The 56238-nt window shown below is 71.5% G+C and carries 55 protein-coding genes (2 of these 55 running past the window's edge); 24 read left to right on the plus strand and 31 right to left on the minus strand.

The features are described 5' to 3' along the window. Window positions 1–449, minus strand: partial view of an MFS transporter gene (locus OG417_RS23295; RefSeq protein WP_329259830.1) — the 5' end (the start) only. 1081 nt of this gene lie to the left of the window's left edge; 449 of the gene's 1530 nt are visible here — the first part of the coding sequence; it begins with the start codon at window positions 447–449; the stop codon falls past the left edge of the window. 32 nt (window positions 450–481) lie between these two features. Further along, the gene (locus tag OG417_RS23300; RefSeq protein WP_329262484.1) at window positions 482–1516 is read right to left on the minus strand and encodes a GDP-mannose 4,6-dehydratase; all 1035 of its coding nucleotides are present in this window, start codon (window positions 1514–1516) and stop codon (window positions 482–484) included. Window positions 1517–1692: 176 nt separating this feature from the next. Here OG417_RS23300 and OG417_RS23305 point away from each other — a divergent pair, with 176 nt between their 5' ends. Then, the gene (locus OG417_RS23305) at window positions 1693–2148 is read left to right on the plus strand and encodes a Rieske (2Fe-2S) protein (protein ID WP_329259832.1); all 456 of its coding nucleotides are present in this window, start codon (window positions 1693–1695) and stop codon (window positions 2146–2148) included. Here the strand turns inward: OG417_RS23305 and OG417_RS23310 are convergent. Further along, window positions 2112–2675 (minus strand): CGNR zinc finger domain-containing protein, encoded by a 564-nt coding sequence (locus tag OG417_RS23310; RefSeq protein ID WP_329259835.1) that lies wholly within the window; start codon window positions 2673–2675, stop codon window positions 2112–2114. The two genes, OG417_RS23305 and OG417_RS23310, sit on opposite strands and share 37 nt — an antisense overlap. A 138-nt stretch (window positions 2676–2813) precedes the next feature. Then, the gene (locus OG417_RS23315) at window positions 2814–3395 is read right to left on the minus strand and encodes a hypothetical protein (protein WP_329259838.1); all 582 of its coding nucleotides are present in this window, start codon (window positions 3393–3395) and stop codon (window positions 2814–2816) included. Window positions 3396–3764: 369 nt separating this feature from the next. Here OG417_RS23315 and OG417_RS23320 point away from each other — a divergent pair, with 369 nt between their 5' ends. Next, window positions 3765–4385: a PaaI family thioesterase gene (locus tag OG417_RS23320; protein ID WP_329259841.1), complete on the plus strand. Its 621-nt coding sequence runs from the start codon at window positions 3765–3767 to the stop codon at window positions 4383–4385. A gap of 106 nt (window positions 4386–4491) precedes the next feature. Here OG417_RS23320 and OG417_RS23325 read toward each other — a convergent pair whose 3' ends face one another. Beyond that, entirely contained in the window at window positions 4492–6240 is a 1749-nt protein-coding gene (locus tag OG417_RS23325; RefSeq protein WP_329259844.1) for a S53 family peptidase, read from the minus strand. A 332-nt stretch (window positions 6241–6572) separates the two neighbouring features. On the opposite strand from OG417_RS23325, the gene OG417_RS23330 reads away from it, so the two are divergent. Next, window positions 6573–7991 (plus strand): NAD(P)/FAD-dependent oxidoreductase, encoded by a 1419-nt coding sequence (locus OG417_RS23330; RefSeq protein ID WP_442875717.1) that lies wholly within the window; start codon window positions 6573–6575, stop codon window positions 7989–7991. A 74-nt stretch (window positions 7992–8065) separates the two neighbouring features. Here OG417_RS23330 and OG417_RS23335 read toward each other — a convergent pair whose 3' ends face one another. Both OG417_RS23335 and OG417_RS23340 read right to left on the minus strand, forming a co-directional pair. Further along, a complete protein-coding gene (locus OG417_RS23335; protein ID WP_329259850.1) occupies window positions 8066–9259 on the minus strand; it encodes an RNA polymerase sigma factor in 1194 nt (397 codons plus the stop codon). Then, window positions 9249–9593 carry a YciI family protein gene (locus OG417_RS23340; RefSeq protein ID WP_329259852.1) on the minus strand — a complete coding sequence of 115 codons (345 nt, stop codon included), beginning with the start codon at window positions 9591–9593 and terminating at the stop codon, window positions 9249–9251. Before OG417_RS23340 ends, OG417_RS23335 begins: the two co-directional genes overlap by 11 nt. A 167-nt stretch (window positions 9594–9760) precedes the next feature. On the opposite strand from OG417_RS23340, the gene OG417_RS23345 reads away from it, so the two are divergent. After that, window positions 9761–10210: an SRPBCC family protein gene (locus OG417_RS23345; protein WP_329259855.1), complete on the plus strand. Its 450-nt coding sequence runs from the start codon at window positions 9761–9763 to the stop codon at window positions 10208–10210. Window positions 10211–10290: 80 nt separating this feature from the next. After that, window positions 10291–10791, plus strand: a complete 501-nt coding sequence (locus tag OG417_RS23350) for an SRPBCC family protein (RefSeq protein ID WP_329259858.1) — start codon at window positions 10291–10293, stop codon at window positions 10789–10791. Here the strand turns inward: OG417_RS23350 and OG417_RS23355 are convergent. Continuing rightward, the gene (locus OG417_RS23355; protein WP_329259861.1) at window positions 10784–11512 is read right to left on the minus strand and encodes a TetR/AcrR family transcriptional regulator; all 729 of its coding nucleotides are present in this window, start codon (window positions 11510–11512) and stop codon (window positions 10784–10786) included. The two genes, OG417_RS23350 and OG417_RS23355, sit on opposite strands and share 8 nt — an antisense overlap. A 243-nt stretch (window positions 11513–11755) precedes the next feature. Here OG417_RS23355 and OG417_RS23360 point away from each other — a divergent pair, with 243 nt between their 5' ends. Then, window positions 11756–13306: an FAD-dependent monooxygenase gene (locus tag OG417_RS23360; RefSeq protein WP_329259864.1), complete on the plus strand. Its 1551-nt coding sequence runs from the start codon at window positions 11756–11758 to the stop codon at window positions 13304–13306. A 237-nt stretch (window positions 13307–13543) separates the two neighbouring features. On the opposite strand, the gene OG417_RS23365 is transcribed toward OG417_RS23360, so the two are convergent. The 7 genes from OG417_RS23365 to OG417_RS23395 form a co-directional block, all read right to left on the minus strand. Continuing rightward, entirely contained in the window at window positions 13544–13873 is a 330-nt protein-coding gene (locus OG417_RS23365) for a DUF1048 domain-containing protein (protein ID WP_329259867.1), read from the minus strand. Between the two features lies 1 nt (window position 13874). Continuing rightward, window positions 13875–14231, minus strand: a complete 357-nt coding sequence (locus OG417_RS23370; RefSeq protein ID WP_329259870.1) for a DUF1048 domain-containing protein — start codon at window positions 14229–14231, stop codon at window positions 13875–13877. Then, the gene (locus tag OG417_RS23375; RefSeq protein ID WP_329259873.1) at window positions 14228–14554 is read right to left on the minus strand and encodes a PadR family transcriptional regulator; all 327 of its coding nucleotides are present in this window, start codon (window positions 14552–14554) and stop codon (window positions 14228–14230) included. Before OG417_RS23375 ends, OG417_RS23370 begins: the two co-directional genes overlap by 4 nt. 402 nt (window positions 14555–14956) lie before the next feature. Further along, window positions 14957–16369 (minus strand): amidase, encoded by a 1413-nt coding sequence (locus tag OG417_RS23380; protein ID WP_329259876.1) that lies wholly within the window; start codon window positions 16367–16369, stop codon window positions 14957–14959. Between the two features lie 100 nt (window positions 16370–16469). Next, complete coding sequence (locus tag OG417_RS23385) at window positions 16470–17840, minus strand: FAD-binding oxidoreductase (RefSeq protein ID WP_329259879.1); 1371 nt, start codon at window positions 17838–17840, stop codon at window positions 16470–16472. Window positions 17841–18075: 235 nt separating this feature from the next. Next, on the minus strand, window positions 18076–18348 hold the full coding sequence (locus OG417_RS23390; protein WP_329259882.1) for a DUF1876 domain-containing protein: 273 nt from the start codon (window positions 18346–18348) through the stop codon (window positions 18076–18078). Window positions 18349–18481: 133 nt separating this feature from the next. Further along, window positions 18482–19261: a DUF2786 domain-containing protein gene (locus OG417_RS23395; RefSeq protein WP_329259885.1), complete on the minus strand. Its 780-nt coding sequence runs from the start codon at window positions 19259–19261 to the stop codon at window positions 18482–18484. Between the two features lie 182 nt (window positions 19262–19443). Between OG417_RS23395 and OG417_RS23400 the strand changes: the two genes are divergently transcribed. From OG417_RS23400 to OG417_RS23415, 4 genes are all read left to right on the plus strand, one after another. Further along, entirely contained in the window at window positions 19444–20076 is a 633-nt protein-coding gene (locus OG417_RS23400) for a VC0807 family protein (protein WP_329259888.1), read from the plus strand. Window positions 20077–20171: 95 nt separating this feature from the next. Further along, complete coding sequence (locus OG417_RS23405) at window positions 20172–21326, plus strand: L,D-transpeptidase (RefSeq protein WP_329259891.1); 1155 nt, start codon at window positions 20172–20174, stop codon at window positions 21324–21326. Window positions 21327–21412: 86 nt separating this feature from the next. Further along, a complete protein-coding gene (locus tag OG417_RS23410; protein WP_442875718.1) occupies window positions 21413–21787 on the plus strand; it encodes an NUDIX hydrolase in 375 nt (124 codons plus the stop codon). Beyond that, window positions 21784–23286 carry a glycosyltransferase family 2 protein gene (locus tag OG417_RS23415; RefSeq protein ID WP_329259896.1) on the plus strand — a complete coding sequence of 501 codons (1503 nt, stop codon included), beginning with the start codon at window positions 21784–21786 and terminating at the stop codon, window positions 23284–23286. The genes OG417_RS23410 and OG417_RS23415 overlap by 4 nt, the downstream gene beginning before the upstream one ends. A gap of 97 nt (window positions 23287–23383) precedes the next feature. On the opposite strand, the gene murA is transcribed toward OG417_RS23415, so the two are convergent. Next, entirely contained in the window at window positions 23384–24691 is a 1308-nt protein-coding gene (gene murA, locus OG417_RS23420; protein WP_329259899.1) for a UDP-N-acetylglucosamine 1-carboxyvinyltransferase, read from the minus strand. Between the two features lie 137 nt (window positions 24692–24828). Between murA and OG417_RS23425 the strand changes: the two genes are divergently transcribed. The 3 genes from OG417_RS23425 to OG417_RS23435 all read left to right on the plus strand — a co-directional run bounded on the left by OG417_RS23425 (window position 24829) and on the right by OG417_RS23435 (window position 26675). Continuing rightward, the gene (locus OG417_RS23425) at window positions 24829–25773 is read left to right on the plus strand and encodes an LLM class F420-dependent oxidoreductase (protein WP_329259902.1); all 945 of its coding nucleotides are present in this window, start codon (window positions 24829–24831) and stop codon (window positions 25771–25773) included. 209 nt (window positions 25774–25982) lie between these two features. Then, on the plus strand, window positions 25983–26162 hold the full coding sequence (locus OG417_RS23430; protein ID WP_329259905.1) for a hypothetical protein: 180 nt from the start codon (window positions 25983–25985) through the stop codon (window positions 26160–26162). A 75-nt stretch (window positions 26163–26237) separates the two neighbouring features. Next, window positions 26238–26675 carry an HNH endonuclease gene (locus OG417_RS23435; protein WP_329259908.1) on the plus strand — a complete coding sequence of 146 codons (438 nt, stop codon included), beginning with the start codon at window positions 26238–26240 and terminating at the stop codon, window positions 26673–26675. Between the two features lie 301 nt (window positions 26676–26976). On the opposite strand, the gene OG417_RS23440 is transcribed toward OG417_RS23435, so the two are convergent. Then, window positions 26977–27618, minus strand: a complete 642-nt coding sequence (locus tag OG417_RS23440; RefSeq protein ID WP_329259911.1) for a LysE family translocator — start codon at window positions 27616–27618, stop codon at window positions 26977–26979. A gap of 126 nt (window positions 27619–27744) precedes the next feature. Between OG417_RS23440 and OG417_RS23445 the strand changes: the two genes are divergently transcribed. The 3 genes from OG417_RS23445 to OG417_RS23455 all read left to right on the plus strand — a co-directional run bounded on the left by OG417_RS23445 (window position 27745) and on the right by OG417_RS23455 (window position 33486). Next, complete coding sequence (locus tag OG417_RS23445; protein ID WP_329259913.1) at window positions 27745–31977, plus strand: CHAT domain-containing protein; 4233 nt, start codon at window positions 27745–27747, stop codon at window positions 31975–31977. Window positions 31978–32419: 442 nt separating this feature from the next. Further along, a complete protein-coding gene (locus OG417_RS23450) occupies window positions 32420–32818 on the plus strand; it encodes a hypothetical protein (RefSeq protein ID WP_329259915.1) in 399 nt (132 codons plus the stop codon). Window positions 32819–32820: 2 nt separating this feature from the next. Beyond that, on the plus strand, window positions 32821–33486 hold the full coding sequence (locus OG417_RS23455) for a hypothetical protein (RefSeq protein WP_329259917.1): 666 nt from the start codon (window positions 32821–32823) through the stop codon (window positions 33484–33486). 76 nt (window positions 33487–33562) lie between these two features. On the opposite strand, the gene OG417_RS23460 is transcribed toward OG417_RS23455, so the two are convergent. Both OG417_RS23460 and OG417_RS23465 read right to left on the minus strand, forming a co-directional pair. After that, a complete protein-coding gene (locus OG417_RS23460; protein ID WP_329259920.1) occupies window positions 33563–35209 on the minus strand; it encodes a beta-N-acetylhexosaminidase in 1647 nt (548 codons plus the stop codon). An 86-nt stretch (window positions 35210–35295) separates the two neighbouring features. Then, window positions 35296–37149, minus strand: a complete 1854-nt coding sequence (locus tag OG417_RS23465; protein ID WP_329259923.1) for an alpha-L-fucosidase — start codon at window positions 37147–37149, stop codon at window positions 35296–35298. A gap of 375 nt (window positions 37150–37524) precedes the next feature. On the opposite strand from OG417_RS23465, the gene OG417_RS23470 reads away from it, so the two are divergent. Next, window positions 37525–39450 (plus strand): beta-galactosidase, encoded by a 1926-nt coding sequence (locus OG417_RS23470; protein ID WP_329259927.1) that lies wholly within the window; start codon window positions 37525–37527, stop codon window positions 39448–39450. 100 nt (window positions 39451–39550) lie between these two features. On the opposite strand, the gene OG417_RS23475 is transcribed toward OG417_RS23470, so the two are convergent. After that, window positions 39551–39994 (minus strand): hypothetical protein, encoded by a 444-nt coding sequence (locus OG417_RS23475; protein ID WP_329259929.1) that lies wholly within the window; start codon window positions 39992–39994, stop codon window positions 39551–39553. Between the two features lie 149 nt (window positions 39995–40143). After that, complete coding sequence (locus tag OG417_RS23480; protein ID WP_329259932.1) at window positions 40144–40536, minus strand: ribonuclease; 393 nt, start codon at window positions 40534–40536, stop codon at window positions 40144–40146. 199 nt (window positions 40537–40735) lie between these two features. Between OG417_RS23480 and OG417_RS23485 the strand changes: the two genes are divergently transcribed. Together OG417_RS23485 and OG417_RS23490 are read left to right on the plus strand one after the other, a co-directional pair. Further along, entirely contained in the window at window positions 40736–42187 is a 1452-nt protein-coding gene (locus tag OG417_RS23485; protein ID WP_329259935.1) for an alpha/beta hydrolase, read from the plus strand. Between the two features lie 233 nt (window positions 42188–42420). Then, a complete protein-coding gene (locus tag OG417_RS23490) occupies window positions 42421–42861 on the plus strand; it encodes a universal stress protein (RefSeq protein WP_329262487.1) in 441 nt (146 codons plus the stop codon). Between the two features lie 148 nt (window positions 42862–43009). On the opposite strand, the gene OG417_RS23495 is transcribed toward OG417_RS23490, so the two are convergent. The 3 genes from OG417_RS23495 to OG417_RS23505 form a co-directional block, all read right to left on the minus strand. Then, window positions 43010–43654: a hypothetical protein gene (locus OG417_RS23495; protein ID WP_329259937.1), complete on the minus strand. Its 645-nt coding sequence runs from the start codon at window positions 43652–43654 to the stop codon at window positions 43010–43012. A gap of 3 nt (window positions 43655–43657) precedes the next feature. Then, window positions 43658–44482 carry a hypothetical protein gene (locus tag OG417_RS23500; RefSeq protein ID WP_329259940.1) on the minus strand — a complete coding sequence of 275 codons (825 nt, stop codon included), beginning with the start codon at window positions 44480–44482 and terminating at the stop codon, window positions 43658–43660. A 186-nt stretch (window positions 44483–44668) separates the two neighbouring features. Next, window positions 44669–45520: an SDR family oxidoreductase gene (locus OG417_RS23505; RefSeq protein WP_329259943.1), complete on the minus strand. Its 852-nt coding sequence runs from the start codon at window positions 45518–45520 to the stop codon at window positions 44669–44671. Between the two features lie 186 nt (window positions 45521–45706). Between OG417_RS23505 and OG417_RS23510 the strand changes: the two genes are divergently transcribed. Together OG417_RS23510 and OG417_RS23515 are read left to right on the plus strand one after the other, a co-directional pair. Next, window positions 45707–46090 (plus strand): winged helix-turn-helix transcriptional regulator, encoded by a 384-nt coding sequence (locus tag OG417_RS23510; RefSeq protein ID WP_329259947.1) that lies wholly within the window; start codon window positions 45707–45709, stop codon window positions 46088–46090. A gap of 231 nt (window positions 46091–46321) precedes the next feature. Continuing rightward, a complete protein-coding gene (locus OG417_RS23515) occupies window positions 46322–47065 on the plus strand; it encodes an MBL fold metallo-hydrolase (RefSeq protein WP_329259950.1) in 744 nt (247 codons plus the stop codon). A 66-nt stretch (window positions 47066–47131) separates the two neighbouring features. Here the strand turns inward: OG417_RS23515 and OG417_RS23520 are convergent, their stop codons facing one another. The 3 genes from OG417_RS23520 to OG417_RS23530 are packed head-to-tail and all read right to left on the minus strand — an operon-like array spanning window position 47132 to window position 49899. Next, entirely contained in the window at window positions 47132–48184 is a 1053-nt protein-coding gene (locus tag OG417_RS23520; RefSeq protein WP_329259952.1) for an ABC transporter substrate-binding protein, read from the minus strand. Window positions 48185–48194: 10 nt separating this feature from the next. Beyond that, entirely contained in the window at window positions 48195–49073 is an 879-nt protein-coding gene (locus tag OG417_RS23525; protein WP_329259955.1) for an ABC transporter permease, read from the minus strand. After that, on the minus strand, window positions 49063–49899 hold the full coding sequence (locus tag OG417_RS23530; RefSeq protein WP_329259958.1) for an ABC transporter ATP-binding protein: 837 nt from the start codon (window positions 49897–49899) through the stop codon (window positions 49063–49065). The genes OG417_RS23525 and OG417_RS23530 overlap by 11 nt, the downstream gene beginning before the upstream one ends. A 154-nt stretch (window positions 49900–50053) precedes the next feature. On the opposite strand from OG417_RS23530, the gene OG417_RS23535 reads away from it, so the two are divergent. Both OG417_RS23535 and OG417_RS23540 read left to right on the plus strand, forming a co-directional pair. Beyond that, entirely contained in the window at window positions 50054–51646 is a 1593-nt protein-coding gene (locus OG417_RS23535; protein WP_329259960.1) for a sensor histidine kinase, read from the plus strand. Between the two features lie 5 nt (window positions 51647–51651). Then, window positions 51652–52317 (plus strand): response regulator, encoded by a 666-nt coding sequence (locus OG417_RS23540; RefSeq protein WP_329262490.1) that lies wholly within the window; start codon window positions 51652–51654, stop codon window positions 52315–52317. On the opposite strand, the gene OG417_RS23545 is transcribed toward OG417_RS23540, so the two are convergent. Next, the gene (locus tag OG417_RS23545; RefSeq protein ID WP_329259963.1) at window positions 52307–53287 is read right to left on the minus strand and encodes an ABC transporter ATP-binding protein; all 981 of its coding nucleotides are present in this window, start codon (window positions 53285–53287) and stop codon (window positions 52307–52309) included. The two genes, OG417_RS23540 and OG417_RS23545, sit on opposite strands and share 11 nt — an antisense overlap. Window positions 53288–53289: 2 nt before the next feature. Then, window positions 53290–54093, minus strand: a complete 804-nt coding sequence (locus OG417_RS23550) for an ABC transporter permease (RefSeq protein ID WP_329259967.1) — start codon at window positions 54091–54093, stop codon at window positions 53290–53292. A 98-nt stretch (window positions 54094–54191) separates the two neighbouring features. Here OG417_RS23550 and OG417_RS23555 point away from each other — a divergent pair, with 98 nt between their 5' ends. Beyond that, window positions 54192–54740 (plus strand): hypothetical protein, encoded by a 549-nt coding sequence (locus OG417_RS23555; protein ID WP_329259970.1) that lies wholly within the window; start codon window positions 54192–54194, stop codon window positions 54738–54740. A gap of 6 nt (window positions 54741–54746) precedes the next feature. On the opposite strand, the gene OG417_RS23560 is transcribed toward OG417_RS23555, so the two are convergent. Both OG417_RS23560 and OG417_RS23565 read right to left on the minus strand, forming a co-directional pair. Then, the gene (locus OG417_RS23560; RefSeq protein ID WP_329259973.1) at window positions 54747–55532 is read right to left on the minus strand and encodes an ABC transporter permease; all 786 of its coding nucleotides are present in this window, start codon (window positions 55530–55532) and stop codon (window positions 54747–54749) included. A 143-nt stretch (window positions 55533–55675) separates the two neighbouring features. Next, on the minus strand, window positions 55676–56238 hold the 3' portion of the coding sequence (locus OG417_RS23565) for a M1 family metallopeptidase (RefSeq protein WP_329259976.1). 883 nt of this gene lie beyond the right edge of the window; 563 of the gene's 1446 nt are visible here — the last part of the coding sequence; the start codon falls outside the window, past its right edge; the stop codon is at window positions 55676–55678.

A 56238-nucleotide genomic window follows, 5' to 3' on the forward strand; every position in this document is an offset into this window, starting at 1 on the left:
CGCGATCGGTCCGCGGGGCTGAAGGACGCCTGGATGATGGCGAGCGCGCCCGGTGTCAGCAGGGCACCGCCGATGCCCTGCAGGGCGCGCGCCGCGACGAGCACGCCGATGTCCGGCGCGATGCCGCACAGCGCGGACGCGAGGGCGAACCAGACCACGCCGATCATGAAGACGCGCCGGCGGCCGAACCGGTCGCCGAGCGAGCCGCCGAGCAGGATCAGCCCCGCGAGCGTGAGCGTGTAGGCGTTGACGGTCCACTGCAGGCCGGCCAGCGAGGCGCCGAACTCCCGCCCGATCCGGGGCAGCGCGACGTTGACGATGGTGGCGTCGAGCATCGCCAGGCTGGAGCCGAGCACCGTGGCGGTGAGGACCCAGCGGCCGGACGCCTCGGAGAGCCGGAGGTGGGCGGCGGGCGCGTCCGCCCGCCCGGGGAAAACGTCGGAGGGCACCTGGCCATCGTCGCACGCGGAGGCGGCGCCTCTCACCAGTGGTCGAAGCTGAGGGGCTCGTCCGCGGGCCGGTCGGAGCGGGACAGCAGGGCCAGGTCCGACTCGACCATCATCGTGACGAGTTCCTCGAACGACACGTCCGGCTCCCAGCCGAGCTGGTCACGCGCCTTCTTCGGGTCGCCGCACAGCAGGTCGACCTCGGCGGGCCGGGTCAGCGCGGCGTCGGTGACCACGTGGTCGCGCCAGTCGAGCCCGGCCGTCGCGAAGGCCAGCTCGACCAGTTCGCGCACGGACTGGGTGCGGCCGGTGCCGATGACATAGTCCTCCGGCGTCTCACCGGCCAGCATGAGCCGCATCGCCCGCACATAGTCGCCGGCGTAGCCCCAGTCGCGCCGTGCCTCCAGGTTCCCCAGCGTGAGCTTGTCCGCCAGGCCGAGCTTGATCCGGGCCACCCCGAGGGAGATCTTGCGGGTCACGAACTCCGCGCCCCGCCGCGGCGACTCGTGGTTGAACAGGATGCCGCTGACCGCGAACATGCCGTACGACTCGCGGTAGTTCTGCGTGATGAAGTGCCCGTAGGTCTTGGCGACGCCGTACGGGCTGCGCGGGTGGAAGGGCGTGCGCTCGTTCTGCGGCGTCTCGCGCACCTGGCCGAACATCTCCGACGAGGACGCCTGGTAGAAGCGGATCTGGCCGCCGCCGGGGTCGCGCGAGCCGCTGATGCCGCTGACGACGCGGATCGCCTCGAGCATGCGCAGCACGCCCATTCCGGTGACCTCGGCGGTGATCTCCGCCTGCTGCCACGACATGGGCACGAAGGAGATCGCGCCGAGGTTGTAGACCTCGTCGGGCCGTACCTTCTCCACGGCGGAGATGAGGCTGCCCTGGTCCAGCAGGTCGCCGTGGACCAACCGCACCTCACCGATGTGCTTGCGCAGCCTGGAGACGTGTGGGTTGGCCTGCCCCCGGACCAGGCCCCAGACCTCGTACCCCTGCTCGAGCAGATGCTCGGCGAGGTAGGAGCCGTCCTGCCCGGTGATCCCGGTGATGAGCGCTCGCGTGGTCAGCGGAACCTCCCAGCTCACGGGTCTATGCCCGTTACGTGAGAAAAGAGGTTATCCGTCCGGCCGGGGGTGCGGCGACCGAAGCGGGGTCCGAAGACCGAATCGCGTTCGAGATCTCGCTCACGCGCGGGGCCGGCCTGCTGGATCGGGCCGTCGATGTGCGAGAGGATCGCCGCATCATGCTGCGGGTCGGGGAGGTCTGGAGACGGCGCCGCCGCGACGACGCGGGGCTGGTCCGGGTGTGCGCGGACGGCGATCTGGCCGACGGTGAGATCCGCCGGATCGACGGGTTGCCCGCCGTGCTGTGCCGGACCCGCGGAGGCCTGTACGCCCTCGGGCTGCGCTGCCCGCACGCCGGCGCGCTCCTGGTCAAGGGCACGATCGTCGACGACTGCCTGGAGTGCCCGCTGCACGGCGGACGGTTCGCCCTGGACGGCGGCGCGGTGCGCAGCGGCCCGCCCCGCCACGGCGTGCCCGTCTACGACGTGCTGGTGCGCGACGGTCTCGTCTACGTCTCGCGGCGCCCGCGGAAGGTCCCGCGCCGTGCTTGGGGAGGCCGCCGGTTATCGGAGCGCCGCCGTACGGGCGCGGCGGTCGCTCAGCCGGCCGCCGCCTCCCGCTGGCGGGCCCGGTAGGCCGCCACGTGCATGCGGTTGCCGCATGTGCGGCTGTCGCAGTAGCGGCGGCAGCGGTTGCGCGACAGGTCGACCAGCACGCGGTCGCAGTCCGGGGCCTCGCAGACGCGCAGCCGGTCGAGCTCCCCGGCGGCCACGACGTAGGCGAGGGCGATGCCGCACTCGGCGGCGAGGCGCTCGGCCAGCTGCGTTCCGGGAGCGGAGAAGTGCACGTGCCAGTCGTAGTCGTCGTGGTCGGTCAGGTGCGGCATCGTCCGCGCCTCGGCGATGATCGCGTTGATCCGGCGTACGGTCAGGCCGGTGTCGTCGGGTGCGCGGAAGACGTCGTTGAACCGGTCGCGCAGGCGCCGGACGGCCTCCAGATCGTCCTCGTCGAGGTCGCGGACGTCGCTCACCTCGCAGCGCTCGACCAGCGCCTGGAGCGCCACGAGGTCGGACAGGTGCTCGTCCCCGGTCGCCGCCGGTCCCGTGTTGACCAGCTCGACCACGTTGCCGAGCGCGTGCTCGGTGTCATGACTGAAAAGCACTGGGACTCCCGTTCGAGTCGGCCCGACGCCGGCGTCGCCGTCAATCCTGCCACTACCGTCACCGTACGCGGCGCGCTCCGCGGAGCCTGTCGCCAAGTGCCCGTCCGCGGCGGGGCGGGCCTTCGGTGCGGACCCGGCTCATCGCGCGTAGTGGGGGTCCGCGAGCACCGGGTAGAGGGCGTCGGCGTCGCGGTGCCGCACCGTCATCACGATCGTCGTCCCCTCCAGGCGGTACTCCGCGGGGATCGTGCGGTACAGCGAGTCATAGCCCCAGGGAGCGTAGAACCGGCCGACCGTCGCTCCGTAGCGTTCGTGCACCACGTCGTACCCGCCCGAGGGGGTGACGTCCAGCGAGAGTCCCTCGCCGAGCCGGATCGGGAACCGGAACTCCTCCGGGGCGCCCGGGCCGTGCAACACGGTGGCGAACCGCACTCCGGCCGCCGTGGTCTGGCCGATGACGTCGGTCTCGGCGTCGACGCCCGCGAACACCCGCAGGCTGGGCCTGACCACGCTGGCCAGGCGGTCTTCGGCGCCGGCCCCCGCGACGCCGATGTGAACGCGCTGTCCGTCGCGCGTCGGTGCCCAGACGCCGTCGCTCGCCAGCTCCCCCCAGATCACGTCCGGATTGTCGTGTTCGGGAGGCTCCGAACGTCCGCTGATCGAAAGAATACGGGTGGCGGCCTCGACCGCCGCCGTCACCTCGTCGCGCGCATGTCTCATGGCGGATCCCCTTCGCCCTGTATGTATCCGTATGTCTGATGCTGCCCCGTAGAAGTATCAGATCCAGGCACTCTGCAACGAAATCGGGGTAGGTTTTGGCTGTTTCGCCGAAGTCGAGGTTGCAAATTAATTACATTGCGCGGCGTGTCGGCGTGGACGCCGCCATTTCGGCCGATCGACTGGCGATCGAGTGGCGTCACCGGCGTTTTCGCACGTGAGAGACGTGTGCCGCGCACCGGCCGATACCGGCGCGTGGCCGCGTTCGGACCGGCCACGGTGTCCAGGAAGCTGCGATCCTGGGGCCGTGCCCGATGAGCGGGGTACGCACGTCGTGGGCGTGAAGACGTCGGCGCGAGTCGAAGGAGTCCTATGACGGACCAGCACATGGCGGACCAGCACACGCCGAACCGGCACATCAACGATGAGCCGCCCCTCGGCGACCCGGCTGCCGGACGGCCGGAGATCACACGGGTCAAGCAGCCGGAGATGCCTTCCGGCACGGTCCGGATCGTCGACCTGCCCGAGTCCGACCGGGAGTTCGTGCGTTCCGCGCTCCGCCGGGACACACCGCTGCACGACCTGCTCGGGCTGGAGATCGTGGAGATGGGCGACGACTACGCCGTCCTGTCCATGCCGGTGCGTCCGGAGGCGTTCAACAGCACCGGTAACCTGCACGGCGGCGCGATCGCGACCCTGATCGACGTGGCGGCGGGCACGGCCGCGGCGCGGGGGAGCGGGTTCGAACCGGGCCGGCAGAGCCTGGTCACCGCCGACCTGCACGTGCGCTACCTGGGCCGGCCGCACGGCGACGCGGTGTACGCGCGGGCCGACCTCCTCAAGGCGGGGCGGCAGCTCATCGTCGTCGAGTGCCGGGTGACCGACGTGGAGGAGCGGCTCATCGCCTCGGCCGACTTCAGCATGATGATCGTGCCGCTGCGCAAGCCGCTGCGGCCGGTGGCCAGCGCCAAGGACACCGACCCGGACCTGTGACCGCACCCGCCGCGGGGGCCGGTGCGAGGCCGTACGGTGACGGCCGCGCACCGGGAGCGGATCTCGGCCCGCGGACCCTGCCCGGAACCCGCGCAGGGCCTCAGGCTCAGGCCGAGTTGAGCAGGATGTTGAACAGGTTCGGAGCGTTCGGGGTGCCCAGGCCCGTCGACAGGTCGTAGCCGGCGGTCGCGGGGTAGTAGAGGTTGTTGCCCGTCGTCACGTCGAAGTACGGGGTGCTGGTGCCGCCCTGCCCGACCACGTGGTAGTAGGTGTCAGGCCCGTACCAGTAGATGCGCTTGCGGGTCATCAGGCCCTGGTTCACCAGCGTCATCCCGGCCGCCCAGATCGGCGTCGCCGCGCTCGTGCCACCGAATCCGACCCACTGTCCGCGGTAGACCACCGGCAGGTCGATCGCCGCCGCCGCCACGTCCGGCACCTGCCGGTAGCCGGTGCTGTACTGGTTCTGCACGCCCGGCGCGTTCTGGTACCACGGCTTGGGGAAGACCTTGCTGACGCCGCCGCCGCTGCCCCACTGGTTCTCGCACTTGGACAGGTTCGAGCGGTCCGACCAGACCTCCTCCAGCGTGCGGGCGCCGTTCGGGGCGAACTGCATGTGGGTGCCGCCGACCGCGACCGCCCAGGCGGAGGTCGACGGGAAGGACACGTCGAGCGGCCCGTACACCCGGTCGCCGTACGCGCCGCAGTCACCGGTGGCGACGTAGACGGTCATGTGCTCGGCCTGGGTCAGGATGCGCAGGTTCTGGTCCACCGCCTGCATGGTGGCCTGCGACATGTAGCCTTCCGAGCCGCCCAGGCTGATGCTGACGGCGCTGCCCGGCCGGGGGTTGTCGGAGTTGTCGTCGATGATGCGCTGCAGGGCGTTGTTGAAGGCCGTCCAGGAGTCGGTCCCCGAGCCGGTGCTCAGCAGCGCCGGGTCCTCCTGGTAGTCGACGATGCGGACGTTCGGCGCCAGACCGGCGAGCATCTCGATGTCCAGCGTCGCCTCGCCGCCGGGCGTGGGAGCGGAGGCGCCGAGATTGACGTTCTGCACCGAGACGTGGGAGCCGGTGCAGGCGACGTACTTCTGGATGTCGGCCGGGTCGTACCCGTCCATCTCCACGAGGTTGATGGTCATGTTCTCGCCGTGCCAGCCCTGCTGCCAGAGCTTGTCATAGCCGTACGCGGCGGCGACCTTCTGGTTCGAGGCGATCCGCTGCGGGAACTGCGGGCACTGCCCGGCCCTCGTGGGCGCCGCCAGCGGCGTCGACCGCAGGGCGTGGGTGTGCGGCGGTTCGCTGTAGCTGTCCAGGCCGGTGACGGACAGGATGTAGCCCGCGACCTGCGTCGGCACCATCGGCGGGTGCGCCGGGTCGGGCGTGAAGAAGCTGCGGCCCTTGAGCTTGTGCGTCACGAACGAGGTCTTCAGGAGCTGACCCGCCACGCCCGCCTTGGCGTCGAACGTCAGGCTCGTGCGCGTCTTGCTGGGCTTGGCCTGGATGTGTGCGCTCGCGAAGTACTGGTTGAGCTTCTTCAGCTCTTCGTCGCTGACGCCCAGCTTGGCGGCGAGGCCCTTGGCGCCGTCGGTGGTGCTCTTGCCGTGGCCGAGCTGCTTCCACGTCGCATCGCTGATCTTGAGCGTGACGCCGATGTGCAGCGTCTTGTCGCTGGGGACCTTCCCGGTGACGGGCGCGTTCAGCGCCTCCTTGGGCAGGCCGAGGTTCAGCGGGGTGTACTGCACGGACGGCCCATCGGCCGGCGTCGATGATGGCTTACTCGAATGCCCCGAACCCCCGCACCCGCTCACCACCGTGAGGGCGAGCATGACGCGGAGCATCGCGGTCCGGCGATTACGCACGGTCTCCCCTGTTCCTGATTGTGATTCGTCGCGCACGTCCTGGCCTGTCGACGCCGGTTTCCCCGCGGTCCCGGCCACGGGCCTTCGACCGGCGGACGGCCGGTACGGCGCCCGGGGAGCCGTCCCACTCCACCTGGTACGTGTGCACCGATACCTTGACAGAACGCAAAACGTACTAGCAACACTTCGAAGAACCTAGAAACGGACTATCTACGGTCGTATACAGCTATGTCGTCAGACGCACGCTGTGTCCGTTCGGTGCCTCCGAGTTCGGGCGACTTTTCGGGCTGAGCTGTATGGTTCGTTACGGCTTGGTGCTTGGAGGGTGCTTCGTGGCTGATCCGCGCGTGAGCTCCGGCTTCGTCAACGGCGAGGTCTCCTTCTGGTATCGCCAGGCCGGACTGCCGTCCGCCCGCGCCCCGCTGCCGGGCGCACGCGAGTACGACGTGTGCGTGGTCGGCGGTGGGTTCACCGGGCTGTGGACCGCCTACTACCTCAAGCGCGCGCGGCCCTCCCTGCGGATCGCCGTGCTGGAGCGGGAGTTCGCCGGGTTCGGCGCCTCCGGGCGGAACGGAGGCTGGCTGACCGCCGAGCTGGCCGGCTCCGCCGCGCGGTACGCCCGCGACCGCGGCGAAGAGGCGGTCGTCGCGCAGCAGCGGGCGATGTTCGGCGCGGTCGACGAGGTCATCCGGGTCGCCGCGGCGGAGGGCATCGAGGCCGACATCGTCAGGTCCGGGGTGCTCGACGTCGCGACCAACCCGGCCCAGCGGCGCCGGATGCACGCCGGACTCGCCTCCGCGCGTGACCGGGGTTTCACCGAGGCCGACCTGCGCCTGCTCTCGCCCGGTGAGCGGGAGGAGCGGCTGCGCGTCGCCGGGGCGCTCGACGCGACGTACAGCCCGCACTGCGCGCGGGTGCAGCCGGCCCGGCTCGTCCAGGGCCTGGCGCGCGTCGTGGCCGGCCTCGGCGTGGACATCTTCGAGGGAACGACGGTCGGTGAGATCCGCCCGCGGTCGGGAGGCCGCCCGGCACAGGCGGTGACCGCGAGGGGACCGGTGAGCGCGGAGTACGTGATCCGCGCGACGGAGGGGTTCACCGCCGGTCTGGCGGGCCAGCGGCGGCAGTGGCTGCCGATGAACAGCTCGATGATCGTCACCGCACCGCTCGCCGATGACGCGTGGGAGCGCATCGGCTGGGAGGGCTGCGAGCTGCTCGGCGACCACGCCCACGCCTACATCTACGCCCAGCGCACCGCGGACGGCCGGATCGCCCTCGGCGGCCGCGGCGTGCCGTACCGGTTCGGGTCGGGCTGGGATCGGCGGGGCGCGACCCAGCCGAAGACGGTCACCGCCCTCGCACGGATGCTCGCCTCCCTGTTCCCGGCGGCGGCCGGCACGCCGATCGAGCACGCCTGGTGCGGCGTGCTGGGCGTACCGCGCGACTGGTGCTCGACCGCGCACGTCGACCACGAGACCGGCGTGGGCTGGGCCGGCGGCTACGTGGGCACGGGCGTGGCGACGACCAACCTGGCCGGCCGCACGCTGCGCGACCTGATCCTGCGCGAGGACACGGAGCTGACCACGCTGCCCTGGGTCGGCCGCCGGGTCCGCCCGTGGGAACCGGAACCGCTGCGGTGGATGGGCGTGCAGCTCATCTACGCCCTGTACCGCGCCGCCGACCGCCGGGAGAACCGAGGCCGGCCCGACACGTCGGCGTACGCCCGCCTGGCCGACCTCATCTCCGGCCGCTGACCCGGCGCGGGCCGGTCCATCGCGCTGCGTTCCCGTGGTGTTCTGGGTATCGGAGCCGTTCGAGAGAGGTCGGCTCAGCCGGGCTCTCTGGTCTCGGCCAACCGGTCGGCGAGGAAGCGCTGTTCGGGTTCGGTCCGCGCGAGGTCGAGCGCGCGGCGGTAGGCGTGGTGGGCCTCGGCGTCGCGGCCGGCGCGACGCAGGAGCTCGGCGCGGGTGGAGTGGAAGTATCGGTAGTGGTCGAGGTCGAGGCGGTCGAGGATGACCAGACCGGCTTCCGGCCCGTCGACCTCGGCGATCGCGATGGCCCGGTTCATCTCGACGATCGGGGAGCGGGTCTGTCGCGCGAGTGCCCCGTACAGCGCGGCGATCTGCGGCCAGTCGCGTGGCTCCTGCAGGTGCAGGTCGGCGATGGCCGCCTGGATCAGGTAGGGCCCGCCGCGTCCTCGTGCCACGGCCCGCCGCAGCAGCGCCCGCCCCTGGTGCAGCTGCCGCGTGTCCCACAGCGTACGGTCCTGGTCGTCCAGGGGGATGATCCGCCCGTCCCGCAGGCGGGCCGCCTTGCGCGCGTCGTGCAGCAGCATCAGGGCCAGCAGCGCGAGGACTTCGGCCTCGTCCGGCATCAGCTCGGCGAGCGCCCCGCCGAGGTGGATCGCCTCCGCGGCGAGGTCGACGCGGCCGTCGCCCCAGCCCTGGTTGAAGATCAGATAGACCACGGCGAGGACGGCCGCCAGCCGGTCGGGCAGTTGGTGATCCGGCGGCACGGCGAACGGGATGCCGGCATCGCGGATCTTGTGTTTGGCCCTGGTCAGTCGCTTGCTCATGGTCTCGAACGGGACGAGGAACGCCAGCGCGATCTCGTCGGTGGACAGGCCGCCGAGCGTGCGCAGCGTGAGCGACACCTGCGCCTCGGGGGCGAGCGCCGGGTGGCAGCAGGTGAAGATCAGTTCCAGCCGTTCGTCCGGGATGGTGGCGGCGTCGTCCATGAGTGCCTCCGGCGGCGGTGGCCCGGTCTCCAGGTCGCGGCTGAGCAGCTTGGCCTTGTCGGCCAGCACCTGCCGGCGGCGCAGGTGGTCGATCGCACGGTTGCGGGCGGTCGTGACGAGCCACCCGGTGGGGTTGGCCGGTTCCCCGTCGCGCGGCCAGCGCTCGGCGGCGATGGTGAACGCCTCGGCGGCCGCGTCCTCGGCGAGTTCGATGTCGCCGAGGATCCCGGTCAAGGTGGCCAGCACGCGGCCCCACTGGTCGCGGAAGACGGCGTCAAGCGCCACGGAAGTGTCCGCCGAGGACGGGCCGCACCTCGATCGCGGTGCCGGGTCTGGTCTCCTGGAGCATTTCCCCGGCGATGGCGAGGGCCTCGTCGAGGTTCTCGGCCTCGATCAGGATCAGCCCGGCGAGGTACTCCTTGCTGTCGATGAACGGTCCGTCGGTCAGCAGCATCCGCCCTTCGTCGTTGCGCACGGTCGTCGCCGACTCGTCGGCGTGCAGGCGGGCCCAGCCGGTGACATCCGGCCGGTCGAGCCGGGTGGCGAGAGCACCCGGAATCGGGCGTGTCGCCCGGTCCGTTTCCTCCGCCGGTGTGTAGGCGAGCAACGCGTACTGCATGAGTCCTCCAGTCACGGGTCGATGCCGCGTCGAATATCAGACGAACAGCGTCGCCGTGGACGGACAGCGAGCGCCGACCGAATTTTTTCCGGCGTGTTGTCCGTCCGGCGCCCGGCCGTTCGTCACTGCTGCAGACCCGCCCGAGAGGCTGACCGAAGGGACCCACAATGCCGGACATTCTGCACCGCATCAGCATCGACGCCCCGCCGAAGCGGGTACACGACCTCATCGCGAGCACCGACGGCATCGCCCGCTGGTGGAGCGGGCGGCCGCTCACCGGCGAACACACCGTCGGCTCCGGCTTCGGCGTCCACTTCGGCGACGCCGAGCGGCCCGCCGCCGTCATGCAGGTGCTCACCGACACCCCGGACCACGTGGTGTGGCGGGTCACCGACGGACCCGGCACCTGGATCGGCACGAGGATCACCTTCACCCTCCGGCCCAGCGGCGATGCCGGCACGACGCTTCTGTTCACCCACGCCGGCTGGCGAGAGGCCAGCGAGTTCATGAGCGGCTGCAGCACCAACTGGGGCGCCTATCTCACCAGCCTCAAGACCGGTGCCGAGAGCGACGCGTTCGGTGCCTACCCCGCCGGTGAGATCAGCCGATGGGACTGAACAAGCCCACGCCGGACCCCGGCCTGCCCAGAGACGGACGATCTCTGATTCCACGGAAGCTCAGCGAATGAGGAGGCTCGATGACCACCGACCCCAAGCCCGGCCCGAACGCGGCACGGCTCGAACGCGCGTACGACGCTCCGGCCGAGCTCGTCTGGGAGCTGCTGACCACCGCCGCCGGCCTTGAGGAGTGGTGCGCTCCCGACGGCTTCGAAATCCGGGTGACCGAACTCGACCTCAGGCCCGGCGGCCGGCTGCGCTACGCCATGACCGCGACGGCGCCGGAACAGATCGCGTTCATGCGGAACACCGGCAATCCGCTCTCGACCGAGGTGCGTAAGACGTTCACCGAGGTCGCACCGCCGACTCGCCTCGCCTACCTGTCCCTGATCGACTTTGTGCCCGACCACGAGACGTATGAGCACCTGACGACGATCGACCTCCGGCCCGCCGGTGACCGTACGAACGTGGTGATGACGCTCGATCCCCTCCACGACGAGACCTGGACGCGGCAGCACCGCACTCATCGCGGCGACGAGCTCGACCACCTCGCGACGGTGATCAAGCGACGCGTCATGTGATCGCGAGACCGTCCATGATCAGGTTGAGCGTGAACGCGAATCGGTCCTGGGCGGTGCCGGAGGTCAGCTCGGCCGCGTGGCGCCTGGTGTGGGGGAAGGCACCGGGCAGCGCGGCGAATCGGCGCAGCAGGTCGTCGCGGCCGACGGCCCGCCCGTCATGGTCGGCATGCCGGTCGGCCAGGGAGGTCTCGAGGCAGAAGGCGTTGACGTAGAGGAACAGGGCGTCGATCGCCCAAGCGGCCGTCCGCGGGTCGACGCCCCCCGCCAGCACGATGCCGAGCAGGCCCTCGCTCACGCGCAGGGTCTCCAGGTTGGTCGGGACCACGGCGAGCGCCGCCAGGGAGATGCCGGGGTAGCGCAGGTACTGATCGCGGATCTGGGTGCAGACGCCGATGACCTGCTCACGCCAGGTGCGCGGGTCCGGTTCGGGGAGCTCGATCTCGGCGCAGAGCCGTCCGATGAGGAGGTCGTCCAGGTCCTTCTTGTTGACGACGTGGGCGTAGAGCGACGCGGGGCCCGTCTCGAGGGCGCCGGCCACTCGTCGCATCGTCAGGGCGTCATATCCCTCGCGCTCGACGATGCCGAACGCGGTCTCGATGATGGCGTCGACGGTGATGGGCTTCTTGCGCCCCGCCGACGGCCCTCGACGGGTCGCGTTGGTGTCGTCGGCCAAGGCCTGCTGGTGCCGCGCCGCGCGCCGTCGCTGGGGAGGCGATGCCATGCGGCACAGTCTAGACCGGGTGGAGCACTGTTCTGATTGACACGATCACTGTTCGGGAAATATAGAATAGTGTTCGTTTCCCCTTTCCTGCTTCGTTCATGGGCCGCCGCGCTCGGCGACCACCAAGCCCACCGAGAAGCGATCAACTCGGCCCCCTGACTTCGGGCCCGGGTGATGCCGGCCGCATCACCGAGGGCTCGGCCTGCTGAGGAGGGCCGGCTCCAGCAGAGAGAAGAAGACCAGATGTCGACGAAGACCGCGCCGACCACCGACACCGGCCGCAGGGACTACGACGTGCTCGTGGCAGGCGCCGGGCCGGTCGGGCTGATGCTCGCGACCGAACTGCGGCTGGCGGGGGCCCGGGTCCTCGTTGTCGAACGGCGGGAGGAGCCCGACACCACCGTCAAGGCGGGAGCGATCAACACCGCCTCCGCGGAGGCCTTCGAACGGCGCGGCTTGCTCCCCGCGGTGGAGGCGGTGCTCCGGCGGCTGTTCCCCGACGCGCCCAAGGCCGCCGGATCAAGGCGGCCGGCTTCCGTCGGGCACTTCGGTGGGATCCAGGTGCCGGCGGACCCGGTCGACGAGGAGGGCCCCGGCCTGCGCGACCGTGGCCGGCCCGGCTGGTATCTCATGATCCCGCAGGTCGAGGTGGAGCGGATCCTCGGCCGGCGCGCTGCCGAGCTCGGCGTCGAGGTCCGGCGCGGAGCCGAGGTGTGCGGATTCGACGAGGATGAGGCCGGCGTCACCGTTCACCTGGACGACGGAGGCGACGTGCGCGCGGCGTGGCTCGTCGGTTGCGACGGAGGCCGCAGTCTGGTCCGGCGCCTGGCGGGCTTCGAGTTCCCCGGCACGGACCCCCAGATCACGGGCCGCCAGGCGGTGGGCACCGTGGAGGGGGCGGAGCTCCTGGAGCGAGGCTGGCAGCACACTCCCACCGGCGTCTACGTGTACGGGCCGATGCCCGGTCGTGTGCGGACCGTCGAGTTCGACGGTCCCCCGGCGGACCGGAAGGCACCGGTCACCGCGGCCGAGATCGAGGCCAGCCTGCGGCGCGTCAGTGGCGTCGACGTCCGCGTCACCGAGGTCATCACCGCCGGGCGCTACACGGACAACGCGCGGCAGGTGACGAACTATCGGCGCGGTCGCGTGCTCCTGTGCGGGGACGCCGCCCACGTGCACTCGCCCTTCAGCGGCCAGGGCCTGAACCTGGGGCTCGGCGACGCCGTCAATCTGGGCTGGAAGCTCGCCGCCACCGTGCGAGGGTGGGCGCCCGAGGGCCTGCTCGACACCTACACCGGCGAACGGCACCCGATCGGCGCCTGGGTGCTCGACTGGACACGTGCGCAGGTGGCCCTGATGCGCGGCGACGCCGACACCCGTGCGCTCAGGGCCGTGGTCTCCGACCTCCTCGGCACCCGGGACGGGGCGACCTACTACGTGAAGCGGATCTCGGGGCTATGGCAGCGCTACGACCTGGGGAACGGCCATCCGCTGGTCGGCGCGACAATGCCCGACCTCCGGCTGGACGACGGCACACGCCTTTCCGACCACACCCATGAGGGCCGGGCCCTGCTCGTCGATCTCGCCGGGAACGACCGGCTGGCAGCCCTGGCCAAGCCGTACGCCGGGCGGCTGAAACTGGTCCGGGCCGGTTCGGACGGCGCAGGGGTGAGCGGCCTGCTGGTACGTCCCGACGGCTTCGTAGCGTGGGCGACCGACGGCGCCGGCGACCCTGCCGGCCTGGAAGCCGCCCTGACGCGCTGGTTGGGGGACGCCACGCGTCCCTGCGACTAAGAGCCCGCGCGGATAGGGACTGCGCTACTGCGCGGCGTTCAGGCGGAGCCTGGCCGCGCGGGCTCTAGGCCGACCGGCGGCAGGCGGCGGTCGCCGAGTGGCCGGGCGGGGTGGGTGCGGTGCGGGCACGGGTCCACGTGATCGTGGAGTTCTCTACGTTCAGTGATCACGAAGGACGGCCGTGCCGGCGCCGCGATCCGGCCTGCTCGAACCCCTCTGGGATCGGTTCGCCGCGCTTCACCGCCGGGATCGCCCGCCGGGTTTCCCGCTGAGGGACTCTTGATAGATGTCCGCGTAGGTGCGCGAGTCCTTGATCAGGTCGTCGCAGAAGGCGGCGACGTCGTTGCCGATGAGTGCCAGGACTCCCTTGCCGGCCGCGACGCCCTCCTCGAAGAAATCGACGATTTCTGAGAGTAGGGTCCCGTCGGACAGGCCGATCGGCCCGACCTTGAAGAAGTACTTCTGCATCTCCTTGTAGACGATCTGATAATCCGGCGGAAGCGCCTTGACCCGCGCCACGTGCGCTCGCCACTGCTTCTTGCCCTCGATGATGTCCTGGATGCCCACGTCAGCCTCCCAGCCGGCTCAGTTTCCTCGCGACGTTCCGGTTCAGCTGCTCGCGCCACCGGTCGCGATGGCTCCGGGCCCCTTCTCCGCCGGCCAGTGCCGCGCAGAAGCCCTTGATGTCGTCGCCCAGCACCTCGTGAAGGCTCTGCCCCTCCGCCGCCGTTTCTTCGAGCAGCCCCAGGGCGCCGTCGAGGATCGGCATCAGGTTGCGACCCGTGAAGCCCGAGTAGGGGGAGAGGTGAACCTTGATCTGTTCCCACGCCGCCCGGTGGTCGGCCGGCAAGGCCTCGGCCCGGGCTTCGAACGCCTTCCACTCCCTGGTGAGGTCGCTGCCGGTAACGGTCTCCCAGAAGTTCATCTCCCGCCCTCCTTGAGCCTGTCGATTCGTGATGAGAGGTACTCCCATTTCCCCCAGAACCTCTCGAGCTCTTCGCGCCCCGCGTCGTTGAGCGCATAGAACTTGCGCGGCGGGCCCTTCTCGGATGGTCGTTTCGTCACCCGAACGAGGCCGTTCTTCTCCAGCCGCAGCAAGATGGTGTAGACGGTCCCCTCAATGACGTCGGCGAAGCCGAGTTCGTTCAGCCGGCGTGTGATGGCGTACCCGTAGGTCTCCTCGCTGCCGATGATTTCCAGCACGCAGCCCTCGAGCGTGCCCTTCAGCATCTCCGTCAGGTCGTCCACCGCGGGGTCTCCTCTTCGATCCTTCCGGTACTGCGTAGTGCCGAGTACCGCTATACAGTATCACCGAGTAGTGCGGCGAGCGGCGAACGCGGAGCCACGGAATCGATGCGAACCATCGGCGCCGCGCCGGTGCGCGGCACATGAGGGGACTGGACGTCGCTCACAGGCGGGGACGGTGCCGAAGAGGGACCTCTACCTCCACCTCACCGCAGTACCGATCACGCTCCGCACGCTCATCGGACGCGCGACCGAACTCCACCGCAGGGCCGCCCGGCCACCACCCGCCGCCTCAGGCGATCCATCCGCCGGTCGGTCCGACCTCCCGCGAACCGGCGCGTGCCCATGGACGCGGCGACCTTCCGATTCCGCCGAGACCGGGTCCCGGACGGGCGGTGCCGGGGGTCACAGGGGCGGGCGGCGCTTGCCGTAAGCGGTGGCCTGCTCGAAGGCGTGGGCGGCCTGGAGGACGGTGAGGTCGGCGCGGTGGGGGCCGATGATCTGGAGGCCGACGGGGAGCCCGCCGCCGGTGAAGCCGCCGGGGACCGACAGCGCCGGGCAGCCGGTCGCGGAGACGAGGTAGGCCGAGCGCATCCAGTCGAGGTAGGAGCTCATCGGCTCGCCGGCGATCTCCGTCGGGTACTCCAGGCCGGCGTCGAAGGCGGCGACCTGGCTGACCGGGGCCAGGAGCAGGTCGTAGCTCTCGAAGAACCGCCGGACACTGTGGTAGAGCCGTGTGTGCAGGACCTCGGCGCGGCCGACGTCGGGGCCGGTCAGGCGGCGGCCCTCCTCGATGTTGGCCACGACGGACGGCTTCAGCCGGTCGCGGTGGTGGTCCATGAGGCTGCCGAGCCCGAGCTCGAACTGCCATGCCCGCAGCACCCGGAAGACCTCCTCGGCCCCGTTCAGGTTGGGACAGGCCTCCTCGACGACGCAGCCCAGCTCGGTGAAGACCTTGGCGGTGCCCTCCAGTGCGGTGATCACCTCGGGCGCGAACGACATGGAGCCGTCGAGGCGGGGCGCCCACGCCACGCGGAGGCCGTTCAGGTCGCGTTCGAGCGGCACCGCGAACGCCGAGCCCGGCGTCTCCAGCGCGATCGGCGAGCGAGGGTCGGGGCCGGCGAGCACGGACAGCAGCAGGGCGACGTCGGCGACGTCGCGCGCCATCGGCCCCTGGACGCTCATCGTCGCCCAGGCCGCGTGATCCGGCCAGCTCGGCACCCGGCCCGGCGACGGGCGCAGCCCGACGACGTTGCAGAACGAGGCCGGGTTGCGCAGCGAGCCGCCCATGTCGCTGCCCTCGGCCAACGGTTGCAGCCCGGCGGCGAGCGCGGCCGCCGCCCCTCCGCTGCTGCCGCCCGCCGACCGTGAGAGGTCATAGGGGTTGAGGGTCGTCCCGAACAGGGGGTTGAAGGTGTGCGATCCGGCGGCGAACTCCGGGACGTTGGTCTTGCCGAGCATGATCGTGCCGGCCGCGCGCATGCGCTCGATGACGAGCTCGTCGCGCTTCGGGACGTTGTCGGCCAGCAGGGGAGAGCCGGACGTGGTGCGGACGCCGGCGGTCTCGTGCGTGTCCTTGTGCGCGACCGGGAGGCCGAGCAGGGGCGGCGGCTCGGCGCCGCCGGCGAGGAGTGCGTCGGCCTCGTCGGCCTCCCGCAGGGCGCGGTCGGCGGTGAGGGTGACGATCGCGTTGACCCGGGGGTTGACCGCCTCGATCCGCGCGAGGTGCGCCTCGGTCACCTCGCGGGCGGACAGCTCACGGTCGCGGACGCGGCGGGCCAGCTCCCGCGCGCTCAGGAAACAGATCTCCTCCGCCAACGGGCCTCCTCCGAAGTCGCCCCGTGGCGTCGCCGCCTCAGGGATGGTCGCTCACTGAGCACCATCTTTGGTCTCCGGCGAAACCCATGTCCACCCTGATTCAGCGCTGTGGATAAGTCTCGAAGACGCCGTCCGGGTCGTAGCGCGCCCGCAGATCCTGGAAGCGTTCCCAGGCGGACGGAGTGAAGGAGCGCCGGGCGCGCTGCGGTTCGGCGGACAGGTCCGTCTCCGCGACATAGCGGCCGGCGGCCTGGGGCTCGGCGGTGGCGGCCAGCTCGCGCAGCCAGGCGAGGTTGGCTCCGTCGGCCGACCGGTCCTCCCACGTCGCGTAGCAGCTCAGGCGGATCCGCCCCAGCGGCGAGAACGCCATCTCCGGCACGGGCGCGTACGCCGGACCGCCGGGGGCCGGTTCCGCCACGACGATCGACTCCGGCGACGGTGCGTACTCCACATGACGGGCGATGCCGGGCAGCACGCCGCTGAAGCCGCCGTTCAGCCACAGGGAGTCCGCGGCGGTACGGCGCCCGCACGGCCACAGGGCGTCCGCGCCGGTGAACAGCACCGCGAACGGCGTCGGCTGATCCACCTGCCGGATCAGCGCCCGCCCGGCGAACGGGCACTCGCGCAGCGGTTCCAGGCACCGGATCGCGTCGTTCCAGGCGCAGGAGAAGACCGTCGCGGTGACGACGACGACCTTGGGCGGCGGGCCGCCCTGGCCGCCCTCGCCGCCGTCGGCCGTGGTGAGGGCCACGCTGAGCTCGACGTTCGCCGGCACCGCCGCCGTGATCTCATCGGTCCAGTACGCGACGTCCTCGATGTCGGCGAGAGGGAAGACGTACCGGGTCGTCATGATCGCCGGCGGCAGGTGCCGCAGGCGGAGACGGAAGGAGGTCACCGCGGCGAAGAACCCGGGCCCGCCACCGCGCGCCGCCCAGAGCAGGCCGGGATTCTCATGATCGCTGCAACGGACGATCTCGCCGGTCGCCGTGACGGCCTCGATCGCCTCCACGCTCGCGCACGCCGGGCCCCAGGCACGGGAGTTCCACCCGATGCCCCCGCCCAGCACGAACCCGCTCAGCGCGACCGAGCCGCGGTGTGCCACGGGAAAGGCGTGATCGCGCTCCGCGAGGGCACGCGTGAGGTCCTGGCAGCTCACCCCGGGCTGTACGGTCGCCGCGCCGTTCTCGACGCTGCATGCCCGCAGGCGGGACAGGTCGATCAGCATGCCGCCGTCCCGCAGGGGCGCGCCGCCCCAGCCGTGCTCGCCGGCCCGTACGGCGACCTTCATGCGGTGGGCGCGGGCGAGTGCGACGGCCTCGCGCACCTCCTCGACGCAGGCGGCCTGGACGATCACGTCGGGGCGGCGCGAGGACGCGCATTCGTTCGCCGCCATGCTCGCCCGTGCCTTCTCGTAGCCGGGATCGCCCCGCTCGATGAGCACCTGCCGTATGTCCCGCGCCGATATGCCCACGGTATGCCCCCTCGCCGCTCACTGCCGCCCGCGGCGGCGCCCGTGCCGCCGCGGCCTCATCCGTGCCGCCTGCGGCGTCTCGCGCCGTCCGCCGGCTGCTTCCCGTACCTCTGTCAGGCGTGGGCCGGTCGGGCCGCCGCCGGAGCGCGGCGACGACCCGGCCGGTGTCCCCTCGGCCGTCGCCGGCCCGATCGCGTACGGCGCGGCCGCGGTTCGCCGTCCGGCCGTGCCCGTCCTACCGGTCGGCGAGCGTGACGTGCTCGTGGGTGACGGCCTCGATGTCGGCCGCCGCCGCGTCGAGCAGCCGGTGCGCCAGGTCGGACAGGGCACGTGCGGCGGCGAGCTCGGCGCCGATCTCGGGAACGTCCCAGTCGGCCGGGTTGCACCGCGCCTTGCCGCGCCCCCGTATGCTGTCGGCCTCCCGTGTGGCCAGCCGCGCCTCGGCGTGCGTCTCGCCGTCCGTTTCATCCAGGTAGATGTCGACCGACCAGCGGTCGATGGTGTTCATGACTCCTCCGGAACGATTCGCCTCCTACCTAGAGACTCGCCCCTGGTCGCCCGGGCGGGGCAGGGCCAAAGGTCCCAGATCACACCGGCCCCGGCGGCCCCGCGAGCGACGACCGGGGGCTCCGGGCGATCGCTCAGCGCGGCGGTCGGGGCGGCCCCAGGGCGGGACGGGTGCCCCCGACGCCCGAACCGAGGTCGGCGAAGCGGCCTGCGTCGCGGCCGGCGCTGAAGCCGTCGCCGCGCACGCGCTGCCGCCGGGCCGGGCCGAGGGCCGGGAACCGGGCCGTGAACTCCGCGCGTACGCGCTCGTCGTCGCGGGCCAGCACGAGCGCCGCCGACCCGGTGGCGGCCGGGTCCTCCTCGCGCAGCCGGCCCCGGGCCGCCTCGATGCGTTCGGCCACCCGGTCGCCGTACCCCACCAGGAACGCCTTGAGATAGCCGTTGCGCCAGCGCGTGCGGTCGGCCTTGCGACGGAACAGCTCCTCCGGATAGGCGCTCATGTGCGCGTCGGCGGCGCGTGTGCCCGCCCCGTCCATCTGGAGGGTCAGCGACGGCAGCAGCAGCGTCAGAGCGTCGCGGGCCGACTCGGTGGCGACCACGAGCAGCGCGATGTCCCGCCGGTAGGCGCCGTCGCCGCGCAGCGCGCACGCGCCGCCGTACGCCCGGACGACCGCGGTGAGCCCCGCCGCACGGGCGCGGGCGTGACCGTCGCCGCCGCCCACGACGTGCTCCCAGTAGACGACCTGCTCCGGGCCCTCGCCCCGCCGGGCTCGCAGCGCCGCCTCGTCGATGGCGTGCCGCATCATCAGCTCGGCGGCCTTGGCCGCGCACGCCTGCGCCTCCGCCTCCGGGGTCTCCGGATGCTCGGCGCGGTCCAGCAGCGCACGGACCCGGCCCTCGTGGTCGATCGTCATGTCGACGCAGCGTAACCGCACGCACCTGTACGGGCGAGTTGACGATTATCTGACAAAAACACCTGGTAAAGCACGCTTAGAGGTTCACATGCGGGCATTCGGGGATTAACACGGAGATCTTCGCGTAGCGTGGTTGCGGCCGCCCTGCCTCCGTCGATCGTCCAGGAAGCCGTCCACCGCTCATGGAAGCATCCCACCGGTTCGAGATCCCGCGCCTGCCTCGTCTCGCGCTGCACGCGCTGCCCCGGGTCTTCGAAGGGATGATCGCGCCGGTGGTCGTGTTCTACGCCGGTCTCGTGCTGCTCGGCCTGGGTGGCGCGCTGATCACCGCGGTCGCCTGGGTCTACGGCGGCATTCTCCTGCGGCTGGTCCGGCGCCGTCCCGTCCCCGGCACGCTGCTGCTCGCGGCGCTCGGCGTGACCGCGCGGGCCGCGATGGCCGCCCTGACCGGCAGCGCCGTCGTCTACTTCCTCCAGCCCACGCTCGGCACCCTGCTCGTGGCGATGGCGTTCCTGGCCTCGGTGCCGCTGCGGCGCCCGCTCGCCGCCAAGGTCGCGAACGACCTGGTGCCCCTGCCCGCCGCCTTCCTCGCCCACCGGCGCGTCCACCGCTTCTTCCTGCGCGTGTCGCTGCTGTGGTCGCTGGTCTTCACCCTCAACACCGCACTGAGCGCCTGGCTGCTGTTCCGGCACTCGATCGTCGCCTACCTGTGGATCCGCACGCCCGCCGTGGCGTTCCTCGGCGCGACCGCCGTCGTCATCTCCCTCTGGGGGTTCAAGCGTTGTGTGCGCGGCGTCACGGCCGCCGCTTCGTAGCGCTTAAAGATCGAACAAAACGAAGCCCACGAGCGTCTTTGGATATGAGGCGGTTTTACTTGAGCCTCATACGATTACGGGCGAATCCAGAGGATATGAGGGTTTCTGTGGTGCTCAAAGGCATGATGACGGGCGTGGCCGTGGTCCTGGTGACCGCGGGGTGCGGTCTCGTCGGCGGCCACGAGCAGGCCGCGAAGGTCTCCATCACCCCGGCGAACGGCGCGTCCGGCAGCCGTCCCGACCTCCCGATCGTCGTCACGGCCTCCACCGGCCGGCTGGGCGACGTCGCCGTCCAGGGCGGCGCAACGCGGATCACGGGCACCTTCGACGCGGCACACCGGCAGTGGAAGTCGAGCCGTACCCTCCAGCCCGCCACCCGGTACACCGTCACGGCGACGGCCAGAGGCGGCGGGAAGACCACCAGGGCGACCAGCGCGTTCCAGACGCTCACCCCGAAACAGACGTTCTCCATCGCCGACATCACCCCGATGCCGAACGAGAAGATCGGCGTCGGCATGCCGCTCATCGTCAAGTTCAGCCGGCCCATCTACAACCAGGCCGACGTCGAGCGGGCGCTCCGGGTCACCTCCGACAGGCCGGCCGAAGGCGCGTGGCGCTGGTTCGGCCGCCAGGAGGCCGTCTACCGCACCAAGGAGTACTGGCAGCCGCACCAGACCGTGCGCCTGACCGCCGACATGGCCGGCGTACGCGGCGCCAAGGACACCTACGGCACGAAGGACTACACCCGGTCCTTCACGATCGGCGACTCCCACATCAGCGACGTGAACGTCAAGACCCACCGCATGACCGTCCAGGTGAACGGCAGGACGGTGAAGACCACGCCGATCAGCGCGGGCAAGGGCGGCCTGCGCAAGTACACGACGACGAACGGCATCCACGCGGTCATGGGCAAGCAGAGCCCGGTCACCATGACGTCCGGCTGGGAGGGCGTCACGGACAAGAGCGACCCGAACTACTACAGCCTCACCGTCTACCAGGCCGTGCAGATCTCCTCGAGCGGCGAGTACGTCCACTCCGCGCCCTGGTCGGTCGGATCGCAGGGGCAAGAGAACGTCAGCCACGGATGCGTGAACGCCCCGCCCGCGTTCGCCAAGTGGTTCTACGACCTGTCCCGCCGCGGCGACATCGTCAAGGTCAGCGGCACGGACCGCGAACTGGAGCCGACCAACGGCTACGGCTACTGGCAGCTCTCCTGGGCCGACTGGCTGAAGGGCAGCGCACTGCACTGACCCGAGTTCACCCCGCATCGACCGAGTTCACCGCGCCGCCCGTACCGGGCGGTGCCCGAGATGGAACCACTGGCAGGATGGATCTTGTGCTTGACGTTGTTGGCTGGGTGCATGTCTCCGACGGGCGGCTCCTGGCCGTACGGGCACGGGCGCGTGACCGGCTCTATCTCCCCGGAGGCAAGCGCGAACCCGGTGAGGACGACTGGACCGCGCTGTCCCGCGAGGTCCGCGAGGAGCTCGGCGTCCACCTCGACCGCGACAGCTTCCGCGGCATCGGCGTCGTCGAGGCGCCGGCGCACGACCAGCCGCCGGGCACGCGTGTACGGATGGCCTGCTACACCGCCGCGTACCACGGTGAGTTCACCGCGACGGGCGAGGTCGACGAGTGGATGTTCGTCGGCCCCGACGAGCGTCACCGGCTCGCCCCGGCCGTCCAGGCGGCGCTGGAGCTGACCCGGTGAAGGTCAGCGTCATCATCCCGGTCTACAACACGGGTGAGGATCTGTCCCGCTGCGCCGAGTCGGTGCTGGCGCAGACGATGGACGACTACGAGGTGATCTTCGTCGACGACGGGTCGGACGACGGCACCGAGAAGCGCCTCGACGTACTCGCCGACGAGCACGACCGGGTCCGGGTCATCCACCTGCCGCCCAGCGGCGGGCCCGGCGGCCCGCGCAACGCCGGCATCGACGCCGCCCGCGGCGAGTACGTCTACTTCCTCGACGACGACGACTGGCTCGGGGAAGAGGCGCTGGAACGCATGCACGCCATGGCGCTGCGGAACGACGCCGACATCGTCATCGGCAAGATGGTCGGTCACGGCCGTCGCGTGCCCCGGCTGATGTTCCGGGTCGACCGCGACCGCGCCGACATCCTCGAGGACAACCTCCTGGGCATCCTCACCCCGCACAAGCTGTTCCGCCGCGCGTTCCTGGTCCGGCACCGGATCCGGTTCCCCGAGGGGCCGGTGCGGCTGGAGGACCACCGTTTCGTGCTGCGGGCCTACTTCCGCGCCGGCACGATCTCGGTGGTCGGCGACTACCCCTGCTGCCACTGGGTGAAGCGCCCCGGCAGCTACTCCCGCGCCCTGCCCGACCCGGCGCACTACCACGCGATGCTGCGCGAGGTGCTCGACATCGTCGACGAGCACGTGCCGCCCGGGCCCGTACGCGACCGTTACTACACGCACTGGTACCGGGGGAAGCTCCTCAAGCGGTTCGGCGAGAACGGCTTCCTGGACGCCCCGGCCGACTACCGCCGGGCGTACTACGACGAGGCGCTGCGGCTGACCGGCGAGCGGTTCGGCGCCGGCGTCGACGAGTGGCTCCCCACCCGCTTCCGCGTACGCTCGGAGCTGCTGCGCGCCGACCGCCACGACGAGCTCTTCGCCCTCGTGGCGGCCGAACGCGACATGCGGCTCGAGGCCGTGCTGGACGCCGTGCGCTGGCGCGGCGACCGGCTCGCCGTGCGCTTCACGGCGCGTTTCGTCTACGCCGACGGCGGACCGCTGGCGTTCTCCGACGGCCGGTGGCACCCTCCGGTGCCGGTCGGCGCGAGCCCGGAGGCGTTCACGCTCGGCGACCTCCCGTGGCGGCTCGACCTGTACTTCCGCCGGCGGAGCGACGGCTCCGACCTGCCGCTCACGATCAGCGCCGAGCGCCTGAGCGACGGCGCCATGGCCGGCGAGGCCGTCATCGACACGCGAGCGCTGCCGTGGCTGCCGGACGACGTGTGGGACCTCGTCGCGCGGATCGACGGGGGCGGCTGGACGTACGAACGGCGCCTGCGCGGGTACGCCGAGCACGTGCCCGCCCGCGGGCGGCTCGAGCCGTACCGGACGGTCAACGGCAACCTCAGCGTCCGCGTGCACCCCGCCAAGGCGTCGCCGAAGAGCCCGCTCCGGCGTGCGGCGCGGTGGCTACCGGGGGTCCGGCTGGGAGGCCGCCGCACCCGCCCCTGAGAGACCGCCTGGAGCCCTCGTGGGCGGGGGCTCCAGGCGTTCCGCGTGCCGTCGGTCGTCCGGGGGGTATCGCCTGGTGCGGCCTGGCGCGGGCCGGTCAGGCCTTCTCGCGGGTGAGCGTCAGACCCAGAGAGGCGAACTGTTCGGCGGGGTGGTGGTAGCCGCGTTCGATGTGGTGGACCCCGCGCAGGGTGGACGGGCCGTCGGCCGCCGCGGCGGCCAGGACCGCGGAGAAGCCGGCGCGGACGTCCGGCATCGTCACGTCCGCGCCTCGCAGCTTGGAGACGCCGCGGACCACGGCGGAGTGCACCGAGTTGCTGTCGTGGAACCGGCAGGCCGGGCCGCCGAGGCAGGCGTTGAAGACCTCGATCTCGCAGCCCATCTTCTTCAGCGCCGGGACGTACACCAGGCGGTTCTCGAACACCGTCTCGTGCAGCACCGACATGCCCTCCGCCTGGGTGAACAGCACCATCAGCGGCTGCTGCCAGTCGGTCATGTACCCCGGGTGCGTGTCGGTGTGGACCGCCGCCGGACGCAGGCCTTCGGGGGCCGACGCGGTGATCCACTCGTCGGTGATCTCGAAGCGGGCGCCCATCCGGGCGAGCGTGGTGATGGCGGTGACCAGGCGGTCCTGCGAGCAGCCGTGCACACGGACCTCGCCGCCGGTGATCAGGCCTGCCACCAGGTAGGAGAACGCCTCGAGCCGGTCGCCGGCGAGGCGCGTCGAGGCGCCCTTGAGCCTGCGCACGCCCTCGATGACGATGCGGCGGTCCGGGCTGAGCTCGATCTGGGCGCCCATGCGCTGCAGGAACAGCGCCAGCTCCACGACCTCGGGCTCCATGGCGGCGCCGCGCAGCACCGTCTTGCCCTCGGCGAGCACGGCCGACATCAGCACGGTCTCGGTGGCGCCGACGCTGGGGTAGGGCAGGTCGATGCGGGCGCCGTGCAGCCGGGAGGCGCGTGCGGCGATGCCGGTCTCGCCGACCTCGACCTCGGCGCCCATGGCCCGCAGCGCCTCGACGTGGAAGTCGACCGGTCGCCGGCCGATCGGGTCGCCGCCCACGAGCGGCACGAACGCCTCGCCGGTCAGGTGCAGCAGCGGCCCCACCATCAGGATCGGGATGCGGTTGAGACCGGTGAAGGCCTCCGGCACCCGGGGCTCGGCCACCGGGCCCGGCGCGATCCGGATCTGCGACCCCTCACGCGTGACGGCGTGCCCGAGCGCCTGGAGCATCGCCCCGGTGATCTCGACGTCACCGACCTCCGGCGCGTTGCGGATCGTGCTCTCGCCCTCACCCAGCATGGCCGCGACCATGTGCTTCGTGACGGCGTTCTTCGAGCCCCGCACGTGGATGTCGCCACGCAGCGGACCTGACGGTTCTACCTTCCACACCTCTTCAGCCACGCCGACCACTCTAAACGCGGCGATGAGCGGCGGTACCCGCGATGCCATCAAAACCGGCGGGTTGCGGCAAACCGGTACGAACCAGACGCATCTTACATCCGGCGCGACCTCCGCCCCGCTTCTGCTTCGATGGGCGCATGGACATCAGCGCCGTTGTCGGAATGTGGCTCGATCGTCCCCCGGAGGAGGCGCTGCACACCGCCGTGCTCGCCGACCGGCTGGGGTTCGGTGAACTCTGGATCGGTGAGACGGGCACCTGGGACGCCTTCGCGCTGGCGACGGCGGTCGGCCTGGCCACCGACACGATCGCGCTGACCGTCGGCCCGGTGCCGGTGGCCGTACGGGACCCGGCCATGATCGCGATGGGCGCGGCGTCGGTGACCGCTCTCACCCGGCGGCGGGTCGGCGTGGCGCTGGGCACCTCCAACCCCACCCTCGTGGAAGACTGGCACGGCCGCTCGCGCGACGGCGCCGCCGGTGCGCTGGAGGAGAGCGTACGGGCGGTGGCCACGCTGCTGGGCGGCGGGCGGACGAACGGCGAGAACGGCTTCCGGCTCCGCCTGAGCCCGCCGGAGGGCCCGCTCACGGTCGCGGCGCTCGGCGACCGTGCGATCGCGACCGCCGCCGCGCACGCCGACCGGATGGTGGTCAACCTCGTCACGCCGCAGCAGGCCGCGGAGCTGAAGGAGAAGCTGGAGGCCGCGGCCAGGAAGGCGGGCCGCCCGGCACCGCGGCTGGCCGCCTGGATGCCCGCGGCGGTCGACCCGGCGCCGGAGTCCTACGCCCAGCTGATCTGGGGCCTGGTGCCGTACCTGAGCGCCCCCGGCTACTCCGCCAACCTCGCCGCGGCCGGGTTCTCCGACGCGGTGGAGCTCGCGCGGGCCGGCACCGCGCCGCGCGACCTGCTCACCGCCCTGCCGCTGGAGCTCGCCGGCACGATCGGGCTGGCGGGCGACACCACCGCCGTACGCTCGCGGCTGGCGGCCTACGCCGACGCGGGCGTCGACGAGGTGGCGGCGGTCCCGGTCACCGGCGGCGACCCGGGCGGTGAGCGCACGCTGAGCGCGCTACGGAAACTCTGAGCCGCCTCCCGGACATCTCGCTCCCGGGGGCGGCCGAGCGGGGACGCGCCCGGTCCCGCCGGCACGTCGCGCGGGAGATGAACGGCCGGTGCCGTACGGCACCGGCCGTTCGCCTTTTAGGCGACCCGCTTTTACGGAAAAGGCGTTGCCCGTACTTGTGCGGGTGATTCATGCTGTTCGGGAATCCGGACGGTGGAAAGGAGGGCACCGTGTCGCAGTACATCGACGACGCGCCGGACACCCCGGGCGACGCGCCGGCCATGCCCCGGTGGCGGTCATGCCTGCTCACCTCGAAGCCGGTCCTCGCCGGCGAATCCGGCGAGGACGGGCCGGAGCGACTGACCCGGCACGAGCGAATTCCGGAAGAAGGCCGCCGACGGGGGCGTTAGGCGCCCTCGCTGTCACGCCGTTTCCGGAATGGGGAGACGGCGTTGTTTGTTTTTCGCGGTGAAATGAGGAGCCCGGTGAACGTACTGGTTCTGAACGCCTCGTACGAGCCGCTGCACAAGGTCGACGTGCGGCACGCCGTACGCATGCTGGTGCGCGGTGTCGCGGTCGTCGAAGAGGCCGTGGAGGGCCGGCGCATCGGGCACTTCCCGCTGCCGCGGGTGCTGCGCCTGGTCCGCTACGTCGCGATGCGCTGGAGGTACGGCCGGGGCCCGGCGTGGACCAAGCACGGCCTGCGGCGCCGCGACGGCGGACGCTGCGGCTACTGCGACGCACGGGCCGACACGGTCGACCACATAGTGCCGCGTTCGCGCGGTGGCGCGACGAGCTGGGAGAACACCGTCCTCGCGTGCGGGCCGTGCAATACGCGCAAGCGGGACCGCACGCCGGCCGAGGCGGGGATGCGGCTCCTGATCGTGCCGCGGGTGCCGCGCTGGAACGAACTGGTCGGCTGAGCGGCCGCCCGGGGAGCCCCGGGCGGTCCCGCGGAGATGACGAGGTCGCATGAGAGGGAGGCGTCTCCCTCTCATGCGACGAGGGGATTGACGCGGTGATCCCCGTCGGCCACCTGCCGTGCTCGGTCAGGTGATCCGCACGGAACCGCGGCAGGTCCGGGTGCTGCCCATGAGACCTCCGGTCGTCGTGCTCTACGTCCTCGAACACTAGGACGGCGCGCTTACCGATCGCTGACCTCAGGGTCAGGCGCGGAGGCCCCGGCGGGTCGACCGGCGCGGCGGCGGCTCGGGAGGCGGTCCGTCAGCCGTGCTCGAACGCCACGCGGGCACTGATCGCGAGCAGGGCGCAGCCGGCCACCCCGTCGAGCGCCCGGCGTGAGCGGCGACCGTTCAGCAGCCGGGAGATCGGGCCGATGGCCAGGGAGAACGTCCGCCACCACAGCACGGCGATGCCAAGGAAGATCACCGCGAGCGTGGCGGTGGTGCGCAGGCGCGGCTCGCCGTCGGCGACGAACTGGGGGAGCAGGGTGAGGAAGAGCAGCGCGATCTTGGGGTTGAGGAGGTTCGTCACCAGCCCCTGCCGGAACGCCGCGCCGACGCTGCCCGTGGGCCGTACGCGCGGCTCCGTGGGCAGTTCGTCCGTCGGCGCGTCGCCCGACATGATGGCCGAGATCAGCAGCCGGACGGCGAGGTAGGCGAGATAGGCGGCGCCGGCGAGCTTGACCGCCGAGTACGCGGTCGCCGAGGCGGCCAGGATCGCCGAGAGCCCGAGGACCGCGGCGGTCGCGTGGGTCGCGATGCCCAGACAGCAGCCCAGACCGGTGAACCAGGCGCCGCGCACTCCCGCGCTGAGCCCGTTGCGGATCACCAGCAACATGTCGGGACCGGGTGTGACGGTGAGGACCGCGACGACGCCGAGGAACGGCAGGAGCAGATCGGGCACTGCGTCATGGTAGTCACATGTCACGCCCGTATCCGCCCCTTCGCGGACGAAGCGGCATTACTCTACGAGTCCGGCCGGTCGCCGGTTGGATCGGAAGCAGGCGCCTCACGAGCGCGGGGGACCGCAATGAGCCTTTTCAAGCGAAGCCGGAAGCCCACTCCGGAGCCCGACCGTGGGTCGAAACCCACCCCCGAGCCCGAGCCTGGGGCGGCGACCGGACAACCGACGTTCGTCTTCCACGAGACCAACCAGAACGGCGCCGTCTACGAGACGTATCGCGCCGCCGACGCGGAGGCCGCGAAGGCGTTCCTGATGACCAAGCAGGTCGACAAGCGGCTCTACTACATCGTGGTCGAGACCCCGCGCGGAAACTGGGGGATGGACATCGAAGGGCTGTACCTGGAGAACCTGCTGCCCTGGCAACTCGACACCAGCGCGGCCGACTGCATCGGGCAGATCCGTTCGGTGACGAACTTCTTCGGTCTGGCCAGCGCGGCGCGCGGCACGGTCGACAACTACGTCGCGCAGGTACAGTGCGGCCGGTGCGGCCGTCTCTGGCACGACGGCCTGCGCTATCAGCGTGACACGCTGGTCCGCTGCCCCGGCTGCGGAGCGGGCAACAGCGTGGACTCCTCCGGGGTCGCCGTCACCGAGCAGCCGGACGGGCGGATCGCGGTGGTCACGGACTGGCACATCACCGTCGAGGACGCGCCGGACGATGACCGGGACGGCACGCCGGCCGTCGTGGAGCAGGCCATCGCCGAAGCACGGGACGCGCTGGCCGCCACGCCACCCGGGCACCCGCACCGCCCGGGACGTCTCTTCCATCTGGGCAGCGCGCTGGAGGAGCACTTCTTCCGCACCGGCGAGCCGGCCGACCTCGACGCGGCCGTCACCGCCTTCTCGGAGGCCGCCGACACCACCGCCGCCGATGATCCCGACCTCTTCGTGCGCCTGGTCGCCGTCGGTCGCACGTGCGAGGCGCGGTTCGACCGCGCGGGCCGGCCGGCAGACCTGGACGCGGTCGTCACCGCGTTACGGAAGGCGCTGGCGATCGCGTCACCGGCCGCGCCGGAGCGCCCCGGGCTTCTCGCCAAGGTCGGTGTCGCGCTCCGCGATCGCTTCACACTCACCGGCCGGCCGGCCGACCTGGACGACGCCGTCACCTACGCCCGCGACTCCCTGGCCGGCGGTCACCCGGAAAATCCCGCCTATCCGGGCTACCTGGCCAACCTCTCGGCGACGCTGCGTGTCCGGTTCGAGCACACCGGCCGCCGGGACGATCTCGACGAGGCCATCGCCATCGGTCGTAGGGCGGCGGCCGGCGCCGAGCCCGGCCATCCCGACCACTTCATCTGCCGGGGCACGCTCGGCCTCGCCTTGCAGGAACGCTTCACCGCCGCCGGGAACCCGGCCGATCTGGACGAGGCGATCAGCGCGTTCGCGGAGGCGGTGGCCGGCACGTCACCCGATGACCGGAGCCATCCGGGACATCAGTACAACCTCGGCCGTGCGCTTCTTGTCCGGTTCGACCGCACCGGCCGGCAGGCCGATGTGGATGGAGCCGTCGGCGCCGCTCGCGCGGCGTTGGACGCCATCAGCCCGGACCGCCCGGAACACGCGAAATTCCTCGTGCAGCTGGGAGCCGCCTTGGCCGTCAGGTTCGAGCGCACCGGCGACCTGGGTGACCTGGACGAGGCGATCGCCGTACATCGCCGGGCGGTGCCGGCGACGCCACCCGGCCACTCTGACCACGCCCTGCATTCGGCCGGTCTCGGCACGGTACTGCTGACGAGGTTCAGGCGCACCGGCCGGCTGGACGACCTGAGTGAGGCCATCGACGCTGTTCGCAACGCGGTGAACGCCACTCCGGCCACCCACCCCGACCAACCCGGATATCTGGATGTCCTCGGTGTCTCGCTGCAAGCCCGGTTCGAGCGCACCGGTCACCTAGGCGACCTCGATGAGGCCATCGACGCCGGCCGGCGGGCGGTGGCCGGCACCTCGGCCGAACACTCCAGGTATCCGAGGTACCTGTGCAACCTGGCGTGCGCGCTGCACACGCGCTTCCAGCACACCAGTCAGCCGGTCGACCTGAACGACGCGGTCGCCGCCGGTCGGGCCGCGGTGGCCGCCGCCCCGCCCGACCATCCCGACCGGCCCACGTTGACGTTCAACCTCGGTTCCACGCTGGTCGAACGCTTCTTCCGCACCGGCGAGCGGGCCGATCTGGACGAGGTCGTCGCCAACGACCGTGAGGCGCTGGCCGCCGCCCCGCCCGACCACCCGCTGTACCCCAACTACTTGCACAGGCTCAGCTACGCGCTGCGCGTTCGGTACGACCGCGTGGGCGAGCCGGGAGACCTGGACGAGGCCCTGACCACCGGCCGCGCGGCGGTCGCCGGCACGCCGCCCGACCGGCCCGACTACGCCTCCCGGCAGGCGAATCTCAGCATCATCCTGTACGCGCGGTTCGGGCGAACGGGCGAGTCAACCGATCTGAACGACGCGGTCGACGCCGCTCGCGCCGCGGTGACCGCCACCCCGGCGGGACATCCCGACCGTGTCATCCGCCTGCTCACCCTCGGCTATCAGCTGCTGGCCCGGTACGACCGCACCGGGCGGCCGGCCGACCTCGAGCAGGCACTCACAGCGGCAAGAGACGCCGTGGACGTCGAGTCGGGCCCGCCCGCGGACCGGATGCGGGCGGCCCGGTTCTGGGGACGCACCGCGATGGACGCCGGCCGGGTCGACTCGGCGGCGGAGGGGTTCGCCGCCGCGGTGCGCCTGTTGCCGCAGTTCGCCTGGCACGGCCTTCCGCAGGCCACCCGGGAGGAACGCATCGCCGAGTGGAGCGGTCTGGCCGCGGACGCCGCGGCGTGCGCGATCCGCGCCGGCCGCGCCGAGCAGGCGGTGGAGCTTCTCGAAGCCGGTCGGTCGGTGCTGTGGGCTCAGCTGTTCAACCTCCGTACCGACCTGACCGACCTCGCCGAGCGGAAGCCCGACCTGGCCGACGGCTTCGAGCGGATACGCACCCTGCTGGACGCCCCACTGCCCACCGCGCCGACGGCACCGAGCCCGCTGGCCGACGACGACCAGGTCGACGGGCCGCGTACGGGGCAGGACCGCGTGGCGGAGGAGCGAATGCGGCTCGCCAGGGAGCTCGACGAGCTCGTCGGCCGAATCCGCGCCGTGCAGGGGTTCGAGCATTTCCTCCAGCCCATCCCGTTCGCGCGGCTACGCGCCGCGGCCGGTCGCGGCCCGGTGGCCATCGTCAACACGAGCCGCTACGGCTGTCACGCCCTGCTGCTCTCCGACACCGGCATGCAGGTGGTCGAGCTGACCGAGCTCACCCGCGGGAAGGCGGTGACGCAGGCCAACGCGCTGCTGGGCATCCTGGCGCGCGCCACCGGCTCGAACCGCGGGTTCCTCGACCGTGAACGCGACCGGCACACGGTCCTGGACATCCTGGCCTGGCTATGGGACGCCGTCGCCGGACCGGTGCTGACCCGGCTGGGCCGCACCGGCCCGCCGGCACCCGGCGCCACCCCGCCGAGGATCTGGTGGAGTGCCACCGGCCGCCTGGCCCTGCTGCCACTGCACGCCGCCGGGCATCATCCCCGTCACCGGACGGGTGACCCGATCGGTACCGACACCGTGCCCGACCGGGTGATCTCCTCCTACACCCCCACCTTGACCGCGCTACTGCGCGCACGCGACGTGCCCGCGCCGACCGAGCGACCCGCGCTGCTGGCCATCGGCATGCCCACCACCCCCGGCGCCGGCGACCTCACCTTCGTCCCGGACGAACTGGACCGGATCCATGCCCGCTATCCGATCAGCACCCGCCTGCAGTCCCCCGCGCCCGACCATGGTCGCGGCCGCGCATCGGGCGACGGCGAGCCGACCGTCGCGCGGGTGCTGGAAGAGCTGCCTCGCCACGCCTGGGTGCACTTCTCCTGCCATGGCAGCCAGCACTTCAGCGATCCCACGACGAGCGCGTTCTGGCTCACCGACGGCCACCTGCACATCGCCGACCTGATCCGGCAGGACACGGGGGCACGACAGCTGGCCTTCCTCTCCGCCTGCCAGACCGCGACCGGTGGCCTGAAGGCCGTGGACGAAGCCGTCCACCTCGCCGCCGCAATGCACTTCCTGGGTTACCGCGATGTCATTGCCACGCTCTGGTCGATCTACGATTCCCCGGCGCCGAACGTCGCCGACACGGTCTATGCCACGCTCACCGCCGCCGGTGCGCCCGGCGCCGCCCACGCCCTGCACCGGGCGGTCGCGGCCCTACGTGCGCGGTGGCCCACCGACCCGCTGACGTGGGCCCCCTACGTGCACACCGGACCCTGAAATGACCGGACGCTCACTTCTCCATCGGGGTCGTGACGCCGCCGATCCGCTGACACCGATCGCACGAAGGCCGGTTCGGATGGCGTCGAGTAGCGCAGTCCACGCAGAACAATCGGCCGCAATCTCCGCAAATCAATGGGCTTGTCGCGTGGGCATCGTGCGTGGCCAACACAATCGGAGAGTATTGGAGAAGCCTGACCACAAGAGCCTTGCCGCACACGGCGCACTCGACCCGATCGCCATTCTCGAAGCCGTGGTCAAGCCAGAACTGCGGACGACTCGGTTCGAGGATCTCGCGGGGAGAGGCTAACGGCCCATCGGCCCCGAGCTCCTTCTTGCGGCGTTTGAACCACACCATCCCATTCTCCAAGATCGGCTTGAAGCGCCACGCCGAAAGGCGTCCATACTGATGCTACTGCCAGACCTCCGGGAGGCGATCACGATGAGCGATGATTCGAGCGCCGACTCCGCTCAGCGATATGAAAAAACCGCCGCGTTCGCGTGGACCGAGCGCGCGTTCGAGTTGCTGGAAAGCGGGCGGCTGCGGGCCGAAATCCGGCAGCCCCGTCCGGGCGTTCTCGCCTCCCACGTATGGGGCCGATGCCCACGCTGCGGGCATGACATCGATGACTGGCAACCATTGTCGGCGGTGACCGGTCTGACCGGCAGCCGTCAGCCGGGCTCGACGACACGCGATACGACGGATGTCGAGCCCGTCGACATCAACTGCGGATGCGGCACCGTCCATTCGGGCGCACCGGCCGACATCACGGGTTGCGGAGTCAGTTTCCGCGTCGAACTCGAACCCGTCCCCGAAGGCGCCGCCCCCGAGCGGGAGTGACAGTGGCGGCCGACAGCGAACCGACCTACCGTCCCCGCAGACCACGCAGCGCCCCCAGCGAGGGCAGCCTGGCCGAGCGTGACGCGTTCGCCGCCATGGCCCGCCAGTCCCTGCAGGAGGTGCGGTCCAGCGCGGAGGCCTGGCGGAACGGCCTGACGGCGTTCCTCACGCTCGTCACCACCGGAGTGATCATCAAGGGCCGCGACACCACGGCGGGTCTGTCCGTGTCCTGGCGACTCGCGGTCACGCTGCTCGTCGGCGGCGGACTCGCCTGCGCGGTGGCCGGCCTGTGGCGCGTGCTGGCCGCGCAGGCCGGCACGCGTTATCGGCTCACCACCCGTCAGGACCTCCGCCGCGGCTACGGCTCAGTCGAGACGTACCACGTCGCGATCGCCGCCGAAGCCATCGGCAAACTCGATGCCGGTCGCCGCCTCGTCATCGCGGCGCTGACGCTGTTGCTGACCGGTGTCGCCGTGAGCTGGTGGGCCCCGGCCAAGCCGTCCGACGCACCCACCTACCTACGGATAGAGTCCGCGACCACCAGCACCTGTGGAGCACTGGTCTCGGCGGACGACGGCCGGATACGGCTGGCGACGTCGGACACGCGCCTCACGGCCGTCCCGCTCAACCAGATCACCGCTCTCACGGTCGTCCGTTCATGCGGATGACGATGGCCGATCGACCACCGTGAGGCGCGACGGCGCCGTCGCCTCCGGCCCGGAGGCGCCGGCGCCGTCGCCCTGGTCACCCCGCTGCGTCCTGCCCGTCCCAGGAGATCTCCGGGGAACGGTAGAAGTTGATGCCCATGACCGCCCAGCGCGGTCCCTGGGCGGCGAGGCGGGTCTTGTACTCGTCCCACGAACGGCCCGCGCGCGGCGACCAGCCGATCTCGGCGATGCCGGGGAGGCGGGGGAAGGCCATGTACTCGACCTCATGGATGTTGGTGAGGGTCTCGCTCCAGATCGGCGCCTCGACGCCTCGGATGTTCTGTTCGGTGACGCCGTTGAACAGCGTCGCCGGGTCCCACTGGTAGGACTTCTGCACGCTGACGTACCCGGCCCAGTGCAGGCCGTACGGGGAGTTCGCGTCGTACTGCATGTCCAGGTACGCGTGGTTCGCCGGCGAGGTGATCAGCTGGACGCCCTTCTGCACGGCCGCGGTGGCCAGCGGGTCGTCGGCCGGTGTGTTGCCGTCGAGGATGCTCCAGTTCTGGGCCAGCGTGGCCGGGCTGCCCTGCACGTCCGCCTGGGCGATCTCGTTCCAGCCGATCATGTTCTTGCCGTGGGCGTGCACGATCGGCTGGAGCCGGTCGAGGAACTTCACGTAGTCCGTGAGCGGTGTGCTGTGCGCCTCGTCGCCGCCGACGTGTACGTACGAGCCGGGGGTCAGCTTCGCGAGCTCGCCGATCACGTCGTCGAAGAACTTGTAGGTGATGTCCTTGTCCACGCACACGGAGCTGAAGCCCACGCTCGTGCCGGTGTAGAGAGGCGGCGCCTTGCCGTCGCAGTTCAGGTCGGCGTACGAGGCGAGGGCCGCGTTGGTGTGGCTGGGGCTGTCGATCTCCGGCACGATGGTGATGAAGTGCTGCGCCGCGTACCGCACGATGTCGGTGTACTGCTTCTGGGTGTAGTAGCCGCCCGCGCCGCCGCCGACCTCCGTGCTGCCGCCGTACGTCGCGAGCCGCGGCCACGACTTGATCGCGATACGCCAGCCCTGGTCGTCGCTGAGGTGCAGGTGCAGGACGTTGATCTTGTACATCGAGATCTCGTCGATGTACCGCTTCGCCTCATCGACGGTGAAGAAGTGCCGCGCGACGTCGAGCATCGCACCACGCCAGGAGAACCGGGGGTAGTCGCTGATCGCGACGCCGGGGACGGTCCACGGCCCCCGCTGCGCGCTGTGACTCTCCACCTTGGCGGGCAGCAGCTGGCGCAGGGTCTGCACGCCGTGGAACAGCCCGGCCGCCGTCGGCGCCTCCAGCCGGACGCCGCCACGGGACACCGTCAGCCGGTATCCCTCGGTGCCGAGCCCCGGCAGGGCGGCCAGCCGCAGCGAGATGGCGTCGTGGACGCCGGCGCCCGCGCCGACCACGGGCAGCGGGTACCCGGTCGAGGGACGCGCCAGCCCGGCCAGAGCCGCCGCCACCCCGGCGACGCCGGCCGACCGCGACCCGACGACGATCTTGGTGTGCCGGGTCAGCGTGAACGACTGCCCGGGGACCGTGTTCATGGACACCGGCGCCGGGACGATCCGCGGCACGGGCGTCGCGGAATCGGCCTGCGCGGACGGGGCTACGGCGAGGCCCGCGACGACCGAGCCGGCGAGGACCCCCGCGGCCGCGATCCGCGTACCGGGGCGGGCGGGCCGGCGGCCGGTGAACCTCCACCGCACCGCTCTCTTGCTACCTGTCAACATGTCATGCCTTTCTTCGGCGGGTGACAAGACGAAGTCCGTCGATGCACGGATGGGCCGTGGCCTCAGCGCGGCGGCGCGGTGAGGTGAAGACCGAGGGAGGTCACGTACGGGACCGCCCGCGACTGTTCGACGCGGACGCGGAGGCGGCTCGTGGTGACCGGGGCCGGGAGGGTGAGGATGCGGCTGTAGCCGATGGTGGTGGCGGCGGTGAGCCGCTGCCACGCCGAGCCGTTCCACATGTCGATCGCGAACTCCTCGACGTGCTGGCCCCGGGTGATGTCCTCGCCGAGCCTGATCTGGTCGAACGTACGGGCCCGGCCCAGGTCCAGGGTGAAGGCTCCGGTCGAGGCGCCCCGCGGCGGTGACCAGGATGTGGCCAGGCGAGCGTCGGTCAGGGCGTGGGCGAGCCCGGAGGGACGCGCTCCGGCGAGCAGGTTCCGGGCGTAGGTCTGATCGACGGCGTCGCCGAAGGAGGCGAGCGAGGCCAGGTCGGCGTCGGCGATCCGCCCGTCGGGGCCCGGAGGGACGTTCAGCAGCAGGACGGCGTTGCGCCCGACCGACGACTGATAGAGGTTCACGAGCTGCTGCGGTGTCTTGGGCCGCTGGCCGGGGTGGAAGAACCAGCCGGGCCGCAGCGAGACGTCGGCCTCGGCCGGATCCCACTGGAGGTAGCGGACCCGCGGGTCGAGGAGCCTGGCGCGCGACCCGATGTCGGCGGCCTCCGGGCCGTCCGGGAGGAGCCATTCGTTGTGATAACTCAGGGGATCCGCGGTGTCGGGCGTGACACTCCACTCGCTCTCGCGGGCGACGCCGCTTTCGTTGCCGACCCAGCGGACACCCTGCGGGCCGCCGAAGACGACGGTCGACGGGGAAAGCGCATGGATCAGCTTGAACCACGCGGTGAAATCGTAGTTCTCGCTGATTCCCGCGCCGGACCAGGGATTGGCCCCGTCGAGCCAGAATTCGTCGATGTGCCCGTACTGGGTGAACACCTCATAAAGCTGGTTCAGGTAATAGGCGTTGTAGTCGTCGGTGGTCACCGTGAATGACGGCAGTCGCCCGGTCGAGACGGCCTTCGCCCGGTCGTCGTTCCCGACGAGCGTCGGGATCGTGCGCCGTTCGACGGCGCTGCCGTCGCCGTACCGTCCCATGCCGCCCGGGGCGCGGTCGCGGTCGTCATAGGTCGCCTGTTCCTCGATGCTCAGGGGCTGTCCCGCGTCGTGCTTGGCGATGATCTTCTGGACCCATTCGGCGTGCCAGGCGTGCGGCAGTTCCGCGCCGTCGGCGGGGGAGAGGTAGACGCCCACCTTCAGTCCGGCGGCGCGTGCGGCGCGGATGTAGCCGCCGAGCAGATCGCCGCCCGGGTTCTCGCATCCCGCGTGCCGGACCTGCCAGAACGCCGACGCGTCGGTATCGCGTTCGGCGGCGGCCCGGGCACGGGCGGCGCTGACGGCGCCGGCGTCCGGGCAGCCGTCCGTGCGCACCCACCACGGGCTCGCGATGACGGAGTGATCGCTGTAGCGGGTCGGATAGAGCACGAATCCGTCATGATGCTTGATGGTGAGCATGACCTCCTTCGCGCCGGCCGACTTGTAGGCGCGCATCCATTGGTCGACGTCGGCCCGGGGCGGATCGAAGGTGGTCTCGTTCTCGGCGCCCGAGCCCCATTCGCGATTCGTGAACGTGTCCATGCCGAAGTGGGTGAAGGCGGCGATCTCATTGCGCTGCCAGGCGACCTGCCCCGGCCGCGGAACGATGTTCGCGGCCTTGTCGACGATCCGCGTCGCATCGTCACAGGAGTCGATCGGCATGACCGAGGACGGCCGTATCGGGCCGGTGCAACGGGACTCGGCGGCCTGAGCGGGTGCCGCGATGAGCGCGGGCACCGCGAGCGCGACGGCGAGCACCGGCGCCATGGCGTGAGTCCTTCTGATGTTCGTCATTCCCTCGCACTCCAGTAGCCGGAACGGCCCGGATCGTGTTCTGGATCGCCGATTGAGTCAACCCTCTACGGCCGATAAGGGTCCGACCACTTTCGGCCTTCGTCCGTGCGCCGGCCCCGATCCGGCGGCGGTGCGGGGCTCGTCGGGGGCGCGTCCGAAGGCGGTCCGCCAGACCCCGGACCTGCGTGAGCGCGGATGGCGCCGGGTCGCGGAGGGAGCGTGACCGCGGGCGCCGGATTGCTTGTATGTGCTCGATTCAGGCTGGAATCGAGCATGGACAAGCACCGAACCCCGTATTAGCTTCCAAGGCGGCCGCACCTGCCCAACGCGCCACCAGGGAGGCAGAACGTGGAGAGACGCCGCTTCCTGCAGGTCAGCACGCTGAGCGCGCTCAGCGCGATGGCGGTGACCGGCAATCCGGCCTTCGCGGCGACGGCGGGCGGGACGAAAGGGCACACGTTCGGCTTCGCCGGCGACGGCAGCCAGTTCCTGCTCGACGGACGGCCGTTCCAGATCCGCAGCGGTGAAATGCATCCGGCGCGCATTCCCGTCCGGTACTGGCGCCATCGAATCCGGATGGCCAAGGCCATGGGCATGAACACGATCGCGCTGTACGTGATGTGGAACTACCTCGAGGAACGGCCCGGTGTCTTCGACTTCCACACCGACCGTCGCGACGTGGAGGCGTTCGTCCGGCTCTGCCAGGCCGAGGGCATGTGGGTGCTGTTGCGCCCCGGTCCGTACGTGTGCGGGGAGTGGGACCTGGGCGGCATCCCGCCCTACCTGCTGCGGCACCCGGACATCAGGCTGCGCGTCAAGACCGCCGACGACCCCCGCTACATGGCGGCCGTGACGCGGTACATCGAGCACCTCGCCCCACGGATCAGGCCGCTGCTCGTCGCGCACGGCGGGCCCATCCTGATGGTCCAGATCGAGAACGAGTACGGCTCGTACGGCGATGACGCGGAGTACCTCGCCGAGCTGCGGCGACTCTGGATCGACCATGGAGTGGACGGTCCCTTCTACACCGAGGACGGGCTCTCGCAGCTAGAGCGCAACCACACCAAGGTGCCCGGTGGCGCGATCGCGCTGAGCGGCGGTGACGCGTCATCGATCGCGGCGGCGCGTGAGGCGTACCCGGCCGTACCGGCCATGGCGGGCGAGGTGTACCCGGGCTGGCTGACCCACTGGGGCGACGACACCTTCCAGGGCGCCGGCTCCGACGTCTCCGCCACGATCAGGGCCTGCATGGAAGGCGGTCTGTCCTTCAATCTGTACATGCTCCACGGCGGTACCAGCTTCGGCTTCTTCGCCGGGGCGAACGCCGACGATGCCTCCGGGCATTACCAGCCGGACATCACCAGCTACGACTACGAGGCGCCGATCAGCGAGCAGGGCGTGGCGACGCCGAGGTACACGACCTACCGCGACCTGATCGGGAGCTACCTGCCGGAGCCTCTGCCGGCGGTGCCGGCGCCGATCCCCTCGATCGCCGGAACGACGGTCGAGCCGGCGCCGTACGCCTCCGTCTGGGACAACCTGCCCGACGCGCTGCCCGCGGACCGGACGGTCGACCCGCGGCCGTTCGAGATGTACGGGCAGAACTCCGGGTTCATCCTCTACCGCAGGAGGCTCGAAGGTTACTCCGGCGGCACGCTCGACATCCGGTGGGTGCACGACTACGCCACGGTCTTCCTCGACGACACGTATGCGGGTGGCTTCTCCAGGCCGTTGATCCCCGACACCGTCGCGGAGGCCCGGCACGTGACGAACGACAACGCGCCTCTCGTCTTGCCGCCGGCCGCCCAGGTCGGCGATCATCCGCGGCTGGACATCCTCGTGGAGGGAATGGGCCGTACCAACTACGGCCATGCCCTGGTCGACCGCAAGGGGATCCTGGAATCGGTCGCGTTGCGCGACGCCGGCGCGCTGACCGGCGATCTCACCGGCTGGGAGGTGTTCCTCCTGCCGATGGACGACCGGTTCGTCGCGGCCCTGAAGCCCGGCGTACGGACCCCGTCGCGGCCCGGCATCTTCTTCCGGGCGACCGTGCACCTGCGGTCGACCGGCGACACCTATCTCGACATGTCGCGCTGGAGCAAGGGCGTGGTCTGGGTCAACGGCCACAATCTCGGCAGGTACTGGGAGATCGGCCCGCAACGGCGGCTGTACTGCCCGGCGCCGTGGCTCAGGCGCGGGCGCAACGAGATCCTCGTCTTCGACCTGCACCAGACCGAGACCGCGCCGATCACCTTCGAGCGCACCCTGCACTGACGCGCCGCCCCGAGCGCTCTGCCGCGGCTCCGCCGGCGGAACCCCGGACACGCCGGACGCGGCCACCGCCGGTGGCCGCGTCCGTGTCGCCGGGTGCGCCCTAACGGCGCGCGACGACGAAGACCTGGAAGGCGGTCTCCGGGCCGGGAACGCTGAGCCGGCCGACGGAGCCGGTGGCCGAGGCGCGGAGCTGGACGGCGCCGAGCGGCCGGTGGACGACCATCGGCACGTTGACGCTGACGCGGTGGCCGGCGTCGAGCCCGCCGAGCTCGCAGCGGAGGTACGAGCCCGCGTGCGTGCAGCCGGGCCCGTCCTTGACGGTCCAGCTCGCCGGTACGGACGCGGTGAGCCGTACGTGGTCCAGGTGCCCGTCGCCGGTGTTGGTCACCGTCCAGCGGACGGTCTCGACCGCGCCGACCACGGGACGCAGCTGGCTGGCCTGACCGGTGACGGTGAGGTGACTGCCGGCGCGCGTGGCGCCCGCGTCCGGCGCCAGGCAGAGCAGACCGGCGGCAGCGAGCGTGGTGACGGTGAGTGTGCGCATGACGTACCCCCTGAGAAAGCGCCATGAAAGAGCGACTGCGTCCGACGCTGTCACCGGGGGCGGCCCGCTCGCCGCGATCACGCGCCGACTTCGTCGACTCATTGCCCGATCGCGGCGAGCGTTTTGGCCTGGGAGGCGCCCGGCGCCTCTCAGCAGCCGAAGTCGATGGCGTCGAACGTCACGTAGTGGTCCGAGGTGTAGTAGTCCGTGCCGCTCTGGGCGGTGACGATGCGCCGGGCTCCGCGGTCGGACGAGCCCGGGGTCTTGACGGTGTACTCGTGGTAGTAGCCCTGCGGTTCCTGCGGCAGGACGCCCTCACGGTTCTGGAAGACCTCGCCGTCCTGCGGATACGGGAACGGGCCGCCCTCGGCGATGAGCTCGAGGGTGTCATCGGCCTCCGGCGGCAGCGCCGAGTGGCAGATGATGCCGGTGGACAGCGGTGCCACCGACGAGTGGGCGGCGGGGGCCAGCAGGCCCGCCGTCACCAGCGCGGGTACGAGGACGAGTGAGCGGAGACCGAGTCTCCTGCGGGGAGTACTCATGTCTAGAGACTTGCCAGTCCAGTCAGGATTCAGTCAAGGGCCGGCGGATGAATTCGGCCGTCCGGCCGGTGGCGTACGGGAAGGACCGTTGGAAGACCCACTGTTCATCGACATGACGGGTGCCGTGGCCGGAACAGGCCAGCGCGCCTCCGGCGCCGCTCGGGTTTCGCCGGACGCGGTTCCGCGCAGACAATCCGGCATGCGCTCCTGTACTCGCCGGTTCACTCGATCCGCCCGCTCACGGGTACTCCTCGCCGCCGTGGTGACCGCGCTGACGGCGGTCCTGGCCGGTCCGGCGCCGGCGAGTCCCGCGCCGCACCCGGCCGCCGCCACGCCCAGGCTGCGGAACCCGCACCCGTGCCAGGGCCAGCCCGGGTTCACCTGTTCGACCCTGACCGTGCCGCTCGACCATCGCGGCCGGGTGCCGGGCACGCTGGACCTGCAGGTCGCGACCGCCGACAACGTCGACGCGCCCAAGGGCACCCTGCTCTTCCTCAGCGGCGGGCCGGGCCAGCCGGGCGTGTCGATCGCCGACCGGATCGCCCACCAGCGACTCCCGAAGATCGCCGGGCAGTACCGGTTCGTGCTGCTGGACCAGCGGGGCACCGGCCAGTACGGCGCGATCGACTGCCCGCTGCTCCAGGCGCAGGTGGGCAGCTCCGACATCGCCGCGCCGACACCCGCCGCGGTCCGGCAGTGCTCCGGCATCATCGGCGACCGCAGGGGCCTGTACGGCACCGAGCAGACCGTCGGCGACTACGAGTGGCTGCGCCGGGCGCTCGGCGTCGACAAGATGGTCGTCGACGGAGTGTCGTACGGCACCTTCACCGCGGCGCGTTACGCGGCCGTCCACCCGGCCCACGTCCGCCGGGTCGTGCTCGACTCGGTGCTGCCGCACGTCGACCCCGAGGCCGACGACGGCCTCTACCTCGTCGGCCTGCACGCCGAGGCACGCGTGCTGCGCGACGCGTGCGCGGCGGCGCCCGCCTGCGGCTTCGACCCGGCCGCCGACCTCGCCTGGGTGGTGCGGCACCGGAGCGACGCGGACGGCGTGCGGATCTTCGACATGATCGTCTCGTACGAGTTCGCCGACCCGACGTACCGGAACGCCGGTGCCCTCCCCGATGGGCAGGGCGACGTCGTCGGCGCGCTGCACGCCGCCCGGCACGGCGACTCCTCGCGCCTGAACGCACTGCTCACCTTCTTCAAACCCGGCGGTGACGCCCTCGCCGGTTACAGCTCCGGCCTGCACATCGACGCGTTCTGCTCCGACAGCGTCTGGCCGTGGGGCCGCTCGGACACGCCGGTGGCCGGCCGCCAGGCCCGCCTCGACGCCGCTCTGCGCCGGATCCCGGCGGACCGGTTCTGGCCGTACACCCGCGCGACCGCCGCCGACAGCGGCTTCACCCAGGAGTGCCTGCGCTGGCACGCGCGGCCGTCCGCGGAGCCGCCGGCCCGGCTGCCGGACGTGCCGGTGCTCCTGCTGACCGGCGACCACGACCTGTCCACGCCGACGGAGTGGGCCTACGAGGAGGCGCGGCACGCTCCGGGCGGCAAGGTCGTCGTCGTCAAGGGCGCGTCGCACTCGATCCAGAACCGTGAGCTCGGCCACGCGGGCCGCGACGCGGTGGCCGCCTTCCTCGGCGTGTGACCTGCGGACCTTCGCGTACGACCCACGGAGCGGCCGGCCGGGCGGAGCCGCTCCGTCGCGCGGAGTCCGGATACGCCGGTGCCCGAACGCCGCACTTCTGGCATCCTTGCGGATTCGTGAGCGCCCTTGGACCGGCGCGGTAACGGCCGGCCCGTCCCCGGCGGCCGAGCACGCCCGCGGACCATGACAGGGACGCCTCCCGTCGGCATTCGGAGCGTGGTCGTGTGGCCGTGATGGTGTGGATCAATCCCGCTGCCGCATGGGAGAGCGCGGTGGACGCGGTCGCCGGCATGGCCGTCGACGAGATCGTGCTGCTCCTCGTCACCGAGGGCGGCGGCGCGGTGGCGCCCGACACCCTCACCGGCCTGCTCGGCCCGGCCGGAAACGAGCCCGGCGAGGCCTTCGCGGGCATCGAGGAGGAGCAGGCCGCGGCGCTGTTCGACGAGGCCGAGGCACGCATGGGCCGTCCCGTACGCCGCCTGTGGGAGCGCGGCGTCCCCGAGCACGAGGTCGTCGCGGCGGCGAGCGACGCCGACCTGCTCGTGTGCGTACGCGACGGCGCTCCCGGGCCGCCCGGTCCCCAGAGCCTCGGTCCCGCCACCCGTTTCGTCGTCGACCACGCGCCGTGCGGCGTTCTTCTCGTCTGGCCGGGGGACGGCCCGCCGCGCGCCTGACGAGGGTCACCGCCCGGGGGGCGATGGCCACCACGGCTCTTCTCCGGCGGACCCGGGCGATCCAGGCGACCGGCGCTCGTCGCCCCGCCCGAGCTGGACGTGAACAGGCGGCGGGCGCCCGGAGCGCCCGCCGCCGTCCGTCCCGTCGTCAGTGGCCGAGGACGCGGTCGATCAGCGAGCCGTAGCCGCGCAGTGCCACCCGGAGCCGCTCGGTGTCGGCCTCCTCGCCCTCGCCCCAGTGGCCGTCGAGCCGGCCCCGCAGCCGGCCCAGCGCCGCGACGAGCTCGTCCACGGCCTCACCCGACAGGGCGCTCGCCTGCCGTACGGCGCCGGCCGGATCGTCCACGAAGTCGCCCTTCACGTCGCGCCAGCGCTCGCGGAACCGCCTGACGGCGTCCGCGTCGACGAGCCGGTCGACGGCGAGCTCGTCGGCGTCCGCCGGGCGTGACCCGCTCCCGGCCGGCTCGGCGTCGGCTCCGCTCGATGGCCCGGTGGTCACGGGTTCGGTGTTCGCGGTGGGTGCCGTCCCGGCCGCCGTCTCCGCGGCCGGCTCGGTGTCGGCTTCGCTCCATGGCCCGGCGGCCTCGGTGTTCGCGGTGGGCTCGTCGGCCGTGTCGGCCGCCGTCTCCACGGCCGGCTCGGGGTCGGCTCCGATCCGCGGCTCGGCGGCCACGGGTTCGGTCTCGGCAGCCGTCTCCGCGCGGCCGACCGCAGAGGTGGGCCGGCCGGCGACGGGCCGGTCCTCGGCCGGCGGGCGGGGGTCGTCCAGTGAGCGCTCGTGGTGACCGTTCATCGCCTACGCCCCCTCGTCGTCACCGTCGCGCCGCGCGGTCCGCCGGCCGGCCGTCGTCCCTGCGCGGGCCTTCGTCTCGGTCTCGGCGCGTTCGGCGGCGGCCTGCGCCCGCGCGCCGGTCTTCGTACGCGCGCCGCTCCTCGCGGGCGGAGCGGTCTCGGCCCGCTCGGCCTCCGCGTCCTGTTCCTCCGTCTCGCTTGGCGCGTCGGAGGGCTCGGCCGCGGGAGTGCCCGTCGACGCCCGCGCCCCGGCCGCGTCCGGCTCGGCGGCGCGGTCCGCGGCCCCCGCCTCGTCGCCGATGTCGAGCAGCTCGGTGAACAGCGCCCGGTAGTGCACCATGGCCTGCCGGAGGTCCTCGGTCGAGGCCTGCTCGGTCCCGGCGCGGGCGCTGATGTCATGGGCCTGCCGGTAGCGGTCGATCGTGGCCGCGTGCTCGACGGACAGGTCCGCGACCTGCTGCTCGTAGCCCCCGTCGGTCGGGTAGCCGCGCTCGCTCATCACCTGGTGGATGAGGCGGTCGGCCTCGGTGACGGCGGTCTCCGGCGCGTCCACGAAGCGTTCCTGGACCTGGCGCCACTCGGCGAGGTGGCGATCGCGCACCTCGGGGGCCAGCGGGCGGATCTCCAGCCGGTCATGGCGCTTCTGCCGGGCCAGCAGCTCCTGCTCGGCCTCGCGGGTGCTCCGGTGGTCCTTCACCGCGCGGTCGTACTCGGGGCCGAAACGCTGCCGCAGGCCGCGTCGGCGCGCCTGCGCACGGGCGAAGTATCCGGCGACGGCCAGCACCACGAGCACGACTATGACGATGACGACCACTGCGACGGTCGACATGGTTGCCTCCTGGGTTGCGGTTGCCAGCCTTCTGTGCCCGCGTAAAACGCCCTAAAACAGGACAGACGATGACCTAGTCCCGGGGTGGAGGCCGAGGAGTTCGTGGCTGTGCACGCGTCGGGGACGCCCAGGGCCGCGTACGAGGCGCGGCGGTGAGACGTCCCCTTCGTTTGCCGTGTTCGGGCCCTATGCGAAGGCGCCGACGTGGTCGGCGATGAAGGTGCGCAGGCTGCGAGGAGGATCGCCGGTGACGGAGGTGACGTCGTCGGTGAGCCAGGCAGCGTCGCCCTCGGCGATCAGGCCGAACACCTGAGCGTTGGAGGTCGCGACCGGCTCGGGAACTCCTGCCTGGATCATGGCGCTCCGATGCTCGTCGGGCGAGATCCGGCGGTACTCGACCTCGTGCCCCAGGGCCTCGGTCAGCTCCTTCGCGACATCGGCATAGGTGACCAGCTCGGGTCCGGTCAGTGGGTAGACGCGCCCGGCGTGCCGCGACGGCGCCATCGCGACGGCCGCCGCAGTGGCGGAGACGTCACGGGAGTCGATCATCCCGAATCGCCCGTCGCCGGCCGACATCACGAAACCCCGCGTCTGCTTGATCATCGGCGCGACCGCGAACAGATTCTGCATGAGAAGGTTCGGCGCGAGCAGTGTGTACGCGAGCCCGGTCCCCTTCAGGTGCGCCTCAGTCCGTGCGTGGTCGCGCCGCCGGTCGACCGGGGAATCCTCCGACGCCTTGTGGTTTGTGATCTTTACGACGTACTCGACGCCCTGCCGGACAGCGCTGTCGATCACCGCGATCTCCTGGCCCGGCACAGACGGGCTGATGAGCAGGACGGTATCGATTCCGCGCATGGCCGCGTCGAGCGTATCCGGCCGGTCGAAGTCACCAACGGCGATCTCGACGCCGTTCCAGGCCTCCCCGCCGGGCGCGCGGGACGGGTCGCGCACCAGGGCCCTCGTGGGGTGCTTCTGCTCGGCGAGCAGTCGGACGGCCTCCGAACCGATCTTGCCGGACGCACCGGTGACCAAGATCATGACATTCTCCTTCGGCGAGTGGATGCACGGGTTCGCGACGGCGTCTCACGCTCCGACACACCGGTTGGATCGCAGGGGCCACCGGTGCCCGCTCAACCGCGGAGCCGCCGTGAGCACACCGTGACCAGGGTGCGCGGGGGCGGTGGCAATTGTGAAGCAGGCACTTTCTGGGTATATAGGTACCTGATGGATACCAGGTCCAGAATCATTTACTCGAAGGACTGCCCGTCACGCACGGTGCTCGGCGTGCTCGCCAACAAGTGGTCGCTCTACGTGCTCGGCCTGCTACGACAACAAGAGCGCCCGCTCCGGTTCACGGAGTTGCGCCGCCACATTGAGGGAGTCACTCAAAAGTCGCTTACGCAAGCGCTTCGTAACCTCGAACGTGATGGGCTGATCAGCCGTACCGTCTACCCGACCATTCCCCCACGCGTCGAATACGCCCTCACGGACCTCGGTCGCGAAGCGGGCACTCTCACCAGCGCGATCGCCGACTGGTCCAAGGCCAACGCCTCCCGCGTCCACGCGGCGCGGTCCGCCTACGACAACCGCCCCGCCGGCCAGGCGTGAAGAGGCGGGCTCGCCGCTCGCCTCCTTCGCCGCACAGACCGGGTTTCGCGACAGCGTCATAGGCGCCCAGAGCGGTCGTGCCGTCACGCCGTACGCCGGGGCCGCGGTGTTGTCGCCGTTCGGGGGCGCGGCCGGTCGCCAGGTGTGAGATAACGGCTCAGAGACGCCACCGATAGACGTTCCGTGGCGAGTCGGTACGAGTCCCGACACGACCGATGGGAGCTGACGCGAATGCGCATGACGGTGCTCGGCAGCTGCGGGGCGTGGCCCTCGCCCGGACGCGCGTGCAGCGGCTATCTGATCGAGGACGACGGGTTCCGGCTCCTCGTCGACCCGGGATACGCCACGCTGCCGCGCCTGCTGCGGTACGTCGACGCGAGGGACGTGGACGCGGTCCTGGTCAGCCACGGGCATCCCGACCACTGCGCCGACCTGAACCCGCTGCTGCGGGCACGGGCGCTCGACCCGGACCCGGCGCCGAAGCTGCCCGTCCACGCGCTGCCCGGCGCCCTCGACCGGGTCCTGGCCCTCGACCGGCCCGGCATGCTCGACGACGCCCTGGTGCTCCGCACCTTCACCGCGGGCGGGCGGTTCGAGATCGGCCCCTTCACGGTCGACACGTGGGCGCTGCCGCACTTCGTCCCGAACGCGGGCCTGCGGCTGACCGCCGGCGGCAAGGTCCTGGCCTACACGGGGGACACCGGCCCGTGCCGCGAACTGGCCGACCTGGCCCACGACGCCGACCTGTTCCTCGCCGAGGCGACGTATCCCGACGCCGTGCCGGCCGAGGACGCCCGCTACCTGTCGAGCGCGCGGCAGGCCGGCGAATGGGCCACCAAGGCCGGCGCCGGGCGCCTGATGCTGACCCACCTGTGGCCTGGCACGTTCGCCGTCCACGCGGAGGAGGCGGCGCGCCGGACGTACGCCGGGCCGATCGAGGTGGCGCGCGAGGAGGAGACCGTCGACCTGGACTGACCGGCCGGCGTGGAGGACGCGGAAGGCCGGTGCGAGCGCCGCCCGCACCGGCCTCCGAGGCGTCCGCTACTGCTTGGGCGCCTTGGACACGAAGTCGGTCGTGTAGGTCTTGGACAGGTCGACGGTGTCCTTCTTGCCCTTGACGTTCGGGGAGAACTGGGCGAGGACGTTCAGGACGTTCTTCGCGCCGTCGGCCGGCATCACGCCGTCCCCGTTGAACATGCCGATGCTGTCGGCGATCGCCTTCTCGTACAGCTTGGGGTCGCCGCCCGCGTAGTCGGCCGGCATCTTGGCCGCGATCTCGGCCGGCTTGTGCGCCTTGATCCAGCCGAGCGTCTTGACGAAGGCGTTCGCCAGCTTCTGCACGGCCTGGGCGTGCGAACTGACGTAGTCACAGCTCATGTACAGGGAGCTGGAGGGGTACAGGCCGCCGAGCGCGGCGCGCGTCCCCGCCTCGGTGCGCATGTCCAGCAGGACCTTGCCCTTGCCGGTGCTGGTGAGCTGGGCGACGGTCGGGTCGGTCGTCATGCCGGCGTCGATGCCGCCGTTGGTCAGCGCGGCGATGAACGTCTGGCCCGCGCCCGCCTTCACCGTCGTGTACCCCGACGTCGGCACGCCGTTCTTGGTCGCCAGGTACTGCGTGAGGAAGTCGGTGGACGACCCCGGGCTGGTCACGCCGAGCTTGAGGCCCTTGAACGCCGCGGGCGAGGTGATCCGGCTCGCCTTGGGCGCCGCGACCACCTCGGCCTCGCCGGGCACGTCGGCGAGCTGCACCACGCTCTCGATGCACTTGCCCTTGGTCTGCAGGTCGATGGTGTGGTCGTAGAACCCGACGACGCCGTTCACGTCACCGGACAGGAGCACGTTCTCCGCCTGGGCGCCGGCGGGTTCGGTGAGCAGCTGGACGTTGATGCCCTGCTCCTTGAAGTAGCCGAGCTGCTCGGTCAGCTTCGCGGGCAGGTAGATGACCTTGTCGATGCCGCCGACCATGATCTTGATGGTGTCGCCCTTCCCGCCGTTCCCGCTCGACGCGGAGGTACGCGAGTCGCGGCAGGCGCTGAGGGACAGGGCGGTGGCGGCGGCGAGTGCGGCCGCGGCGACGCGAGTGGCCGTATGCATGGGGGCTCCTTCAGATCTGTGCTTCGACACTGGACGCGGGGGGACGCCAGCGCAGGAGGCGGCGTTCGAGCAGGGTGAGCAGCCACTCGGCCAGCAGAGCGATCACCGTGATGATGATCATTCCGGCGTAGATGCCGGCCGAGTCGAACGTGCCCTGGGCATGGTTGATGAGCAGACCGAGGCCCTTGTCGGCGCCGCTGTACTCGCCGACGATCGCGCCGATGATCGCGAAGCCGAACGCCGAGTGAAGAGAGGCGAGGATCCAGGACGTGGCGCTGGGCACGACGATCGAGGTCAGCACCTGCGTCCGGCTCGCCCCGAGGATCCGGGCGTTGTTCACCAGGTTCCGGTCGACCTCGCGGGCGCCCTGGAAGGCGTTGAAGAACACCGCGAAGAACACCAGGACGAACGCGGTCGCGACCTTGGACGACATGCCGAGGCCGAACCAGATGACGAACAGCGAGGCCAGGATGATGCGGGGGATGGCGTTGGCCGCCTTGATGAACGGCGCGCACACGTCGGACAGGAAGCGGCTGCGGCCCAGCACGATGCCGAGCACGACGCCGCCCACGCTGCCGAGGGCGAACCCGATCATCGCCTCTTCCAGCGTGTAGGCGATCTGCGTCCAGATCGAGCCCTGCGAGGTGCCGCTGGTGAACCAGTCGACCAGGCGGCTCCAGATCGCGCTCGGCTTGGAGTAGTAGAACGGGTCGATCCAGTGGCTCGCGGCCAGCTCCCACGAGCCCAGCACGGCCACGACCAGCAGCACCCGTACGGTGTTGATGCCGGTGAGGCGGCGCCGGTGGGCGGCGCGGGCCTGGGCGACCGCGGCGGCCTGACCGTCGTCGCCGACGCTCACCTTGGTGGGTTCCTCGATGTCAGGCAGCATGATCCGCACCCCTCTCACGGGTGATCTGGACCTCTTCGCGCAGCGACTCCCACACCTCGCGGTAGATGTCGAGGAACTCCGGCGTGAGCCGGATCTCCTCCGCGTCGCGGGGCCGCTCCAGCGGGACGTCGAAGGACCCCTTGACGGTGGCGGGCCCGGCGGTCATCACCACCACGCGGTCGCCGAGCACGACCGCCTCCTCCAGGTCGTGGGTGACGAACACGACCGCGGCGCCCCGGGTCGTGCCGGTGCCCGTCCACAGCCGCAGCAGTTCGTCCTGCATCAGGCCGCGTGTCTGCACGTCCAGGGCGGAGAACGGCTCGTCCATCAGCAGGATCGACGGTTCGTTGACGAGCGTCTGGGCGAGCGCGGCCCGCTTGCGCATGCCGCCGGACAGCTGGTGCGGGTAGTAGGACTCGAAACCGCCGAGGCCGACGCGCTCCACCCATTCGCGGGCCTTCGCGCGGGCCTCCCGTTTGGGCATGTGCCGGTAGCGCGGGCCGGTCGCGACATTGTCGAGCACCGACCGCCAGGGGAGGATCGCGTCGTTCTGGAACATGTAACCGACGCCCTCGGGGATGCCGTCGACCGGTGCGCCGTGCACCAGTACCTCGCCGTCGGAGGGGGGCTCGAGTCCGGAGACGAGCGACAGTGTGGTGGACTTGCCACAGCCGGTGGGACCGACCACGGCCACGAACTCCCCGGATTCCACGGTGAGGTCGAGGTCACGGACGGCCGTGTGCACACCGCCCGACGACGAGCGGAAACGCTTGGTGGCGCCGCGAAGCTCGATCGCGGGGCCGTCAGGGGTCTCATGCGTGGGCATGTCGCCAGACGCTACGAGCGTGTTTCGGTCGCGTTAAGTCTTGCCCGCGATGTGGTCACAAGCCGCGTTAACCGCGTTGACCGCATAAGACGGGGTTTTGTGCGTTCTGCGCGCGGAGACGGGTGAAGCCCTGTTCGGTTACGGTTTGCACGTCATGCCCAGGCGTCCCCGCATCCGCTTCGCCCACCAGGTGCTGATTCTGCAGATCGGCGTCGTGGTGCTCGTCGCCGTGACAGGGTACGGCATGGCCGCCTGGGTGCAGCGCGACGAACTGCGTCACCAGTTCGGCTGGCGCGCGCTGACCCTCGCCCGCGCCGTCGCCTCCGACCCCGTGATCGGCGACGCCGTGGCGAGCGGCGACCCGCAGGGCGTGGTCGAGGACCGCGCGGAGCGGTTCCGCGAGGCCACCGGCGCGCTGTTCGTCGTCGTCACCGACCGGCGCGGCATCCGCCTGGCCCATCCCAACCGCGCCGAGATCGGGCGGAGGGTCAGCACCGATCCGTCGGCCGCCCTGTCCGGGCACGAGGTCGTCGTCATCGAGCGCGGCACCCTCGGGCTGTCCGCGCGCGGCAAGGTCCCGCTCTATGACCACGTGGGGACCCTCGTCGGCGAGGTCAGCGTCGGGTTCGACGCCGGTGAGATCGACCGGCGCGTGCACCGCACGCTGGCGATCGCGGCCGGGCTGGCCGCGGGCACGGTCCTGCTCGGCGTGGCGGCCTCCGCCGGGATCGGCCGGCGCCTGAAACGCCAGACCCTGGGGCTCGAACCGCACGAACTCGCCGAACTGGTCCAGGAGCGCGAGGCCGTGCTGCACGGGATCAGCGAGGGCGTGCTCGCGCTCGACGACGGCGGCCGGGTGACGGTCTGCAACGAGGAGGCCGCGCGGCTGCTCGACGTCACGCCCGCCCGCCGGACCCTCATCGCCGACCTGCCGGTGACCGGCCGCCTCAAGGCCGTGCTGGAGGGCGAGGAGGTGTCGCCCAACCTGTTCGTCGTCTCCGGTGACCGGGTCCTCGTCGTCAACCGGCGCGAGGTCAGCCACGGCGGCCGCCACCTCGGCGCGGTCATCAGCCTGCGGGACCGTACGGACGTGGAGTCGCTCGCACGCGAGCTGGACGCGGTGCGCACCCTGTTCGACGCGCTGCGAGCCCAGCGGCACGAGTACGCGAACCGCCTGCACACCCTGTCCGGTCTGCTCCAGCTCGGCCACTATGAGGAGGCGGCCGGCTACATCCGCGCCCTCGCCGAGGTCCCCGCAGCCAAGGAGGAGCCGCCGGGCAGCGTGCCCGACCCGTACCTGGGCGCCTTCCTCGCGGCCAAGGCCGCCGTCGCGGTCGAGAAGGGGGTCGAGTTGGAGATCGCCGAGACCACCTGGGTGCCGGGTCGCGTGTCCGAGCCGCTCGATGTGACCACGGTCCTGGGCAACCTCGTGGAGAACGCCCTGGAGGCCGCACGGCTCGGCCGCCGCCGGCCCGCGCGCGTCGAGGTCGAGCTGCTCGGCGACGGCCACGACCTGCACGTCACCGTGACCGACTCCGGCGAGGGCGTGCCGGAGGACCTGAAAGAGGCGATCTTCCGCGACGGCGTTTCCACGCGCCAGGGCGACGGCGAGCGGCCGCGCGGCCTCGGCCTCGCGCTCGCCCGTACGGCGGCGCGGGCGCGCGGCGGCGACGTCACCCTGGTCGACCCCGGCGAGGACGACGCGGGCGCCGTCTTCGTGGCCCGGCTCCCGGAGGTGCTCAATTGATCGACGTGCTGGTGGTCGACGATGATTTCCGCGTCGCCCAGGTCCACGCCGGGTTCGTCGAGCTCGTGCCCGGTTTCCGCGTCGCCGGCCGGGCCCGTACCGCGGCCGACGCGCGGGCCAAGGCGCCCGGCGCGGACCTCGTGCTGCTCGACGTCTACCTGCCCGACGAGTCGGGCCTGAACCTGCTGCCCTACCTGACCGCGGACGTGATCATGGCTACCGCGGCGACCGACCGGGAGTCGGTGCGCACGGCGTTCTCCCGCGGCGCGCTGCACTACCTGATCAAGCCCTTCACCGCCGCCGAGCTGGGGGAGCGGCTGCGTGCCTACGCGCGGTACCGCGAACGGCTGGCGGTCCGCGGGCAGCTGACGCAGGACGACGTCGACCGGGCGGTACGCGTGCTGTACGACGCGCCGCGCGGCGCGCCCCGGGTGGTGAAGGGCCAGTCGCCGGTCACGTCGCGGCTCGTCGCCGAGGCGCTCCGCCGGGCCGACCGGCCCCGCTCGGCGGCGGAGATCTCCGAAGAGGTCGGGATCTCCCGCGCGACGGCCCAGCGGTACCTCGCCTCGCTGGCGCAGTCCGGCCGGGCGCTGGTGACACTGCGGTACGGCAGCACCGGACGCCCCGAGCACGAGTACGTCTGGTGCCCCGGGGCCTCCCTCACGACGTGACGCCGCGCCCGCCGTGCCCGGCGGGGACCCCCGTGCGGTACAGGCGGGTGATGAGGTCCTCGATGTCGGGTTCGCGCAGGGAGATGTCCTCCACCTCGTGCCGTTCGGCGACGGCCGCGACCACCGCGGCGGCGTTGCCGCCGGACGGGATGGCCAGCCACTGCCGCGGCCCGTCGGTGCGGACGGCCCGGGCGCCCTCGACCTTGATCGGCGGCGCCGGACGCGCGAGGTCGACGACGAGGATCCGGTCGGCGTCGAGGGTGCCGCGCAGCTCCGGCAGCGACCCGTCGTAGGCCAGCCGCCCGTGGTCGATGACCATCACGCGGCGGCAGAGGCGTTCGACGTCGCCCAGGTCGTGCGTGGTGAGCAGGATCGTGGTGCCGCGTTCTTCGTTGAGCCGGGTCAGGAAGGCGCGCACGGTCGCCTTGCTGATGACGTCGAGGCCGATCGTCGGCTCGTCGAGCACGAGCAGCTCCGGGTCGTGCACGAGCGCCGCCGCGAGGTCGCCGCGCATGCGCTGCCCGAGGCTGAGCTGCCGCACCGGGGTGTCGAGGAAGGACCCGAGGTCCAGCAGCTCGGTCAGCTCGGCGAGCCGCGTCCGGTGCACCGAGCGCTCGACCCGGTACAGGTGGCGTACGAGGGTCAGGCTGTCGCGCAGCGGCAGGTCCCACCACAGCGTGGTGCGCTGCCCGAACACCACGCCGATGCGCCGGGCCAGGGCCGTACGCTGACGCGACGGGTCCAGGCCGGCCACCCGCACCCGCCCCGACGACGGCGTGAGGATGCCGGTCAGCATCTTGATCGTGGTCGACTTGCCGGCTCCGTTCGGGCCGAGGTAGCCGACGAACTCGCCCGCCGCGACGGTGAAGGAGATCCGGTCGACCGCGTCCACGAGCGTGCGATCACGGCGCAGCAGCCCGGTGCGGCGCCGCAGGGTGAAGGACTTGACGACCTCGTCCACCTCGATCAACGTCAGCTCCCCGTCGACTGGTAACGGCGCAGCCCCCCGCGCCAGGCGAGGGCGGCGAGCACGGACAGCGCCGCCGCGACGAGCGGCGACGCGAAGCGGAAGAACACCGGCAGGCCGAGCGGGTCGGGCCGGCCCAGGACGTACAGCGCCGGCTCCCAGTTGACGAAGGCCAGCGGCAGCACCCAGGTCAGGCCGCGCAGGACGTCGCGGCCGAAGATGCTCAGCGGGTACTGCGTGAGGAAGCCGCCGCCGTAGGTGATCGAGTTACCCGCCTGCTTGCCGTCGACGACCACGAACTGCCACGCCGCGGTGAGCACCCAGAGCGCCCAGAAGATCCACAGACCGCCCGCGACCATGAGCGGGAGCAGGGCCACCCGCGCGGGGGTCCAGTGCACGTCCAGGCGGGTGAGCGCCACCACGAGCATGGTCGCGGTCGGGATCAGCTTGCCCAGCCGGCGCGGGTTGAAGTCCTCGGTGGCGATCTGCAGGAGCGGGCTCACCGGGCGCAGCAGCACGGTGTCGAGGGTGCCCTTCCGTATGTGCTCGCCGAGCCGCTCGACCGTGCCGATCGTGATGTCGGCCAGCGCCAGGCACAGCCCCGACGTGGCGTACAGGAACATCACCTCGGCCAGGGAGAACCCACCGAGCCGCGACGTGTGCGCGAACATGATCAGGATCGCGACCAGGTCGAGCGAGCTGGACACCGCCTGTGTGATCAGCAGCATCACCATGGAGGCGGGGTACTGCGCGGCCGACCGCGTCCAGGTGCCGGCGAGCAGGAGGTACAGGCGTAGGGCCTCAACCATCGTCCACCTCCGGCCTCCGCCGCGCCCTTGATGGGCGGCCGGTCGCGGGTGTGAGATCGCTCGGGAGCCCGGAGGACCGGAGGCGGAAGGACGCGAGGATGCGCCGATGGCAGTGGGCCGTCGCCGTGGCGTCGGCCATGGGCGTGACCGCGTGCTCGCCTTCCGGCGCGGGCGGGGAGCCGGTGCGCGCGACCCCGCCGTCCGTGGCCCCGTCCCCGTCGGTGCGGACCGTCGCCCCGGGGCACGCCTGCCTCATTCGCCACGGCACCGAGGGCGGGCGCGACCACGGGCTGGTGAGCGTCGGCTCCCACCCCAGCGGGGTCGTCGCCGTGTGGTTTCCCGGAATGAACCAGCGGCCCTGCCGGGCGGCGCTGACCCGCGGGAACGCCGAGGTGGCGCGGCGCCTCGCCAAGGACATCAGGGCGGCGCCGAAGTGGCCGTCCGGAGCGTTCAACTGCCCGAGCGACGACCGCCGCGGCGCGCGGCTGTACTTCCAGCGGTCCGGGTCCGCGCTCGCGGACCTGGTCGACCTCCGGCTCTCCGGCTGCCGGGGAATCGACGCCCCGGGACGGAGTCCCCGCTGGATGACCGAACGGCTCTTCCGCGACCTCTCGTCGATCGAGCCCGCTCCGTGGCGCCCGCGGTGACGTGCGTCAGCCACCGTTGACCACCAGCTTTCGCCGCGCGGCCGACGTGAGCAGCCGTCCGGCGCCGAGGAGCGCCACGGCCCAGGCGGCCTGGAAGGCGTACACGGCGAACAGATCGGTGCGCTTGCCGAGGAAGACGTCGGCCGGAAGCTGGATCAGCGCCGCCCAGGGAAGCAGGTGGGCCACCGTGCCGAGCCAGCCGGGGAAGACCACCAGCGGGACGGTCAGCCCGGAGAAGAACATCGAGGTGATCAGGCTGATGCCGTTCACGCCGCGGTCGTCGTGCACCCAGAACACCACGAGCGAGGTGAGGTAGCGCAAGCCGAAGCTCACGAGCATGGCGAGCAGCACCGCCCCGGCGAAGGCGGCCCAGGTCGCCGGCGCGGGCCAGCGCAGCGGGAAGACGAGCCAGCCGGCGAGCAGCGGCAGCGTGCCACGCGACACTAGCGCGAACGCGGTGCGGCCGATGTCGTCGGCCAGCCACCAGCCCTGCAGGTCGGCGGGCCGGTGCAGGTCGACCGCGACGTCGCCGGTGCGGATGCGCTCGGTCAGGTCCAGGCCGCCGCCGAAGATGCGCATCGGCTCGATCAGGGCCTGGGTGAGGAAGCTGAACGTGATGGCGTCGGCCACGTCGTACCCGCCGAGCGAGGGCCGCGCGTGCCACAGCGCGATCAGCACGCCCGCGCGGATGAAGCCGAAGATCGTGTTGGTGAAGGTCGCCGAGAGTGCGGCGATGCGGTACGTGCCGTGGCGCCGGAACGCGTAGGCCGCGATCCAGGCGTAGAGCCGCATCGTGTCGCACCCCTTACCCATCGTGACCGTCCGGGCGCTGCCGGAAACCGCGGCGCGCGACATCGCCGGCTGACACCGTACGGTGACACGGCACCGCCCGCCACACCTTTTCGGCGTGGCGGGCGGCGGCGCGGAACAGGCGGTCAGCCCTGGGGCAGCGGAGGCCGGCCGGGGGAGTACAGCCAGGTGTGGAAGAAGGAGCCGAGGTCCTGGTGCGCCACCTTGCTCGCGAGCGCGGTGAACTGCTCGGTGCTCCCGTTGCCGTACTTGTGCTGCTCGAACCACGTGTGCAGCAGGGCGAAGAAGGCGTCGTCGCCGATCTTCTCCCGCAGGAACTCCAGCACCATGCCGCCGCCGCTGTAGACGCGGTCGTGGAACATGGTGTCGCGCTGCGGGTCGGCGATCACGACGTTCCACCACGTGTCGGTCGCGCCGTGCCGGTTGTAGGTGGTGCGGGCCTGGTCGTGGACGGTCGCTCCGCCCTGCTTCTCGGCCCACAGCCACTGGGCGAACGTCGCGAAGCTCTCGTTGAGCCAGACGTCGTTCCAGTCCTGCACCGAGACCGCGTCGCCGAACCACTGGTGCGCCAGCTCGTGCGCGATCGTGTTGGTGTTGCGCACGTCGGAGTACAGCGGGCGGGTCTGGGTCTCCAGCGAGAAGCCGATCGCCTGCCCGTCGTACGTCGCCAGGTCGGCGATCGCGCCGG

Origin of the sequence: Actinoallomurus sp. NBC_01490 (genome assembly GCF_036227085.1) — a bacterium.
Lineage (GTDB): Bacteria > Actinomycetota > Actinomycetes > Streptosporangiales > Streptosporangiaceae > Actinoallomurus > Actinoallomurus oryzae.

What these genes read in the sequence shown, in the direction of transcription:
- OG417_RS23315 (WP_329259838.1), bottom strand. Translation starts at nt 3,395, where the DNA reads ATGAGACATGCGCGCGACGAGGTGACGGCGGCGGTCGAGGCCGCCACC.
- OG417_RS23530 (WP_329259958.1), bottom strand. Translation starts at nt 49,899, where the DNA reads ATGCCCACGCATGAGACCCCTGACGGCCCCGCGATCGAGCTTCGCGGC.
- OG417_RS23550 (WP_329259967.1), bottom strand. Translation starts at nt 54,093, where the DNA reads ATGGTTGAGGCCCTACGCCTGTACCTCCTGCTCGCCGGCACCTGGACG.
- OG417_RS23480 (WP_329259932.1), bottom strand. Translation starts at nt 40,536, where the DNA reads ATGAGTACTCCCCGCAGGAGACTCGGTCTCCGCTCACTCGTCCTCGTA.
- OG417_RS23340 (WP_329259852.1), bottom strand. Translation starts at nt 9,593, where the DNA reads ATGCAGTACGCGTTGCTCGCCTACACACCGGCGGAGGAAACGGACCGG.
- OG417_RS23500 (WP_329259940.1), bottom strand. Translation starts at nt 44,482, where the DNA reads ATGTCGACCGTCGCAGTGGTCGTCATCGTCATAGTCGTGCTCGTGGTG.
- OG417_RS23510 (WP_329259947.1), top strand. Translation starts at nt 45,707, where the DNA reads ATGGATACCAGGTCCAGAATCATTTACTCGAAGGACTGCCCGTCACGC.
- OG417_RS23445 (WP_329259913.1), top strand. Translation starts at nt 27,745, where the DNA reads ATGAGCCTTTTCAAGCGAAGCCGGAAGCCCACTCCGGAGCCCGACCGT.
- OG417_RS23355 (WP_329259861.1), bottom strand. Translation starts at nt 11,512, where the DNA reads ATGGCATCGCCTCCCCAGCGACGGCGCGCGGCGCGGCACCAGCAGGCC.
- OG417_RS23485 (WP_329259935.1), top strand. Translation starts at nt 40,736, where the DNA reads ATGCGCTCCTGTACTCGCCGGTTCACTCGATCCGCCCGCTCACGGGTA.
- OG417_RS23490 (WP_329262487.1), top strand. Translation starts at nt 42,421, where the DNA reads ATGGTGTGGATCAATCCCGCTGCCGCATGGGAGAGCGCGGTGGACGCG.
- OG417_RS23560 (WP_329259973.1), bottom strand. Translation starts at nt 55,532, where the DNA reads ATGCGGCTCTACGCCTGGATCGCGGCCTACGCGTTCCGGCGCCACGGC.
- OG417_RS23350 (WP_329259858.1), top strand. Translation starts at nt 10,291, where the DNA reads ATGACCACCGACCCCAAGCCCGGCCCGAACGCGGCACGGCTCGAACGC.
- OG417_RS23505 (WP_329259943.1), bottom strand. Translation starts at nt 45,520, where the DNA reads ATGATCTTGGTCACCGGTGCGTCCGGCAAGATCGGTTCGGAGGCCGTC.
- OG417_RS23535 (WP_329259960.1), top strand. Translation starts at nt 50,054, where the DNA reads ATGCCCAGGCGTCCCCGCATCCGCTTCGCCCACCAGGTGCTGATTCTG.
- OG417_RS23495 (WP_329259937.1), bottom strand. Translation starts at nt 43,654, where the DNA reads ATGAACGGTCACCACGAGCGCTCACTGGACGACCCCCGCCCGCCGGCC.
- OG417_RS23305 (WP_329259832.1), top strand. Translation starts at nt 1,693, where the DNA reads ATGCTGCGGGTCGGGGAGGTCTGGAGACGGCGCCGCCGCGACGACGCG.
- OG417_RS23390 (WP_329259882.1), bottom strand. Translation starts at nt 18,348, where the DNA reads ATGAACACCATCGACCGCTGGTCGGTCGACATCTACCTGGATGAAACG.
- OG417_RS23425 (WP_329259902.1), top strand. Translation starts at nt 24,829, where the DNA reads ATGGACATCAGCGCCGTTGTCGGAATGTGGCTCGATCGTCCCCCGGAG.
- OG417_RS23405 (WP_329259891.1), top strand. Translation starts at nt 20,172, where the DNA reads ATGAGGGTTTCTGTGGTGCTCAAAGGCATGATGACGGGCGTGGCCGTG.
- OG417_RS23475 (WP_329259929.1), bottom strand. Translation starts at nt 39,994, where the DNA reads ATGCGCACACTCACCGTCACCACGCTCGCTGCCGCCGGTCTGCTCTGC.
- OG417_RS23360 (WP_329259864.1), top strand. Translation starts at nt 11,756, where the DNA reads ATGTCGACGAAGACCGCGCCGACCACCGACACCGGCCGCAGGGACTAC.
- OG417_RS23515 (WP_329259950.1), top strand. Translation starts at nt 46,322, where the DNA reads ATGCGCATGACGGTGCTCGGCAGCTGCGGGGCGTGGCCCTCGCCCGGA.
- OG417_RS23395 (WP_329259885.1), bottom strand. Translation starts at nt 19,261, where the DNA reads ATGACGATCGACCACGAGGGCCGGGTCCGTGCGCTGCTGGACCGCGCC.
- OG417_RS23400 (WP_329259888.1), top strand. Translation starts at nt 19,444, where the DNA reads ATGGAAGCATCCCACCGGTTCGAGATCCCGCGCCTGCCTCGTCTCGCG.
- OG417_RS23465 (WP_329259923.1), bottom strand. Translation starts at nt 37,149, where the DNA reads ATGGCGCCGGTGCTCGCCGTCGCGCTCGCGGTGCCCGCGCTCATCGCG.
- OG417_RS23320 (WP_329259841.1), top strand. Translation starts at nt 3,765, where the DNA reads ATGACGGACCAGCACATGGCGGACCAGCACACGCCGAACCGGCACATC.
- OG417_RS23520 (WP_329259952.1), bottom strand. Translation starts at nt 48,184, where the DNA reads ATGCATACGGCCACTCGCGTCGCCGCGGCCGCACTCGCCGCCGCCACC.
- OG417_RS23345 (WP_329259855.1), top strand. Translation starts at nt 9,761, where the DNA reads ATGCCGGACATTCTGCACCGCATCAGCATCGACGCCCCGCCGAAGCGG.
- OG417_RS23555 (WP_329259970.1), top strand. Translation starts at nt 54,192, where the DNA reads ATGCGCCGATGGCAGTGGGCCGTCGCCGTGGCGTCGGCCATGGGCGTG.
- OG417_RS23525 (WP_329259955.1), bottom strand. Translation starts at nt 49,073, where the DNA reads ATGCTGCCTGACATCGAGGAACCCACCAAGGTGAGCGTCGGCGACGAC.
- OG417_RS23450 (WP_329259915.1), top strand. Translation starts at nt 32,420, where the DNA reads ATGAGCGATGATTCGAGCGCCGACTCCGCTCAGCGATATGAAAAAACC.
- OG417_RS23370 (WP_329259870.1), bottom strand. Translation starts at nt 14,231, where the DNA reads ATGAACTTCTGGGAGACCGTTACCGGCAGCGACCTCACCAGGGAGTGG.